General features: G+C 62.7%; 37 protein-coding genes (2 of these 37 running past the window's edge). 31 read left to right on the forward strand and 6 right to left on the reverse strand.

All coding sequences use genetic code 11. From position 1 onward, the window contains the following. The 14 genes from ABI796_RS06675 to ABI796_RS06740 all read left to right on the forward strand — a co-directional run. Positions 1–5,905, forward strand: the 3' portion of a protein-coding gene (locus tag ABI796_RS06675) for an Ig-like domain-containing protein (RefSeq protein ID WP_141283670.1). 203 nt of this gene lie to the left of the window's left edge; the window shows 5,905 of its 6,108 coding nt (coding positions 204–6,108); its start codon lies off the left edge, out of view; the stop codon is at positions 5,903–5,905. Between the two features lie 77 nt (positions 5,906–5,982). Beyond that, a complete protein-coding gene (locus ABI796_RS06680; protein ID WP_141283669.1) occupies positions 5,983–6,954 on the forward strand; it encodes a MoxR family ATPase in 972 nt (323 codons plus the stop codon). Between the two features lie 48 nt (positions 6,955–7,002). Continuing rightward, positions 7,003–8,427 (forward strand): DUF58 domain-containing protein, encoded by a 1,425-nt coding sequence (locus ABI796_RS06685; RefSeq protein WP_303409126.1) that lies wholly within the window; start codon positions 7,003–7,005, stop codon positions 8,425–8,427. Next, positions 8,424–10,937 (forward strand): transglutaminase domain-containing protein, encoded by a 2,514-nt coding sequence (locus ABI796_RS06690; RefSeq protein WP_141283667.1) that lies wholly within the window; start codon positions 8,424–8,426, stop codon positions 10,935–10,937. Before ABI796_RS06685 ends, ABI796_RS06690 begins: the two co-directional genes overlap by 4 nt. Further along, a complete protein-coding gene (locus ABI796_RS06695) occupies positions 10,927–12,552 on the forward strand; it encodes an RDD family protein (protein WP_141283666.1) in 1,626 nt (541 codons plus the stop codon). The genes ABI796_RS06690 and ABI796_RS06695 overlap by 11 nt, the downstream gene beginning before the upstream one ends. Continuing rightward, a complete protein-coding gene (locus ABI796_RS06700; RefSeq protein ID WP_141283665.1) occupies positions 12,549–13,475 on the forward strand; it encodes a PP2C family serine/threonine-protein phosphatase in 927 nt (308 codons plus the stop codon). Before ABI796_RS06695 ends, ABI796_RS06700 begins: the two co-directional genes overlap by 4 nt. Beyond that, on the forward strand, positions 13,462–15,504 hold the full coding sequence (locus tag ABI796_RS06705; protein ID WP_141283664.1) for an FHA domain-containing protein: 2,043 nt from the start codon (positions 13,462–13,464) through the stop codon (positions 15,502–15,504). Before ABI796_RS06700 ends, ABI796_RS06705 begins: the two co-directional genes overlap by 14 nt. Then, positions 15,501–17,285: a serine/threonine-protein kinase gene (locus ABI796_RS06710; protein ID WP_141283663.1), complete on the forward strand. Its 1,785-nt coding sequence runs from the start codon at positions 15,501–15,503 to the stop codon at positions 17,283–17,285. Before ABI796_RS06705 ends, ABI796_RS06710 begins: the two co-directional genes overlap by 4 nt. A gap of 45 nt (positions 17,286–17,330) precedes the next feature. Continuing rightward, positions 17,331–18,035: a hypothetical protein gene (locus ABI796_RS06715; protein WP_141283662.1), complete on the forward strand. Its 705-nt coding sequence runs from the start codon at positions 17,331–17,333 to the stop codon at positions 18,033–18,035. After that, positions 18,032–22,486: an FtsK/SpoIIIE domain-containing protein gene (locus ABI796_RS06720; protein WP_141283661.1), complete on the forward strand. Its 4,455-nt coding sequence runs from the start codon at positions 18,032–18,034 to the stop codon at positions 22,484–22,486. Before ABI796_RS06715 ends, ABI796_RS06720 begins: the two co-directional genes overlap by 4 nt. 35 nt (positions 22,487–22,521) lie before the next feature. Then, a complete protein-coding gene (locus tag ABI796_RS06725; protein ID WP_141283660.1) occupies positions 22,522–23,184 on the forward strand; it encodes a hypothetical protein in 663 nt (220 codons plus the stop codon). Positions 23,185–23,223: 39 nt separating this feature from the next. Then, entirely contained in the window at positions 23,224–25,494 is a 2,271-nt protein-coding gene (ligA, locus tag ABI796_RS06730) for an NAD-dependent DNA ligase LigA (protein ID WP_141283659.1), read from the forward strand. Then, entirely contained in the window at positions 25,491–26,315 is an 825-nt protein-coding gene (locus ABI796_RS06735; protein ID WP_141283658.1) for an inositol monophosphatase family protein, read from the forward strand. Before ligA ends, ABI796_RS06735 begins: the two co-directional genes overlap by 4 nt. A 42-nt stretch (positions 26,316–26,357) precedes the next feature. Next, a complete protein-coding gene (locus ABI796_RS06740) occupies positions 26,358–27,566 on the forward strand; it encodes an AAA family ATPase (RefSeq protein ID WP_141283657.1) in 1,209 nt (402 codons plus the stop codon). Between the two features lie 45 nt (positions 27,567–27,611). Here the strand turns inward: ABI796_RS06740 and ABI796_RS06745 are convergent, their stop codons facing one another. Next, on the reverse strand, positions 27,612–28,979 hold the full coding sequence (locus tag ABI796_RS06745; protein WP_141283656.1) for an LLM class flavin-dependent oxidoreductase: 1,368 nt from the start codon (positions 28,977–28,979) through the stop codon (positions 27,612–27,614). 298 nt (positions 28,980–29,277) lie between these two features. On the opposite strand from ABI796_RS06745, the gene ABI796_RS06750 reads away from it, so the two are divergent. Next, positions 29,278–29,790, forward strand: a complete 513-nt coding sequence (locus ABI796_RS06750) for a GNAT family N-acetyltransferase (protein WP_141283655.1) — start codon at positions 29,278–29,280, stop codon at positions 29,788–29,790. A gap of 57 nt (positions 29,791–29,847) precedes the next feature. Further along, complete coding sequence (locus ABI796_RS06755; protein WP_141283654.1) at positions 29,848–30,228, forward strand: RidA family protein; 381 nt, start codon at positions 29,848–29,850, stop codon at positions 30,226–30,228. A gap of 76 nt (positions 30,229–30,304) precedes the next feature. Here ABI796_RS06755 and ABI796_RS06760 read toward each other — a convergent pair whose 3' ends face one another. Further along, positions 30,305–30,964: a response regulator gene (locus ABI796_RS06760; protein WP_141283653.1), complete on the reverse strand. Its 660-nt coding sequence runs from the start codon at positions 30,962–30,964 to the stop codon at positions 30,305–30,307. Continuing rightward, entirely contained in the window at positions 30,957–32,657 is a 1,701-nt protein-coding gene (locus tag ABI796_RS06765) for an ATP-binding protein (protein ID WP_141283652.1), read from the reverse strand. Before ABI796_RS06765 ends, ABI796_RS06760 begins: the two co-directional genes overlap by 8 nt. A gap of 156 nt (positions 32,658–32,813) precedes the next feature. Between ABI796_RS06765 and ABI796_RS06770 the strand changes: the two genes are divergently transcribed. The 5 genes from ABI796_RS06770 (at position 32,814) to ABI796_RS06790 (ending at position 38,746) form a co-directional block, all read left to right on the forward strand. Next, positions 32,814–34,322 (forward strand): CitMHS family transporter, encoded by a 1,509-nt coding sequence (locus ABI796_RS06770; protein ID WP_141283651.1) that lies wholly within the window; start codon positions 32,814–32,816, stop codon positions 34,320–34,322. Between the two features lie 402 nt (positions 34,323–34,724). Further along, positions 34,725–35,021 carry an Asp-tRNA(Asn)/Glu-tRNA(Gln) amidotransferase subunit GatC gene (gene gatC / locus ABI796_RS06775; RefSeq protein ID WP_062067300.1) on the forward strand — a complete coding sequence of 99 codons (297 nt, stop codon included), beginning with the start codon at positions 34,725–34,727 and terminating at the stop codon, positions 35,019–35,021. A 5-nt stretch (positions 35,022–35,026) separates the two neighbouring features. After that, positions 35,027–36,604, forward strand: coding sequence for an Asp-tRNA(Asn)/Glu-tRNA(Gln) amidotransferase subunit GatA (gene gatA / locus ABI796_RS06780; protein ID WP_141283650.1), 1,578 nt, complete (start codon positions 35,027–35,029; stop codon positions 36,602–36,604). Next, a complete protein-coding gene (gatB, locus tag ABI796_RS06785) occupies positions 36,604–38,112 on the forward strand; it encodes an Asp-tRNA(Asn)/Glu-tRNA(Gln) amidotransferase subunit GatB (protein WP_141283649.1) in 1,509 nt (502 codons plus the stop codon). The genes gatA and gatB overlap by 1 nt, the downstream gene beginning before the upstream one ends. 76 nt (positions 38,113–38,188) lie before the next feature. Beyond that, positions 38,189–38,746 (forward strand): hypothetical protein, encoded by a 558-nt coding sequence (locus ABI796_RS06790; protein WP_141283648.1) that lies wholly within the window; start codon positions 38,189–38,191, stop codon positions 38,744–38,746. A gap of 39 nt (positions 38,747–38,785) precedes the next feature. Here ABI796_RS06790 and ABI796_RS06795 read toward each other — a convergent pair whose 3' ends face one another. Further along, the gene (locus tag ABI796_RS06795) at positions 38,786–39,817 is read right to left on the reverse strand and encodes a formylglycine-generating enzyme family protein (RefSeq protein WP_141283647.1); all 1,032 of its coding nucleotides are present in this window, start codon (positions 39,815–39,817) and stop codon (positions 38,786–38,788) included. A gap of 554 nt (positions 39,818–40,371) precedes the next feature. Here ABI796_RS06795 and ABI796_RS06800 point away from each other — a divergent pair. Genes ABI796_RS06800 through ABI796_RS06820 form a run of 5 tightly spaced genes read left to right on the forward strand, consistent with a single transcriptional unit; the run spans position 40,372 to position 46,398 of the window. Continuing rightward, positions 40,372–41,406, forward strand: a complete 1,035-nt coding sequence (locus tag ABI796_RS06800) for a sugar ABC transporter permease (RefSeq protein ID WP_141283646.1) — start codon at positions 40,372–40,374, stop codon at positions 41,404–41,406. Between the two features lie 36 nt (positions 41,407–41,442). Continuing rightward, positions 41,443–42,366, forward strand: a complete 924-nt coding sequence (locus ABI796_RS06805) for a carbohydrate ABC transporter permease (protein WP_141283645.1) — start codon at positions 41,443–41,445, stop codon at positions 42,364–42,366. A gap of 57 nt (positions 42,367–42,423) precedes the next feature. Further along, positions 42,424–44,082 carry a sugar ABC transporter substrate-binding protein gene (locus ABI796_RS06810; protein ID WP_141283644.1) on the forward strand — a complete coding sequence of 553 codons (1,659 nt, stop codon included), beginning with the start codon at positions 42,424–42,426 and terminating at the stop codon, positions 44,080–44,082. Between the two features lie 53 nt (positions 44,083–44,135). Beyond that, entirely contained in the window at positions 44,136–45,188 is a 1,053-nt protein-coding gene (locus tag ABI796_RS06815) for a LacI family DNA-binding transcriptional regulator (RefSeq protein WP_141283643.1), read from the forward strand. Between the two features lie 16 nt (positions 45,189–45,204). Beyond that, positions 45,205–46,398: a Gfo/Idh/MocA family protein gene (locus tag ABI796_RS06820; protein WP_141283642.1), complete on the forward strand. Its 1,194-nt coding sequence runs from the start codon at positions 45,205–45,207 to the stop codon at positions 46,396–46,398. A gap of 15 nt (positions 46,399–46,413) precedes the next feature. Here ABI796_RS06820 and ABI796_RS06825 read toward each other — a convergent pair whose 3' ends face one another. Continuing rightward, positions 46,414–47,352: a LysR family transcriptional regulator gene (locus ABI796_RS06825; RefSeq protein ID WP_141283641.1), complete on the reverse strand. Its 939-nt coding sequence runs from the start codon at positions 47,350–47,352 to the stop codon at positions 46,414–46,416. A 107-nt stretch (positions 47,353–47,459) separates the two neighbouring features. On the opposite strand from ABI796_RS06825, the gene tdh reads away from it, so the two are divergent. The 4 genes from tdh (at position 47,460) to hutI (ending at position 52,410) form a co-directional block, all read left to right on the forward strand. After that, complete coding sequence (tdh, locus tag ABI796_RS06830; protein ID WP_141283640.1) at positions 47,460–48,506, forward strand: L-threonine 3-dehydrogenase; 1,047 nt, start codon at positions 47,460–47,462, stop codon at positions 48,504–48,506. Between the two features lie 47 nt (positions 48,507–48,553). Next, positions 48,554–49,747, forward strand: coding sequence for a glycine C-acetyltransferase (locus ABI796_RS06835; RefSeq protein ID WP_141283639.1), 1,194 nt, complete (start codon positions 48,554–48,556; stop codon positions 49,745–49,747). Positions 49,748–50,062: 315 nt separating this feature from the next. Next, on the forward strand, positions 50,063–51,160 hold the full coding sequence (locus ABI796_RS06840; protein ID WP_141283638.1) for an NAD(P)/FAD-dependent oxidoreductase: 1,098 nt from the start codon (positions 50,063–50,065) through the stop codon (positions 51,158–51,160). Positions 51,161–51,171: 11 nt separating this feature from the next. Further along, the gene (hutI, locus tag ABI796_RS06845) at positions 51,172–52,410 is read left to right on the forward strand and encodes an imidazolonepropionase (RefSeq protein ID WP_373092567.1); all 1,239 of its coding nucleotides are present in this window, start codon (positions 51,172–51,174) and stop codon (positions 52,408–52,410) included. A 79-nt stretch (positions 52,411–52,489) separates the two neighbouring features. On the opposite strand, the gene ABI796_RS06850 is transcribed toward hutI, so the two are convergent. Beyond that, a complete protein-coding gene (locus ABI796_RS06850) occupies positions 52,490–56,905 on the reverse strand; it encodes an endo-alpha-N-acetylgalactosaminidase family protein (protein ID WP_141283637.1) in 4,416 nt (1,471 codons plus the stop codon). A 275-nt stretch (positions 56,906–57,180) separates the two neighbouring features. On the opposite strand from ABI796_RS06850, the gene ABI796_RS06855 reads away from it, so the two are divergent. Beyond that, on the forward strand, positions 57,181–57,671 hold the 5' portion of the coding sequence (locus ABI796_RS06855; protein WP_141283636.1) for an SIS domain-containing protein. It continues 427 nt past the right edge of the window; 491 of the gene's 918 nt are visible here — the first part of the coding sequence; its start codon is at positions 57,181–57,183; its stop codon lies beyond the right edge, outside the window.

A 57,671-nucleotide genomic window follows, 5' to 3' on the forward strand; every position in this document is an offset into this window, starting at 1 on the left:
TCCGTCCCGCGTCCTTGATGGGGCCGTGACCCCCGCTACCACTACCTTTGATGTTCTGCAGCATGACGGCAACGTCTTTGTGGATGATGAGTCCGGCTCCACTATCAACCAGGTCTCTGCCGCGAATCTGAAGCTGGGCGGCGACAAGCAGCTGCCGTCGTCGTCGCAGGTCAGCTATGGCTCCACCGTGCTTTCGGTCACCGATCCTGCCCGCGGCAAAGTCTGGGCTTTGTCCCCTTCCACCGTTAACGGCTTCGACGAAGAAGGAACCGAGCCTGTTCTGACCGGCTCGCCGGGCATGGTGTCGGCGGTGGGTTCTGATAACAGGATCTACACGGCGGATCCCGGAAAGGGCGAAATTACCGTCACCACGGTGGACCCGAACGGCGAACGGACCGACTCGCAGATCACCAAAGTGGACGAGCTCAAAGGTGCCGGTGATCTTCAAATAACGGTGGTGGGCGATAAGCCCGTAGTCCTGGACGCCGCCTCAGGTAACCTTTTCCTGCCCGGTGGCCGCAAGCTGCAACTGGCCGATGCCCGCGAAGCCAAGCTCCAGCAGAGCAGCGAAGAGAGCAGCTTCGTGGCCATTGCCACGCAGAAGGCCCTCCTGAAGCAGCCCCTTGATGGCTCCACCGCAGCAACGGTTAATGCCGACGGCGAAGGCGTCCCCGCGGCGCCCGTCCAGGTCAGCAAGTGTGTCCACTCGGCCTGGTCCGGTGCCAACAAATATGTCCGCGACTGCGAAAACGACGCCGACGACAAGAAGAACGACGTCCCCAAGGCCAGTGCCTCCCCAAGCTACGTTTTCCGTGTGAACCGGGACCTGGTGGTCCTTAACGACGTCAACTCCGGCAGCGTGTGGCTGGTCAACCAGAACATGCAGCTGGTGAACAACTGGGACGATGTTGTTCCGCCCAAGAACCAGTCCGATGACCAGGACCAGGAGTCCGCGGACAACAACACCATCAACGTCCTCCCGGACCGCACCAAGCCCAACCGTCCGCCTGAGACCAAACCGGACGAGCACGGTGTCCGGCCCGGCCGGACCTCCATCCTGAGTGTCCTGGACAACGATTCGGACCCCGACGGCGATGTCCTCACCGCTTCAGTGGGTGCCAATGGCCCCAAGATGGGTGCGCTGGAAAATATCTATGGAGGCTCGGCCTTCCAAATCAAGGTTCCGGCTGATGCCAAGCCGGGAACTGAAGTCTTTGACTACAACGCCGCCGATGGCCGTGATTTGTCCGCGGGCGGCAAGGTCACCCTTCGCGTAGTAGCTCCCGAGGAGAACAAGCCGCCGCTCTTCAAGCGTGGTGAGCCCACCACCATGCTGGTGGAGCAGGGCAAGTCCGTCAGCCAGAACATTTTGACCGACTGGATGGATCCTGACGGCGATGACCTGGTCCTTCTGGACGCGAAGTCGGACAACGATCAGGACCAGGTGAAGGTTCGCCGCGATGGTCTGCTCACTTACCAGGATTCCGGTGCCGCACCGGGCAAGAAAAACGTCACCATCACCGTGTGGGACGGCCGCGCCACCACCACCGGACGCATCGTGGTCAATGTGCAACCGCCCGGTGCCCTCGCGCCCGTAGTCAACGCGGACCACGTTACTGCCGTGGTTGGCCAGGACCTGGTGATCGCACCGTTGAAGAATGATGTCGATCCCAACGGTGGTGCCCTTCGCGTGGCTCACGTTGAGGCGGCTGGCCCGGCGGAGCTGGGTCCAGTGACCGACGGCGGTACCTTCACCTTCCGGAGCGCCACTCCCGGCCCGATTTACCTCACTTACATCGCCAGCAACGGGCCCCAAAGCAGCCAGGGGCTGATCCGTGTGGACGTGGAATCGGGCAAGGATGCAGGGGCCCCGGTTGCCGTTCACGACGTTGCCCTGCTCCCTGTGGGCGGCAGCGTTCTGGTTGATCCGTTGGCCAATGACTCTGATCCCTCGGGTGGGGTGCTGGTCCTTCAATCCGTCACGGTGCAAGACGGCTCTTCGGCCTCGGTGAGCGTGATCGACCACAGTGTCCTTCGCGTCACGGACGTCCTTGGCGCCAAGGAACCTTTCGTCTTCAGCTACACCATGTCCAACGGCCGTGCCTCGGCCACCGGGACAGTGGGCGTCGTCCCGGTGCCGGCGCCCGCCGTCGTGGAGGCTCCCCAGCCCAAACCCGACGAAGTCAACGTGCGCGTGAACGACGTCGTGACCATTCCTGTCCTGGACAATGACACCCACCCGCAGGGTGAGGAACTGTCCGTTGACCCGGTGCTGGCACAGAGCATTCCGGAAGAGGACGGCAAGGCGTTCATTTCCGAGAAGACACTTCGCTTCATCGCAGGCCCCACGCCGAAAACCGTGCGGGCCATCTACAACGCGGTTGATCCGCAGGGCCAGAAGAGCGCCGCAGCGGTCACCATCCATATCCTCCCGCTCGAGGGCACCCAGAATTCGCGTCCGCAGCCGCAAAACCTGACGGCCCGGGTAGTGGCCGGTGGCAGCGTCAGGATTCCGGTCCCGTTGGACGGCATAGACCCCGACGGCGACTCCGTGCAGCTCACCGGAATCGACAGCACACCCACCATGGGTACCGCGACGGCGGGCAGCAGCTTCATCGATTTCGTTGCGGCCGGTGACGGCGCAGGTACGGACACGTTCCGGTACAAGGTGATTGACCGGCAGGGCGCGGTAAACACAGGAACGGTAACGGTAGGCGTAGCTCCACGTGGCGAGGATAACCAAAAGCCTGCTCCAGTGGATGACGAGGTGAAGGTCCGTCCGGGCCGTCAGATCGCAATTGATGCGACCGCGAACGACACCGACCCCGACGGCGACATCATCCGTATCCTCACAGACAGCATTGAAGCGGATGCCGGACTTGATGCCAAGGTCAGTCAGACCAGCGGGCGGATCCTGGTGACCGCTCCGGCAGCGGAGGGCACGGTGAATGTCCGTTACTCCGTGGCCGATGACCGCGATGCGGTGGGCCAAGCCAGTATCCGCGTGGTGGTCCAGAACGATCTGCCCTTGCAGGCGCCGATTGCCCGCGATGACCGCGTGACGTCGGCACAGACGCTGGGCAAGACGGCCGTGGACGTTCCTGTCCTGAAGAACGACGAGGATCCGGACGGCGTGGGGGAGAACCTCAAGGTCGCCACCGGTTTGGACACCGCACGTCCCGGACCTGAAGGCAACGTCATTGTTGACCTCACCGAGCAGCCTCAACTGGTGCCGTACACGGTGGAGGACGTGGATGGACAGAAGTCCACGGCCATCATCTGGGTGCCCGGAATTGGGCAGCAGCTTCCCACGCTCGCCAAGGACGAGGTGGTGGAACTCGTCTCAGGCCAGTCCGTGACGGTAAACCTCTCCGAATGGGTGAAGGTCCGCGAGGGACGCTCACCGCGGTTGACCCAGACTGACCGCATCAAGCTGATCGGAGCCGACGGCAGTGACCCCATAGCCAATGGTGGCACTGCGTTGAAGTACACCGCCGGCGCGGAATACGTTGGTCCGGGTTCCATCAGCTTCGAAGTTACAGACGGAACGGGTCCGGATGACCCCAATGGCCTGAAATCCACGCTGAGCATTCGCACCAAAGTGCTGCCCGATCCCAACAAGAACAACCCCCCGGTCCTCCTGGGCAGCGAGGTGGAAGTTCCCAAGGGTGACTCTGCAAGCCTGGACCTGGAAAAGCTGACGTCAGATCCGGACTCGGATGACGTACAGAACATGAGCTACGAGCTGGCAGGTGACGCCCAAGGCGGCTTCAAGGCGAACGTGGATGGCAAGACGCTCAAAGTCTCCGCGGACGATTCCGTGCAGATCGGGCAGTCGGGCACCGTCCAGGTGAAGGCCAAGGACCGGCGCGGACTTGAAGCCGTGGCAACCTACAAGCTGTCCTTGTCGGCCTCCAACAGGCCCAAACCTGTGGCCAACGACGATGCTGAGCCGGATGCCCAATCGGGGAAGCCAGTAACAGTCAACGTGCTGGCAAATGACTCCAATCCGTTCCCGGATACTGCGCTGAAGATCGTCTCGGCTGTGACCGAAACGGGCCAGGGAACGGCTGATGTTGGGGGAGACAGTGTTACCGTCACCCCTGCAGGCGGTTTCACCGGAACCATGGTGGTGGCCTACACCGTGCAGGACAAGACCGGCGAGATTTCCCGGTATGCCACTGCCCGCATCCGTTTGACCGTCAAGGACAAGCCGGCCGCACCCACCACGCCTCTGGCTCAAAGCGTGGGGGACCAGACTGCGTTGCTGACGTGGAACGCGCCGCCGGACCGCGGCTCACCGATCACCAAGTACACCGTGTACGGGGAGAACGGCTTCACCCAGGACTGCCCCGCCAACACGTGTACGTTGACCGGGTTGACCAACAACGTGAAGTACCACTTCGCCGTCACCGCAACCAACGCGATCGACGAGTCAGACCGCTCTCCGCTGTCCGCCGAGGTCCGTCCGGACGTCAAGCCGGACACTCCAGTGGCGCCGACGCTGAAGTTCGGTGACAAGCAGCTTTCCGTGGCGTGGGTTCCTCCTGCAAGCAAGGGCTCGCCCATTAAGTCCTACGATCTTGAGATCTCGCCTGCTCCGGCAGGCCAGAACCCGCAGATCCAGAACCTCACGGGCAACAGCCATGTGTGGACCGGACTGACCAACGGCGTGGCCTACAAGGTCCGTGTCCTGGCACGCAACGACGCTAAAGAACCGTCCGAGTGGAGCACTTACTCCGCCGCGGAGATTCCTGCAGGCGTGCCGGCTACTCCTGCGGCTCCTTCAGTTGCGGGTGCCGGATCCGTAGGTACGCAGAGCCAGCTGCAGGTCAGCTGGGCAGCGCCGAACAACAACGGTGACGCCGTCTCCGCCTACACGCTTACCACCTACATGGGCGGTGCCGTGGTGGCTACCCAGTCCGTGGCGGCTACCTCGCAAAATGTCACCGTGGCGAACTCCGAAGCGGATTACACGTTCACGGTCTCGGCTACCAACAAGGCCGGCGTCAGTGGTGTCAGCCAACAATCGGCTCCCATCCGGGCTGCGGGCAAGCCCGGGATGGTGGGTGCGCCCTCGGCTGCCCTGGTTGAGACCAACGCTGATGGCGGCAAAATCCAGGTGACGTTCAATCCCTTGACAGCTGCGGAGCGAAACGGAGCCAATGTCAACGAGATCAGCTACCGGTATGCTCTGACGTCCGGTGGCGGCAGCGGTGCGATTCCCTCCGGCGGAGCTGTTGTAGCGGCCGCGAACGGAACCGACACCGCCGTAGTGGTGTGGGCAGTCTCCTCACGAAACCCTACGCCTGGTGACAGAAGCCCCGCATCAAACACTGTCAAACCCTATGGACTGGCAGCTGCGCCGGTGGTGACCGGTAGCAAGAGCAGCGGCGTCGGCGACAAGACGGTGTCCTGGACCTGGACCGCCCCCAGCGGCAACGGGCGCCCTGTGACGGGGTACCAGTACAGCCTTGACGGCGGAGCATGGACAAACACGGATCAGAGGTCGCTCTCAAGAAGTGTGGGTTACAGCCAGACCGTTACGCTTCAGGTCCGTGCGATCAGTGGCGGCCAAGCTGGCCGGGTGGGCAGCGATACATCCCGCAGTGGAGCCGAACCGCCTCCGCCGCCACCGCCCAACCCGCCGGCGCCATCGCAGATCATTGCGCACAACAGCACGTGCCCCGGAAAGCCCGGTCAAACGGACTCGTACAACCCGAGCGGCCCCACGTGTGGAGTCGGCTGGGTAGAGCGGTCCTGGGGCTGGATTGATGTCACCTGCAGGCAGGACATCTACCGCAACGGGACGCCTTGGTACAAGCTCAGCGGCTCCCCGAAGGATGGCTGGTTCGTGAAGTCAACCACCGTGGACGTGCGCAACGGCGTGCCACCGCCCTGCTGACTCCTGGCCGGCCAACCAACCAGCTCAAGCAACAACTACAACCCAACACCTCCATACCCAAGGAACAGGATCTACCGATGACCATGACAAACGAGCAGGCCGCGTGGTTTGCAGAAACGTTCGAGAAGCTCGTTGCCAACGTGGGCAAGGCCGTGTTGGGCAAGGAACACGTCATCCGGCTGACCTTCACCGCCATGATGGCCGAAGGTCACGTCTTGTTTGAAGACGCACCGGGCACGGGCAAGACCTCCCTTGCCCGCGCCTTGGCCGCGACGGTCCAGGGTTCGCACAACCGTATCCAGTTCACGCCTGACCTTCTGCCTTCTGACGTGACGGGTGTGACCATTTACGATCAGAAGACGCAGAAGTTCGAGTTCCACAAGGGCCCGGTGTTCAACAACATCGTCCTTGCTGACGAAATCAACCGTGCTTCCCCCAAGACGCAGTCCGCGCTGCTGGAGGTCATGGAGGAATCCCGTGTGACCGTGGACGGCACCACGTACGAGGCAGGCCGCCCGTTCATGGTTCTGGCTACCCAGAACCCCATTGAACAGGCCGGCACCTACCGTCTACCCGAGGCCCAGCTGGACCGCTTCCTCATCAAGACCTCCATCGGCTACCCGGACCACGCTTCCACCGTCCGGCTGCTGGGCGGGGCCAACTTGAAGGACCGCTCAAAGGACCTCACGCCGTTGATCACCACCCAGGCTGTGGCTGACATGGCGGACCTGGCAGCCACAACCCACGTGGATACTGCAGTGCTGGAGTACATTTCGCGCCTCTGCGAAGAGACCCGCAATGCCGGAGAAACCCGTCTTGGTGTTTCTGTTCGTGGCGCTCTTGCCATGGTCCGCGCTGCGAAGGTGTGGGCAGCCAGCCAGGGCAGGAACTTCGTTTTGCCCGATGACATCAAGGAGCTCGCTCCCGTGGTGTGGACGCACCGTTTGGTGATGGACCCTGAAGCTGAATTCTCCGGGGCAACCCCTGAGGTGGTCCTTGGCCGTGTCCTGGCCGACGTCGCTGCCCCGCAGCAACGCGCCAGCGCCTAAGCACCCCCCAAGCACTCTCCGAACCCCAGCTCGAACAAAGGTCCCCATATGTCCTCCAGCACACCCCTGAACAGGGCTGCTGACTCGCTCAAGCGCGCGAAGTCCGCTCTTGGCGGCAAAATACGGTCCCTGCGTGGCTCCGCGAATGACCCGCGCGGTTCCGGGAACGATTCAGGGCGCCGTCCCGGCCAGGCACGCAAAGTGGGGAAGCCCGGCAAGCTCCACCCCGCCGCGGTATGGGCCGAAGCTGCAGGTACGGCGGGTGATTTCCTCTCCCCGGCGTGGACCAAGGTCCGGGACGTGTGGCTGAGGTATGTCTGGCCGGTCCTCGCTGTGGTGAGCCTGTTGGGCTGGGTTGTGTTGGCTGCGGCAATCGGGCTCTGGTGGGCAGGGCAGGCGTGGGGCTGGCAGGAAGCCAAGTCCGCTGCGATGGTGGCGTTCCTGCTGTTCCTCCTGGCCATCGGCTTCATTGTGGGACGCTCGGCGTATGGTGTGGTCCTGGACCTTGCCCGTACACGCGTGGCAGTAGGAGATGACGCAGTGGGCAGCATTGCTGTGTCCAACGTTTCCACGAGGCCTTTGTTGCCTGCTGCTTTGGAGCTCCCCGTGGGTTCCAATACTGCTGTGTTCCATTTGCCCCGTATGAAGCCGGCGCAGGTTCACGAGGACCTTTTCACCATTCCCACGGCCCGGCGTGCAGTGATTGTGGTGGGTCCGGTCCGCTCTGTGCGCGCCGACCCCCTCCACTTGCTGCGTCGTCGCGTCATGTGGACCGATCCGGTGGATCTGTTCGTACATCCCCGCACCGTTTCCTTGGGCAGCTCCGCGGCCGGCTTTATCCGTGACCTTGAGGGCATGCCCACCACGGAACTCTCCAGTGCGGATGTGTCCTTCCACGCCTTGCGCGATTACGTCCCCGGCGATGATCGGCGCCATATCCATTGGAAGACCACGGCCCGCACCAATAAGCTCATGGTCCGCCAGTTCGAGGAAACCCGACGCGCGCACCTTGCCATCTCCTTGTCCATCAACACTGATGAGTACGAGTCCGAGGCGGAGTTCGAAATGGCCATCTCGGTGGCTGCCTCCATTGGCCGTCAGGCCATCAGTGAACAGCGGGACCTGGACGTGCTGACCCAGAAGGGGCCGCTCCGCTGCGAAACGGGCCGAAACCTGCTGGACGATATGACCAGGGTTGTGGGGGCACCCATGCGGAAAACCGCCGTCGACCTCGCACGGAACCTGTCAGACGCCGTCCCGAATGCCTCCGTGGTGTTCTTCGTCGTAGGCAGCCACGTGACGGCAACCCAGCTGCGCACCTGCGCTGCCTCCGTTCCTCCCGGCGTGCGGAGCCTGGCAGTGCGGGTCCAACCCGGTGCGGCGCCGTCGAGAGCCAACATCGCGGACCTGACGGTCCTCACGGTGGGCGACCTTGACGATCTCGCCATTGTTCTTCGAAAGGCGGCAGCATGAGCACCGCGCCCAATCTCCGTCCCCGCGTGAAGGAAACCCGGGCAGCCAAGGGTACCCGCGCTGCCCAAGGCTCCAGGTCCGCTTTACGCGCCACGGGCGCATCCATTTTCAGCGAAGGCCGGCCGTTGTGGCATTTTGCTGTGGACTGCGGTGCGCTTCTGGTGCTGCTGTTCCTTGGCGTCCTCGGGTTCACTTTGAGCTTTGGGGGAGACCCCCATTACCTCATCGCAGGTATGGGCGGTGTGCTGCTGGGCTTGGGCATCGCTGTGGTGAATGCGCATTTCCGGCTCGGGTTGCTGATCACCACTGCGGTGGCCTTCGGTGCCTATATGGTCTTCGGATCGGCTTTGGCGGTGCCGGATTCGGCAGTTTTCGGTTTCCTTCCCAGCCTTGACTCCTTGCGCACGTTGCTGCTGGGCATTGTTTTCGCCTGGAAGGACATGCTGACTGTAGGCGTGCCGGTGGGGACCGCCAACGGCATGCTCATTGTGCCATTCCTGAGTTCCCTGGTCACCGCGCTGGCCGCCGGTCTGCTCACATGGCGTCTGAAGAGCCCTTATTGGCCGTTGTTTCCGGTGCTTGTTCTCTTTGTTACCGGCATTGCTTTCAGTACCAGTGCGGGCTTCCTTAACGTGGAGCGCGGCGTCTCCTTGACCATTGTCTCCATTGTGTGGGCTACGTTCCGCCGTGACGTTCTGCGCCGAAACAGCACCAAAGCGGTATCGGCCAACAGGCCGGATTCCGACGCCGCCACCGCCCGCCGCGGGCAGCTCCGCCGTCTGGGAACAGCCGCAGCCGTGATTGCTGTGGCGGTGGGCGTCACCGCAATCGCCTCACCCTTGGTCACGGCCAGCGATGACCGCAAGGTTCTGCGCAACACGATTGTTCCGCCTTTCGATCCGCGGGATTACATCACGCCGCTGGCGAGCTTCCGCAGCTTCGTCAAGGATGAGAAGGACACCACGCTGTTCACCGTTAAGGGGCTGCCCAAAGATGCCCGCGTCCGGCTGGCAGCGCTGGATGCCTTCAACGGCCTGAACTACACCATGGATCCCAACAGTTCCGGCAACTTCAGCAAGGTGGGCGACGCCCGTTCGCTGAACACGCTGGCGGACTCCGGGAGCCCGGTGCAGGGCACCAACTACACGCTGGACATCACCGTGGAGGACTACCAGGGCTACTTTGTCCCGGGAGGCCGGCACACCACGGGAATGAGCTTCGCCGATACTTCCGGTGCGGCTTCAGGGCTGTACTTCAACGCCGGCACGGATACCGCCGTCACCACCAAGGGCCTGGCGAAGGGCGAGAACTACACCGTGCAGGTCTCGGACCCAGGGACGCTGGAGCACGGACAGCTGACGCAATACGACTTCGCCAAGCTCACGCTGCCTGAGGCCCAGGAAGTGCCGCCGATTGTTGCCTCGCAGGCGAACCAGCTTTCGGAGGACGCACCCACCGCCATTGACCGTGTCCGCCAGATTGAGGCGCATTTCCAAAAGAGCGGTGCTTTCAGCAACGGACTGGTGGCCGAGGGCCAGCTCCCCAGCCTCCCCGGTCACAGCGCTGCCCGCGTCCGTAATATGCTCTCCGCCAAGCAGATGTTGGGTGATGACGAACAGTACGCGGTGTCCATGTCCCTCATGCTCCGCCACCTTGGCATCCCGTCCCGCGTGGTGATGGGTTTCTATCCGGACCCCAAGAGCCCCGAGAACGGAGCGGGCGACATCAAGATCACAGGCAAGGACGTCCACGCCTGGGTTGAAGTGGCGTTCGACCGCGTGGGATGGGTTGCCTTCGATCCCACCCCGCCCAAGGACAATGTGCCCATCCCGCCGGACCCGGAGAACAAGTCCAAGCCCAAGCCGCAGGTTCTTCAGCCGCCGCCTCCGCCACAGGAACCAGCGGACCTCCCGCCGGATTCCACACCGGATGCCCTGGACGCTGACGAGAAGAAGAACAACCCCTGGCTTTTCTGGGGTCCGTTGCTCGCGGCCATTGGCATGGCCCTGATTCCCTTGGGGATCCTTGCCTTGCCGCTGTTGCTGATTCTGCTGCTGAAATCACGACGCCGGAAGGCACGTTTCCGTGATGGCCACCCCGCCCAGCGGGTTGGCGCGGGTTGGAATGAGGTGTTGAGCCTGGTGACTGACATGGGTGCCTCGATCGACACCAAGTCCACCAGGCGCGAATCTGCCACGGTCATCGCTGATGCCTTCCCCACCACAGGAACCACCACCACCCTGCTTGCCCACCGGGCCGACGCCGCAGTGTTTGGTGCGGGCCAGCCCAGCGAGGACGAGGTCAAGGAGTACTGGGAGATTGTTGATACCTCGCTGACCGACATCACCGGAAGCGTGGGTTTCTGGAAGCGTCAGCAGGCACGGTTCTCACCGCGTTCGCTGCTGTCCGATGGCCGCGCGGCCCTGCGTCGCCGGCAGCAGGGCAGCACCGAGCCTGCCAAGCGCCTCTTCACGAAGCCGTTCAGGAAGGACACCAGCGATGAGCAGTGACACGGAACTTTGCCCGGCCTGCCGGCACGGGGTCCGCCCGGGCGCCACGTTCTGCACCCAATGCGGCTCACCCCTGAATAACCGTGGAGCCCGCAAAGAAGGCAACATCAACCATGCCCGGAAGGAGGCGTTGGAGTTCGCCAACCGGCATGGCTCCGCCGATCCCGGTAGTATCTCGGTAGTGTCGGCGCCGGCGTCGCCGATGCAGCACGGAACAAAGACCATGCCGGATCGTATGCCTGGGCCAGGGGGAGGGACCACCATGACCACCAAGCTCGAATTGGCGCCCGCTTCTGCGGGGAAGCGCCTGGGCGCAGCTGTGTTGGACTGGCTGGGGCCCTTTGCTGTGCTTGCCACTACTTTTGCCATTGGTATTGCCGGGATCACGCAAACGCGCAGGAACGGCTTCATTGTCTATGACACAGGCCTGCTGGTTCTTCTGGGAAGCATCGGCCTGGGCGTGACCGTGGTGTACACCTTTGTCCTTCTCGGTCTTGAGGCAAAGTCCGGAAACACCATAGGCAACCAGCTCATGGGCATTCGAAGCGCCGACTCTGATGGCTATGCGCCGGGTGCCGGCGTCGTTTTTGTCCGCGGGATCCTCACAGGGGGTCTGTTGCTGCTGGGATCCATTGTTGCCGTTATTTTCTCGGCGCTCGGACTGATCGGGCTACTCCTGTGGATTGCTCTTCCGCTGATGTTCCTCGGAGTTGTGTGGGCTGTGCTTGTGGTTGTCTCCAGCGCCTGGGACAAGAACGGCAAGCTGCGGGGCTGGCAGGATAAAGCGGCGAAGTCGTTGGTGTTTGATGTCAACGCAGGGCGCAACCCGGTGACAACCGGCGGCATCCAGGGTCCTTACAGTTTTGCTCCCATGGACCTGCCGCCCGTTCAACCCGTGGCTTCCCCGGTACCGTCGAGCCAAGCGCCCGGCGTCCCGCACGAGTCGAAGGTACAGGTTCCCGGACAGACCACCGCGGCGCATGCCTCGCCCGCGCCGGCCGTTCAGCCTTCCCATGATCCCAACCAATGGCGGCCGCCGTCGGCGCCTTTCGCACCGACCTCGGCACAGGCACCGTCCGGCTCACCTTCACCGGCACCGGCCCCGGCACCATCACCCGCACCGCCCAGCACGGTCATACCGCAGGCCCCGGTGGCGCACGCTCAAGCACCGGCAGCTTCTCCACAACCAGTGACCATCGCACCCCAGGACACTCTTGCGGCTACCGCCCATCCGGACGACGACGTGGAACGCACCCAGATGCGCCCCGGCGTTGCCCGTGCCCAGGCAGTCCTGCGCATCCGGATTGACGATGGCCAGGACGTCCAGTTGGGTGGCTCGGTACTTCTGGGACGTAACCCGGCGCCGCAGCCGGGGGAGTTCGTGGAGCAATTGCTTCCCGTAGCTGATCCCGGCCGGTCCATCTCCAAGACGCATTTGCATCTGCGCGTCGATGGCGATGGCGTGTGGGTCACAGACCGCAATTCCACCAACGGCAGCGCTGTCACCACCCCGGACGGCTTGCAGACCAGACTCAATCCGGGCGAAGCAAGCTTTGTCCGTCCCGGTTCCACCGTTCACTTCGGGGACCGCTCATTTCACCTAGGACAAGCATGAACTCACAGCCTGCCACGCCCGCCGACGCCGAAGCGGGACCCGCTGCGGGGGGATCGGCTTTTCGACTCAGCTACGGGTACGGGACGGACCGCGGGTTGCGGCGCGAACTGAACGAAGACTCGTTCATCGCCTCAGACCCGGTTTTCGCTGTTGCTGACGGCATGGGCGGGCACGAGGCAGGGGAGATCGCAAGCGGCATGTGCGTACGGGCCCTGGGTAGTGCCCCTGAACTGGCCACAGGCGTCCGCACGGCAACAGCGGCAGATCTTCAGTCGTGCCTGTTGAAGGCCGATGCCGCTATCCGCGATGCCACGGGCGCCCGCGCAGGGACCACGCTCTCCGGAGTTGTTGTGGTGGAACAAATGGGCTTGCCGTACTGGCTGGTCATGAATATCGGCGATTCCAGGACGTACCGTCTTAGCCAAGGCGAGTTCGCGCAGGTCAGCGTGGATCATTCCGAGGTGCAGGAACTGGTGGATTCCGGGGATATCACCGCCGAGCAGGCAACGGTCCACCCCCGCCGCCACGTGGTGACCCGTGCCCTGGGTACCGGAGATGAGACCGAGGCCGATTTCTGGCTGCTTCCCATCCAGGAAGGCGACCGGATCATGATCTGCTCGGATGGTCTCAACGGTGAACTGGGCGATGACCACATGTTCCGCATCCTGAGCACGGTTGCCCATCCGCAGGATGCCGTGGATGCACTGATTCAGGCTGCTTTGCGGAGCGGCGGCAGGGACAACGTCACGGTCATTGTGGTGGACGCCAAGAACGTATTGAACGACGCCGGCATCGCCATCACTGCGCCGCGACCCGAGGCTGCTTCCGAGGTTGAGGAAGACACCCTTCCCCGTGCCTGGGTGAACGGCACCGACGAGGTTTCCGGGGCTGATCGGGAGGAAGGCGCCGATGGCAAGCAGTAACCGCCTTTCGCTGACCCGCTACCAGCAGGGTGAGTGGTTCGGTGTTGTGCGGAACGGAACCGTGGTGCTTCTTGGCCCCGACACTCCGCACGCATTGATCGATACCGTTTGGGAGCTGTTGGCATCGGCACCTGAGGCGCACGAAGTTCTCCACGAGGTGACCGAGGCTTTTGGTGTTTCCCTCAGCCGTATTCCACCGTTTGGGATTATTGATTCCAAAGACGCTCTTCGAGTGTTCCTGCGCGGAGATCTTGAACTGGTGGTGCAGTTGGCCGGGGGGACGCATTCGGGCGGCGGCGAGGAACGCCTCACGGGCCGGGACGTGACCACATGGACCGAACGCCGGCTCGCGGATGCCACAGGCTACAGCGTAAGGATCGGACACGGTACGGCCGTTTCCGCGGCGATTCCGACGGCGGGTGGGAGCCTGCCGCTGAAGAGCTCACCGTTGAACGACTCGTTAAATAGTCTCCCCTTGGGAGAGGGCGTGGTCCTGCTTTCATCGATCGACGCTTCGGCCGGAACATCCGGCCGCTCTGAGATCGAGGCGGAGCCCCGGTCCGCCACCGTATCTGACGAGACCATGATCGGCTACACGGAGACGGACCTCGGTCTGACCATCGCGCCCGGCCACATGATCAGCTCCATAGGTTCTTCCACCACCGCGGACGATGCTGGTGCCCAAGGGCCCGGGACCCCCGAAGTACATGCCATGGCCCACCCAGATGCTCCTGAGGAAGCGGAGATGCTGGATGAAGCGAAGCTGCCGCCGGCGGCAGCTCCAGTGGATTCTGTAGCCGAAAAGGCTGCCGATGAAGGGGAACCGGCTGAAGGGGAACCGGTTGCTGACGAGAAACCGGCGGAGTCTGAATACCCCAAAGCATCCGACGAACCCGCAGCTTTCTCCGAATCAGCAGAGTCTGAAGAGCCGGCCGCGGAGCAGCAATCGGCCCCTGCGACGGAGCCGGACTCGTTGGGCGTTCCGGTCCACACGAGCACCACTGATCCTTTGCTTCCCTCGCTGGAAAACACCACCAATTACGATCATTTGTGGGACAAAACGGTGATGCGGAACATTGAGGATGCCGCTGTCCGCACTGATGACGGCTCTGACGACCACGACGCACCTGCTTCGGTGGCCCAGGAAGCCCAAACACCTCAAGCCCAAACACCTCAAGCCCAAACACCCCCGACACCCCCGACCCCACCGGCGCCGCCGGGCCATGAAGGAAACGTTCCCGCAGCAGCGCCTTCCACGGGGTTGATTGACGCTGTTCCCCTGATCGACTCTGTTCCGTGGATGCGCAGCGGTTCGTCCAGTCCCGGTTCGTCCACTTCAGGTTCGTCCACTTCCGGTTCAGGCCATGACCAGCAGCTTGCCCAGCCAGGTCCTGCTGGAGCGCCGGCACCCCAAGTACCGGCAGCCTGGAAACCGGCTCCAGTGAACACTCCCGTGGACGAGGACTCTGATCATGACGGCCAGACCATCATGAAGAGCAGTCTTCCCACGGCACAGGACCAAGGTGCCAAAGCGACTGCTTCCGGTGGTGTCGAAACCTCACCTGTTCAAGGACCGAGCGTTCTGGCGCGTATGTGCTCCCAAGGGCACGCCAACCCGCCCACTTATCCGCAGTGTTCAGTGTGCGGGGTACCCGTTACAGGTGACGCCGTCCATGTGGCTCGTCCACGCCTGGGCCGAATGCGGCTTTCCACAGGTGAGTTGATTGACCTGGACCAGTCGCTGATCATTGGCCGGCAGCCTTCGGTTTCCCGGGTCCAAGGCGGAACCATGCCGCGTTTGGTCCAGGTGGACAGCCCTGGCGGGGACATTTCCCGCTCCCATGTGGAAGTCCGGCTGGAGGGGTGGCACGTCATGCTGTGCGATCTGAAGGCCACCAACGGCACCGTGCTCATTCGGGAGGGCCAAGCACCACGCCGGCTTGCCCAAAACGAGATGGCTATCCTGCTGGACGGCGATATCGCCGAGCTGGGTGACAACATTTCATTGCGTTTCGAGGAGATTCTTTGAGTTCCAAGAGGCCCCCCGCGCCGCCTCCACCCATCCCTGGGTTCAAGTACATCAGCCTGCTCGGTTCCGGTGGTTTCTCGGATGTTTACCTTTATGAGCAGGACCGCCCGCGCCGAAAAGTAGCGGTCAAGGTGCTGTTGTCCGATCTGAAGACCGAAGGGGCTCGCCGCCGTTTCGAGTCCGAAGCGAACCTCATGGCCCAGTTGTCGTCGCATCCTTACATCGTGACGATCTTCGAAGCCGAGATCACCGAAAACGGCCACTCGTACCTGGCCATGGAGTACTGCTCCAGGCCAAGCTTGGACGTCCGTTACCGTCGCCAGCGGTTCAGCGTGGACGAGGTCCTGGCGGTCGGCATTCAGGTGGCTTCCGCCGTCGAAACCGCCCACCGGGCCGGTATTGTGCACCGGGACATCAAGCCCGCCAATATCCTGGTTACCGACTACAACCGGCCAGCCCTGACGGACTTCGGTATTTCCGGCACCATAGGCGCTGACACCGAGGATGATGCCGGAATGTCCATCCCGTGGTCTCCGCCGGAGCAGTTCCGCGGTGGCGCCGTGGACGGTGTTCCCGTGGATATCTGGGCCCTGGGCGCAACGCTGTACACGCTTCTGGCTGGTCGCTCACCGTTTGTCCTTCCGGGACAGGACAACTCGCAGCGGGAGCTGATCTCCCGCATCACCAACTCGCCGCTGCCCAGGCTTGGCCGTGCAGATGTTCCTGAGTCTTTGGAATTGGTCCTGGCCACGTCCATGGCGAAATCGCCGGAATCCCGCTATTCGTCGGCCCACGCCTTCGCGTTGGCGTTGCAGAGGATCCAGGCCGAACTGAACCTGTCCGTCACGCCCTTCGAGGTGCTCGAAGAACCCGGGCACGGTGACGATCAGCATCCGGACGACAACTTCGAGGAAACCCGGGTCCGGAGCATCGCCTCGATCGATCCCGACGCTTCTGGAACAGCCACTACGGGCTCGGCACCCACGTTCCCGGCGCGTACATTTCCTTCCACGGTCCCGGGCGGTACTCAACCTCCAGCCCAGCGGCCGTCACAGCAACCCACTGAGCTGCCAGCTCAGCCCGGTAAACCTCCGCAGCCGGTCCAGTCGCAGGCCGGGCCCGCCGCCCCGCCTCAGTTCCATGCCCCGGCAGGTCCTGCCTACACGGCTCCTGGAGCATACACGGCGTCTGGACCATACACGGTTCCTGGCGAGCCTGACACGGCGGAGTCAACGGTCCTTCGCGGCTGGCAGCCCTCGCAGCCACAGGACGATCTAGGGGCAACAGTCAGCCGATCTGCCACAGGCACCTCAGCCGTGGCTCAGGATGACGTTCCGCCGGCGGATCACAGCAAGCGAAATCTGTGGCTTTCAGTATCGGGCGCGGCCGTACTTGTTGTGGCAATCGTGATTGGTGTGGTGTTGGGCGCCCAAGCACAACCCAAGGTGGCGCCGACGGAGACTTCCAGCAAACCGCCAGCCGACGCTCTGAGCGACGGCAGCGTTCCGGAAGTGGAAGGCCTCTTCGCGGAGCGTCACCCAGGAGACCCCGATCTTGTTGATTTCCATTGGAAGAACCCGCAGCCGCAGCCGGGCGATACCTACAAGTACCGGTATAAGTCAGCGAAACTGGACGGCGAGTACAAAAACACCATTGACGGTGAAACGACCACTACCGTGTGGGGCTTGGAATTGCCCGTTTGCGTGCAGGTCATCATTGTGCGCGCCGACGGCTCCGCGTCGCCCGGCGGGCCGGATTCCATCGCCTGCTTGGAAAAATAGCCGGCACATGAGACATACTTACCGCCGACCTAGGAGGCACAGATCATGGGGGATCTAGCAATAGATTTCTGTGGTGAATGGTACGAACCATCCGACGAGGACATCTTCGATATTGGGCGCGAAGGTGACTTGGAAGTCGATGACAACCCGTACCTCCACCGCCGCTTCCTGCAAATAGCCCGTTACGACGGCATGTGGTGGCTCAGTAACGTGGGCAGCATGCTCTCCGCCACCGTCGCTGATGGTTCCGGCGGGATGCAGGCGTGGCTGGCGCCCGGGGCGAGGATCCCGTTGGTGTTCAGCCATACCAACGTGATTTTCACGGCCGGACCCACCACCTATGAGTTCGCTGTTCATTTGAAGACGCCCTCCTTCCGGCACGAGGCACGTGATGAGGACCAGGCGGGGGACACCACCATAGGCCCGGTGGTCTTCACGGATTCTCAAAAGGCGCTCATTGTGGCCTTGGCCGAGCCCATGCTGCGGCGTGACGGCACCGGCTTCAGCGCCATCCCGTCATCTGCCGAAGCAGCCAAGCGGCTGGGCTGGGCCTTGACCCGTTTCAACCGGAAACTGGATAACGTCTGCGACAAACTGGACCGCGTGGGTGTCGTGGGCCTCCGCGGCGGCGTGGGCAAACTTGCCACCAACCGCCGGGCTCGCCTGGTGGAACACGCCGTAACGTCGCATTTGGTGACCCCGGCGGACCTGCATCTTCTTGAAAAAATGAGTGGAGTCGACGAAGGATGAAGTTCCGCCTGACCTTGCGGCGTGACCCTGCCGAGGCAAAGGACCTCGCCGTAACGGTGGATGGTCGAGCCACCGTGGCTGACATTGCTACGGAGCTGTGGGCAGCTGACCCCGCACGAAAAGGGACCGAACCGCCGTCGAACCTGTCCATCAGCGTGGACGAAGCCTTCGTTGGGGGAGGTTTGTCCGGGCACGTCCTGCGGCCCACGGACAACCTGCTGGAATCCGGGCTCAGGCCAGGGTCCAAAGTCTCCCTCGCCCAAGTCAGCGAGCAGTTCGCGTCCAACGGCCACGCGGCCGGAACCAACAGGGGACCGGCAGCGGCGACCCTGCGCGTGATGTCAGGGCCCGACGTCGGACGCGAATTTTCGCTGCCGTTCGGCACCAGCTACATCGGCCGGGACCGGGACGCCGACATCCGGTTATCGGACCCGCTGACCTCCAAGCGCCACGCCCGCATCACGGTGGGCGAAACCGTGGAGATCGTGGATACGAACTCTGCCAACGGCCTGCTCATGGATGGTCTGCCGGTAACCCGGGCAACCCTTGAGTCCTCCGACACCGTGACATTGGGCGATACTTCCGTGGGCGTGGTGGCTTTGTCCCGAAACCACGGTGGCGGTCCGTCGTCACCGCTGGTGGACTTCAACCGTTCGCCGCGGGTGCTGCCCAGGTTTGAGTCGCCCAAGCGGGTACCCCCGGCCGGTCCCAAGCGCCCGGAACACCAGCCTTTCCCGTACATCATGCTGATTGCGCCGCTCCTGATGGGCGGCGTGCTCTTCGCGTTCACGCAGAACCTGCTGTCCGTGATTTTCATGGCCATGATGCCGTTGTTCATTGTGGGGCACTATGTGGACCACAAGATGCAGAGCAAACGGCAAGCCAAGGAAGGCCACAAGCAGTTCAAAGCCGCCATGCTGGCCTTCCGGGAAGACATTGATAAGCAGCAGAACATTGAGCGCGCTGTCAGGCTCCAGGAAGCGCCATCGGTGAGCGATACCGTTGACGCCATTTACAAACTTGGGCCACTGCTCTGGACCCACAGGCCGGAGCACCAGCACTTCCTGGGGGTTCGCTTTGGCCTCGGCTCGGCGCCGTCGCGCATCCAGTTCGAGGAACCCGGTGCCAACGAAACCGAACCGCAGTACATGCGTGAAATTCAGGAATGCCTCTCCCAGGTCCGCGTCATTGAAGGCGTGCCTGTAGTCTCGCAGCTGCGCACTTCCGGCTCATTCGGCGTGGCCGGTGACCGCAGCGTGGTGGACGATGTTGCCCGCGGCATGGTCCTGCAACTGGTGGGGCTTCATTCCCCGGCCGAAGTTGTCCTCACAGCACTGACATCTGCACGTTCGCGTGAGCGCTGGGACTGGCTGCAATGGCTCCCGCACGTCGGTTCAGGCCACAGCCCCATCTCAGGTGATCATTTGGCTGCCGGTCCCGGTGCCGGTGCCGCCTTGTTGTCCCGGCTCGAAAGCCTCGTGGAAGAGCGTGAATCCATGGCAAAGGAGCCCGGACCGCAGCCGCGGCCCGGACTCAAGAACGAACACGAGGAAATTCCCGGTCCCGTGGTTCCGGCCGTCCTGCTGATCGTTGAGGACGATGCCCCCGTGGACCGCGGGCGGCTGACGCGTTTGGTGGAACGTGGACCCGACTACGGGGTGCACATCATGTGGGTGGCCGCCAATGTGCAGTCCCTTCCGGCGGCGTGCCGTGACTTCCTCTCCGTTGATGGTGACCACGGAACCACCACGGGCCAGGTCCGTTTGGGCCGCCACACCTACCCCGTGAGCTGCGAAAGCCTCGATGCGGAGCTTGCCACCCAGTTGGCCCGGATGATGTCGCCGCTGGTGGACGTTGGAAACCCGCTCGACGACGATTCCGACCTCCCGCGCGCCGTTTCCTACGCCACGTTGATCGGCAAGGAACTGATGGACAACCCCCAGGCTGTGGCGGAACGCTGGCAGGAGAACAACTCCGTCCACGCCACAGCCGTGCCCAACCGGAAGGACAACGGCAGCCTCCGCGCGCTGGTTGGTTCCAAAGGCGTGGAGCCGTTTTACCTCGACCTCAAGAACGAAGGTCCGCACGCGTTGGTGGGCGGAACCACCGGTGCCGGCAAGTCCGAGTTCCTGCAATCCTGGGTGATGGGCATGGCCGCGGCGTACAGCCCGGACCGTGTGAGCTTCCTGTTCGTGGACTACAAGGGCGGTGCCGCCTTTGCCGACTGCCTGCACCTGCCGCACACCGTTGGACTGGTAACGGACTTGTCTCCGCACCTGGTGCGCCGGGCCCTGACCTCACTCCGCGCCGAGCTTCACTACCGTGAGCGTCTCCTGAACCGGAAGAAAGCCAAGGACCTGCTGGCGTTGCAGCGCGAAGCCGATCCTGAGGCGCCTCCCTACCTCATCATCATCGTTGACGAATTCGCGGCGCTCGCCACGGAAGTTCCCGAGTTCGTCGATGGTGTGGTGGATGTCGCTGCCCGTGGCCGGTCCTTGGGACTGCACTTGATTCTGGCCACGCAACGGCCCGCCGGTGTCATCAAGGACAACCTGCGCGCCAACACCAACCTTCGTGTCGCCTTGCGCATGGCCGACGAAGTGGATGCCACGGACATTTTGGGCGTTCCCACTGCGGCGTACTTTGATCCGTCCATTCCGGGCCGTGGTGCTGCGAAGACAGGCCCGGGCCGTATCCAGGGTTTCCAAACCGGCTATGCCGGAGGTTGGACCACCGAAAAGCCTCAGCGTCCCAGGATCGACATCGTAGAGATGGCCTTCGGATCCGGCCCCACGTGGGAACCGCCATTGGTCTCGCAGGTGGAAGAAGAACCCGCCGGTCCCAACGACATTGCAAGGATGACCGGAAACATCATTAGGGCAGCTGACATTCTGTCCATTGAACCTCCCCGGAAGCCTTGGCTGAACGAGCTCGCCACCACCTACGACTTCTCAAAGCTGCCCAATCCGCGGACCGATGAGCGGCTCCTGCTGGGCGTGGCGGACGATCCCGCGCACCAGGACCAGCCCACCGTGTTCTACGAGCCGGACAAGGACGGCAATATGGCCGTTTACGGCACGGGTGGATCCGGTAAGTCGGCGGCCCTGCGCGGCATTGCCATCGCAGCGGCCGTGACTCCGCGTGGCGGTCCCGTGCACGTCTACGGCGTCGACTGTGGTTCCTCAGGACTGAAAATGCTTGACGGCTTGCCTCACGTTGGTGAAATCATCAACGGGGACGACGTCGAGCGTGTTGGCCGGTTGCTTCGCTGGCTCAAGGAAGTGGCGGATGACCGCGCTGCACGGTTTGCCGAGGTCCGGGCCTCCACCATTGTGGAGTACCGCCAGCTCGCCAACAGGCCGGATGAAAAGCGCATCTTCATCCTGGTGGACGGTATGTCCTCCTTCCGTGAATCCTACGAGTACAGCAACTTGTCTGCGTTGTGGGACATCTTCCTGACACTTGCCACTGACGGGCGGCCCCTGGGCATCCATCTGGTTGTCAGCGGTGACCGAACCAACTCCGTTCCTGCCTCGCTCCTTGCGTCCATTCAAAAGCGGCTGGTCCTGCGTTTGAGTTCCGAAGACGACTACATGACCCTTGATGTTCCCAAGGATGTCCTCAACGCCGCATCGCCGCCGGGGCGTGGCCTGCTGGACGGGCTCGAAGTTCAACTCGCCGTACTGGGAGGAAACTCGAACCTTGCCCTCCAAGCCCGTGAAGTGGTCAAGCTCAGCCAGGCGATGCTGCGCCAAGGCCTCGAACAGGCACCCCAAATTCAGCGGCTGCCGGAGCTCGTGGACCTGGACATCCTGCCCACCGGTGCCCCGGACAACCCCGTCATTGGTGTCGACGACGAGACACTGGGTTCGGCGGCCATCGCGGCCAAGGGATCCCTCCTGCTGGCAGGTCCTCCGGGTGCCGGACGCACCGTGGCACTTGTCACCCTGGCCTACGCCTTGCGGCGCTCCAACCCGCGCACTGACCTGATCTACATTGGTTCCCGGCGATCGGCCGTGGCATCGCTGAACATCTGGAGCAGGTCATTGGTGGGACCTGACGAAGTCTCGGACGTGGTGGATGACCTGATCGACAAAGCCGCGGATAACCCCGGCACCATGGCGATCTTCATCGAGGGCCTGACAGAGTTCACGGATACCTTGGCGGAATCCGGGGTAGGACGTCTGGTGACGGCGGCCATCAAGGCTGACCAGTGGGTGGTTGGTGAGTCCGAGACCTCCACCTGGTCCCAGGCATGGTCACTTGCCCAGCCGTTCAAATCCGGACGCCGCGGACTCCTGCTCAACCCCGGGGACGTTGAAGGTGACACCCTCCTCAACACCTCCCTGGGCCGGATCAGCAAGGACTTCATCCCGGGCCGCGGGTACATTGTGGGACGTGGAAAGGTACGCAAGCTCCAAATCGCCATGCCGCCTGAAAACCGAAGCTAGGATGCTCTGAAAAACGTAGCTAGGAGGCTACATACATGCGTCAATCCCTCGTTCCAGCTGCGCTGCTCGCTGTTGGATTGCTGCTGGCACCCGTTACAGCCGCCCACGCCGGGCCTTGCGATGGTCGCTTCTCCTGCGCTCCCACTGAGGGAACCGAGGATCCGACGCCCACGCAGCCCGGGCTGGCTCCGGAGGAGGGCAATAAGCCCTTGCCCAATCCGGAGCCGGGCAGGGACCGGGAAACGCAGCAAGCGCCGGTACCTCCCATCCAAGCGCCTCCTGTGCAGGCACCTGCTCTGCCGGCTCCCGACGTTCAGCCCCAACAGCCGCCAGTCCAGGTTCCACAGCAACCCGCGGTGCCCCAGACGGTCACCGTGGCACCCCAGGTGCCCAATCCGGCGTCGAACTCTGCCAGCCCCACCGCAAGCGAGGGGGAAGCCTCGGCGTCGGCCACTGCGTCCCCAACGGCGTCGGCTTCACCCCCCGTAAGTCACAGCTCAAGTAGCGCAAGTCCTTCCTCCAATTGGAATGTGCCGGTGGACAAGGACAAGGAAACCCAAGCGGCCACCATGACCTCCAGCTCATTCACAGGTCCGAACATGCTGGGTCTTTTCGGGCTTCTGGGCGCTGTTCTGGTGGTGGGTCTGGGAGGGCTGGCCTTTGCGCTGTGGAGCAAGAACAGGCTCTCGTCGCACTAACGGCTCTTTAATGTCGGCGGGTTACGGCAAGATAGTCCTGTGAGCACACCAGAGAATCCGGATCCGGTAGAAACCACACGTCAGGACGCCGTCGGGGCGATTGTTGCTGAGGAGGGGACTCCGCCGTCGGAGACCCTGCGGGACGAGTACGAGCAATTGGCGGACCTTGTCCGTAAGTACCGTTACGCCTACTACCAGGAAGACTCGCCAACGGTCTCCGATGCTGAGTTCGATGAACTCTACCGGCGGCTGGAAGAACTGGAAGCGCTTCACCCGGAGCTTGTTTCCAATGATTCGCCCACCCAGGAAGTCGGCGGCGAAGTTTCGGCTGCTTTTGCTGCGGTGGAGCACCTGCAACGGATGTACAGCCTCGATGACGTCTTCTCCTTGGACGAGCTCGAGGCCTGGGTCCGCAAGGCAGAGGCATCAGTGGCCAAACTTGGTGATTCCGTTCCGCCCATTGCCTGGCTGACCGAACTGAAGATCGATGGCCTTGCCGTCAATCTGCTGTACAGGGACGGGAAACTGGTCCGTGCAGCAACCCGTGGCGACGGCACCACGGGGGAGGACATTACCCACAACGTCCTGACCATCAAGGAGATCCCACGCCAGCTCAGTGGATCGGGATACCCCTCGGAAGTGGAAATCCGTGGCGAGGTATTCATTCCTTCCAAGGCGTTTGTGGAGTTCAATGAATCGCTGGTGGCCGCCGGCAAGGCGCCGCTGGCGAACCCCCGTAACGCTGCCGCTGGTTCGCTCCGGCAAAAGGATCCAGCTGAAACCGCCAAGCGGCCCCTGAGCATGTTCGTCCACGGCATCGGTGCCCGGGAAGGTCTTCAGGCCAAGAGCCAGTCCGAAACGTACAAGCTCCTCGAAGAATGGGGCCTCCCTGTCAGCCCGTATCTGAAGGTGCTGGATACCTTTGACGAGGTCCTGAAATACATTGCCGATTACGGGGAGCGCCGTCATAAGCTCCTGCACGAGATCGATGGCATTGTGGTCAAGATAGACGACTTCGCTACCCAGCGGGCGCTCGGTTACACCTCCAGGGTCCCCAGGTGGGCTGCCGCCTACAAGTACCCGCCGGAAGAAGTTCACACCAAGCTCCTGGACATTGCAGTCAACGTTGGCCGCACGGGTCGCGTAACTCCTTTTGGCCTCATGGAGCCGGTCAAGGTTGCCGGATCCACCGTTGGAATGGCCACCCTGCACAACCAGGACGTGGTCAAGGCCAAGGGCGTCATGATCGGCGACATCGTGATTCTCCGCAAGGCCGGGGACGTCATTCCGGAGATCGTTGGGCCAGTGTTGGCGCTTCGCGAGAAGCAGGATCCGCCGGTGCGCGAGTTTGTGATGCCCACCGAATGCCCGTCCTGTGGGACGCCCCTGGCGCCGTCGAAGGAAGGCGACGTGGACATCCGTTGCCCCAACGCCAAATCCTGCCCCTCTCAGCTTCGGGAGCGGGTGTTCCACCTGGCCGGGCGCGGAGCGTTCGATATTGAAGCGCTTGGGTGGGAGGCGGCAATCGCCCTTACCCAGCCTGCAGAGCCTGAAACGCCGCCGCTCACCAGTGAAGCCGGTCTTTTCAGCCTCACCCGTGAGGACTTGGCGAATGTGCTGATCCGCAGGGAGAAGCGCTCCAAGGGCGTGGGCGCCGGCGAGTACGAGCTTGTGCCGTACTTCTACACCAAGGGAACAGCCAAGTCTCCGTCCAAGCCCACGGCCACCACAGAGAAACTCTTCGTGGAACTGGAGAAAGCCAAGAAGCAGCCACTCTGGCGCGTTCTGGTGGCTCTTTCCATCAGGCACGTGGGCCCAACGGCATCACGAGCCCTCGCTACCGCGTTCGGCAGCATGGACGCCATCCGCAACGCCACCGAAGAGCAGATGGCCCACGTCGACGGCGTTGGCTCCACCATTGCCGTGGCGCTTAAAGAATGGTTCGCTGTGGACTGGCACAACGAGATCGTGGACAGCTGGGCCGCTGCCGGGGTGCGGATGGAGGACGAACGGGACACGTCAATGCCGCGCACCCTCGAAGGGCTCACAGTGGTAGTCACTGGCACTCTGCCCAACTTCAGCCGGGATGAAGCGAAGGAAGCCATCATCATCCGTGGCGGCAAAGCATCAGGATCTGTCTCCAAGAACACCAGCTATCTGGTGGCCGGTGAGAGCGCCGGTACCAAGCTGGACAAGGCCGAACAGTTGGGTGTCCCGGTGCTGGACGAGGACGGCTTCCGCGAGCTCCTGGCCAACGGGCCGGCGCAAACCGGGACGGATGAAGCATCAGTGCAAGAGGCCTCGGAATGACCGACGCCAAGGAACTTCTTGAAGTAGCCAAACGTGCCGCCGCCGCAGGGGCAGCCGTACTCGCGCAGCGCTCTGCCACCGGCACCGGCGGCGACGGCCTGGAAACCAGCAACAAAGGCGAGGCCGGAGATTGGGTCACCGCCTATGACGTTGCGGCAGAGAACGCGGTCCGTGAAGCCATCACTGCCGAGCGGCCTCATGACACCATCACAGGGGAGGAACATGGAACCACACGTCCCGGGCAACCCTCGGGCTACCGCTGGTCCATAGATCCCCTGGACGGGACTACCAACTTCATCCGCAACATCGTTTACTACGCCACCTCCGTTGCGGTAGCCGATTCCGACGGCGTCTGGCAGGCCGGCGTTGTTCATGCACCGGCGTTGGGACGCATCTACTTCGCTTCCCGTGGGCTTGGTGCGTGGATGGAAGCCGGCGGAGAGACCACGCCCCTGACGGGACCGGTCTCAGGACGCACCGGGCTTATCCTGGCCACAGGCTTCAGCTACGACCCCGCCACCCGGGCAAGCCAATCTGAGGGCCTCGCCGGTCTCATGGATGGTTTCGCTGATGTCCGGCGCCTGGGATCGGCCGCGCTGGATCTTTGCCTCGTGGCGGACGGCACCTTTGACGCCTACGGGGAACGGGGCCTCAACGAGCACGACTTCGCTGCAGGGGCCCTGATCGCGGAAGAAGCCGGCTGCTGGGTGCGGCGTCCGCGCTTGGAGAGCCCGCTCGATGGCGGTCCAAGCATGGAGGATCGCTTGGCATCCTGGATGTGCGCCGGAGCCTTGGAATTGTCCGGCAAGTTCCCGCTGTGATCATCAGTCAGCCACTGACTCACAACCGGTGAGCATCCGGCAATGATCAAAGCACTCGCCATCGCCAACTACCGTTCCATCCGGGACCTCGCAATGGAACTGCATGGCTTGGACATCGTGACCGGGGCCAATGGCAGCGGGAAGTCCTCCCTCTACCGGGCACTGAGGCTGTTGGCCGAGTGTGCCGGGGGAGATTCCGGAAACGTGGTGGGCTCCTTGGCCCGGGATGGCGGGCTGGCGTCCACCTTGTGGGCCGGGCCGGAGTCCATCAGCGAGGCAATGCGCCGTGGCGAAGTGCCCGTCCAGGGAACAGTGCGCCGGGAGTCCGTGAACTTGAAACTGGGCTACTCCGGCGATGACTTCGGATACTTGGTGGACCTTGGCATGCCGGTATCCAGCGGTGCCGGTTTTGACCCCGAAACGGGCCGTTCCCGGCCCTCGGCGTTCAGCTTGGATCCGGAGATCAAACGGGAGCAGATCTTTTCCGGCCCGGTGGCACGCCCCGGTTCGTTGTTGGTGGACCGCAGGGGCAGCCTGGCCAAGCTGCGTGGACCGGATGGCGAATGGGCCGAGCTCTCCCGGCGTTTGGACACTTTTCAGAGCCTGCTAACAGAGGTCTCGGACCAGGACCGGGCTCCGGAAGTCCTGCGGGTCCGGGACTCGGTACGGTCATGGCGGTTTTACGATCACTTCCGCACAGATGCCGAGGCTCCCGCCCGGCAAGAACAGATCGGGACCCGCACGCCCGTGCTGCACCATACGGGCAGGGACTTGGCGGCGGCTCTGCAGACACTGCGTGAGGTGGGCTTTGAGCGGCAACTCGATGCCGCCGTCGATCACGCTTTTCCCGGAAGCCGGCTGGAAATTGCCATCAGCGACGGACGGTTCAGTGTGGAGCTGCGTCAACCCGGCATGCTGCGGCCCATGAAAGCTGCTGAGCTCTCGGACGGGACCTTGCGCTTTCTGCTGCTCACCGCTGCGTTGCTGACGCCGCGGCCCCCGGAGCTCATGGTGCTGAATGAACCCGAGACCAGCCTCCACGTTGATCTGATGCCGGCACTGGCCGGACTGATTGTCCAAGCCAGTGCCAACAGCCAGATGATTGTGGTGACCCACTCCGAAGCCCTGCTCAAAGCTCTCCGGGACAGTGGGTCCGCCCATGAGCATGAGCTGTATAAGGACCTCGGTGAGACCCGGATCAAGGGCCTGGGAGCGTTGGAAGGCCCGTCGTGGAGCTGGCCGAAACGCTAAGCAGCCGCTAACGCAGAGCCGCTACGTCAGAAACCACCGCGCACGTCAGAACGCAGAACCGATGGACGTGAGTTCCCTCGGGGCGTTCCCGGCGTAACGGTTCTCCGGGCGCGCCAAACCGTAGTGCCCCCGCAAGGTGGTTGCTGTGTATTCGGTGCGGAACAGTCCACGCTGCTGAAGGATGGGCACCACCTGGTCCACGAAGATTTCCAAACCTGAGGGGAGCACCGGAGGCATGATGTTGAAGCCATCGGCTGCTCCGGCATAAAACCATTCCTGGATGGCGTCGGCAACCTGTTCCGGCGTACCGGAGAAGGTCCGGTGGCCACGTCCGCCACCGAGGCGACCAATCAGCTGCCGGACGGTGAGCTGTTCACGCCTGGCCAGTTCCACAATGAGCGTATAGCGGCTCTTGGCCCCCTCGATTTCATCCTCAGAGGGCAGGTCCGCAGGCAGCTGGCGGTCCAGGGGAAGGTCCTCAGGAGCCAAACGAAGGGTCTTGGCCAGCTGTTCACGGGCGTACTCGGGCTTGATGAGGTGGTCCAGTTCGCGCTCCAGTTTGAGGGCCTCAGCTTCGGTTGAACCGATCACCGGGACGATTCCCGGCAGGATTTTGATGCCTTCCGGGTCCCGGCCCACGGCTGCGGTGCGTGCCTTCAGGTCTGCATAGAACGCCTGGGCATCTTTGAGGGTCTGGTGGGCGGTGAACACGGCTTCGGCATACTGTGCTGCCAGGTTCTTGCCGTTTTCCGATGACCCGGCCTGCACAATCAGCGGATGACCTTGGGGGGAGCGGGGGACGTTCAGTGGGCCGCGGACCCGGAAGTGCTTACCCTCGTGGTCCACCGTGCGGATCTTTGTGTCATCACCCCAGACTCCGTCGGCTTTGTCGGCCAGGATGGCGTCGTCGTCCCAGCTGTCCCAGAGCTTTTGGGCGACCTCAATGAATTCTGCTGCCCGTTCATACCGCACTGCGTGTGCCGGCTGGTCATCTACGCCGAAGTTCCGCGCGGCATCGGGCCCGGCGGTGGTCACAACGTTCCAACCGGCGCGGCCTCCGCTGACCCAGTCAACGGATGCGAAGCGGCGGGCGAGGTTGAAGGGGTCGTTATAGGTGGTGGACGCGGTGGCAATCAGGCCGATCTTCTGCGTTGCTGCGGCGATGGCCGTCAGCAGCACGGTGGGCTCCAGCTTCCCGGCCGGGCGGCGGCCCACTTCACCGAAAAGGACGGGGGAGTCCGCGAAGAAGATGGAGTCCAGTTTTCCCCGTTCGGCTGTGCGGGCCAAGTGCTGGTAGTGCTCCACCTTGGTGGATGCGAGGGGGTCACTCTCCGGTAGGCGCCATGATGCTTCGTGATGTCCGGTGCTCATCAGGAAGGCGTTGAGGTGAAGGTGGCGGGCTGGCGGGGTCATGGTTGCTCCTCTGGTCAGGACGTTTGGCGGCTGCTGTGTGGCAACTCAAGCACGGGCCCAAAGGCCTTTGCCAGCAGCCCGACATGTCTGCGCAACAGCAGGAAACCGGGGTTCACCGCACGCAACGGAACTCAATTCGACGCCACGCGAGGCAACACAAAAGCAGCCCATCGAACCTTGGGCGGCGCAGCGCGCGGCCACCAATCCGGCGTCGTGCGTTCCTTGATTGACTGATAGTTCCATCACGGAAAGGGGCATATAGCGCCTTTGGCGGGTGAAGCCCCACTACCATTGGTAGGTGCTTTCCACGATTACCGTCCGTCCCGCCCTGCCCGAAGACTACGACGCCGTTGCCCGCATTACGCAGGAGTCCTACGTCACCGCGGGGTACTACGGCGACGCCGATCACCCGTACCTGAAGAAGCTTCAGGACGTGGCCGGACGCGCGGAACACGCAAAGATCCTGGTGGCGGAGCGCAACGGCGAGGTCATCGGCTCGGTAACGGCGGCACCGGCAGGTGGCGGTTTTTCCGACATCGGCCTCGAGGACGAGCTGGAACTCCGCACGCTTGTGGTGGATCCGGCAGTCCAGCGTTCGGGGGCAGGCCGTGCGTTGGTGCAGGCCGTCGTCGAACAAGCCAAGTCCATGGATGGGATCAACGCTGTTTCCCTGACCACGGGCGCCACGTGGGAAAGCGCCAACGCCCTCTATGCGCGCACCGGCTTTGACCGTGCACCTCACCGTGACTGGTTTGTTCCCGGCACCGACATAAAGCTGTTCGTTTACCGGCTGGACCTGCCGCAGTCATAAAGTTTCCTTCGTAAACGCCGGTCAACGGACCGTGCGAACCGACAGGAAAGGCGCGGCATGCGCAAGACATTCGGCACGGGCTCGGTCTGGGAGCAGACCCTGGGTTACTCCCGCGCAGTCCAGGTGGATAACACTCTCTTCATTTCGGCCACGGCTGCTTCCGGGGCTGAGGGCATAGTTGGCGATGATTTCTACTCGCAAACCAAGTACATCCTGGAGAAGCTCGGCACTGTTTTGGAGGACGCCGGCTTCTCTTACGAGGATGTTGTCCAGTCCAAGCTGTACCTGACGGACATCAGCAAATGGGAAGAAGCCGGCCGGGCCCACGGTGAGGTGTTCGGCGAGATCCGCCCCACGCTGGCCCTGGTGCACGTGCTGCCGTTCCTCGATCCCGAAATGCTCGTGGAGATTGAACTCGTGGCGCAAAAGTCCGCCTAAACACCCAACCAAGTGTCAGTTCAGGTCGTTTGGCGTTCATAACGGCCTGAACTGCTGCTCAGTCGGGACAGTCGGGTCAGCCGGGGATGCCGTAGCGGTGTTCCGGACGGCCGGTGGTTCCGTAGCGCAGTTGAATCTCGACTGCGCCATCGTCCGCGAGCGAGGACAGGTACCTTTGCGCTGTGGCGCGGGAAACGCCAACCCTCTCAGCGACCTCGGCGGCTGAATACTGCTCGCCGGGAAGCAACGATTCCAGGACTGCAGCTTCCGTGGCTGAACGAGGTTTGGCTGACGGTGTGACGTCGCCTGGAATCAGGGAGCGTTTGGCGCGCTCAATGGTGACTTGGTCAACGGCTGTTTGTTGACCGAGGATGCGGCGATACCGCGCATAGGACCTCAGCTGTTGGGAGAGGGACTCGGCGGTGAAGGGCTTCAACATGTAGCCCAGGGCGCCGCGCCGCAAGGCAACTCTGATGGACTGGGCGTCCGAGGCGGCCGTCAGCATCACCGCGTCCACGTCCAACTGGCCCAGCAGGTCCAAGCCGGAGCCATCGGGCAAATAGACGTCCAACAGCACCAGATCCGGGCGAAGGCTGTGAATGGCCTGTAATGCCTGGGAGACGGAGCCCGCCGGCGCCAAGGCCATGAAACCGGCCACGGAATCCACATAAGCTGCGTGGAGCCTTGCCACGTGGAAGTCATCGTCCACAATCAAAACCCGCAAATCTTCAGCCATTGCTGTCCTCCCGCACCGTCGAGTCGGTTTCCATGCTTGCGTGCTCTGCGGAATCCATGACCCCAGGGATGGTGGCCATGAACACTGCGCCCGGACCGCCCTTGGCTCCGGGCTCCAGGACCCGGACGTCACCGCCGCGTCGCCGCGCAAGCTGCCGCACCAGCGCCAACCCCAAACCTTGGCCAGCCCCCGGGCGTACCGGTTGATCCGACGTCGTAAATCCTTCGGCGAAGACCTCTTCCGGTTCCAGGCTCCCCAAACCGTCCCCTGAATCTCCCACCACAATATGCAAGGTCCCGCCGGTTTGGGTGGCATCGTCCAGCAGTTCAACCTCCACCCAGCGCTCCTCTGAGGAGCCGGCGACGGCGGCGCTCACCGCGTTGTCGATCAGGTTGCCGAGCACTGTGGTCACGTCCTGGGGATCGGCCACGTGACCACGGACCAGTGTTTCGGGCCCGATGCGGAGGGCCACACCACGCTCTGATGCCTCCACGCCTTTGGCACCGATGAACGCCTGAAGGTAGGTGTCCTGGAGCAACTGAGCCTGTTCCAAAGGGAACTTCAAAGGCCCCGTGGCCGAGATCCTGGCCAGGTACTCTTTGGCGGCGTTGTGCTGGCCTATGCTCATGAACCCGGCGATGGTGTGGAGTTGGTTGGCGAACTCGTGGCGTTGGGCACGGAGGGCAGCGGACATGGTCCCCACGGCGTCGAGTTGGCGGGTAAGTTGCTGCAATTCCGTGCGGTCCCGCAACATGACCACCCAGCCCAGGTCCTCTTGCCGGTGCCAGGCTTTGCGCGCGCTGGCCACCAGAACACGGCCGCCGGCCACTATTTCAACGGCTTCGGCATCACGGGCGGCCGGCCGGGTGAGCTGTTTGAGCTGTTCGGGGACGGGCGCTGATGCCCAGTCCTGACCAGTGGCGTCCGGCATGTCCAGGAGTCGCGCGGCGGCGGCGTTGAATACCGAGATGCGCCCGTCCGCGGCGATGCCGATCACGCCATCATCCACTCCTTGGAGCACTGCAACCTGGTCGTGGACCAAGGTGCTGATTTCTTCCGGTTCCAAACCCAGGGTGAGCCGCTGCAGCCTGCGCCGGAGCAGGAAGGAGGCCAGGGCGCCTGCAAGGAGCGCGCCGCCAGCGGTGAGCGCAATGGGCACAATGTCCCGGGCCAGGCTGTTGCTTAGCGACTCAATGGAATAGCCAACGCTGACTTCGCCCACAATGCCTCCTGCGCCCTCCGGCGCGTACACCGGCACCTTTGCCCCCGCTGATGGGCCCAGCGTTCCTGTATTCCGGGTAGTAATTTCCTGCCCGCCCAAGGCAACGGAAGGGTCCGTGCTGACGCGTTCACCGAGTCGGGCGGTTTCCGGATGTGCCAGCCTCAGCCCGGTTTCGTCCGTGATGACCACGAACAAGGCACCGGTCCGGGCCCTGATAGCTTCGGCCGCAGCTTGGAGCTCACCGGCAGCCAGAACGTCCGGTGGAGGTGTTCCTTCTTCTTTGCTGATGGTTTGGACACCGGATCTGATATCAGGATCAGCGGCCACTGTCCTGGCAAGGGTGAGTGCCTGGTTCTCAGCCTCGGTACCGATCCGTTCGTACACCAGCCAGGCGTGGACTGTGCCACTGAGCAGGACCACCAGCAGAACCACCCCCAGCTGGAGGAGGAGGGTTTGGGTGGAGAAACGCATGATCCATTGAATCACTGAGCACAATGCGCAAAACGTTCGCAACGAGCAGTATTCCCAACAAATCCACGAAACCCCCGCCCGTGACGGGCGCCACCATATCGTCTGTAGTGCGCATCACACCGACGTGGCGCCATTCACAGTAGTAAGGAGCCGGCCGTGCTGGTTTTGCTTGGATTCGCAATGATTGCGGTATTCATGGTCCTGATCATGACCAAAAAATTGACGCCTGTCCTGGCGCTGATCATCGTTCCCACCGTCTTTGGCCTGTTTGCCGGGGCGGGCCTGGGCATTGGCGACATGGTGATGGACTCAATGAAGTTCATGACATCCACGGCCGCGCTCCTCATGTTCGCCATCATCTACTTCGGCCTGATGATCGACGTCGGACTCTTTGACCCCCTGGTGAAGTTCATCCTCCGCAAGCTCGGCAACGACCCCGCCAAGGTAGTCCTCGGCACGGCAATCCTTGCAGCGGCCGTTTCCCTGGATGGCGACGGCTCTACCACGTTCATCCTCACCACGGCCGCCATGCTCCCGGTCTACCTGCGCCTGAAAATGAGCCCCGTGGTCCTCACCTGCGTGGCAGGCCTGGCCAACGGCACCATGAACATCCTGCCGTGGGGCGGACCCACAGCCCGTGCAGCCACCGCGCTGAACCTCGATGTCAACGACGTCTTCGTGCCCATGGTTCCCTCGCTCATCGTCGGCCTGATCGTGGTCATGGTCTTCGCTTGGTTGCTCGGCCTGCAGGAACGCAACCGCCTCCGCACCACCGCACCGGAAATCTGGGGCGAGGTTGCGGACCCTTCAGAGGCGTTCGACGGCGGTACGGGCCGCGACGGTTCGGTTGCCGCCGGTTCGGATTCAGGTTCAGGCTTTGGCGCAGGCCGTTTCAGCTTCGGCCGCAACGGTTCAGGTTCAACTGCAGGCAAGCCGGTCACCGGGGGAGGATCCGGCGTCGCGGTTCTCGAAGACCCGGCCACGCTGGTTGACGATCATGACACCGCCATGGCGGACACCGCACTGGACCCCAACCGCTCCACACTGCGTCCCAAGCTGTTCTGGTTCAACCTCGGCCTGACAGTCGCTGTCATGGTTGTCCTGGTGGCCAACATCGTTCCGCTGCCGTTCGTCTTCATGGTGGGCTCCGCGATCGCCCTGCTGGTGAACTTCCCCAAGGTCAAGGACCAGGGCGCTCAGCTGATCGCCCACGCACCGTCCATCGTCGCCGTCGTCAGCATGGTCATGGCCGCCGCAGTCCTCACCGGCGTCCTCAACGGCACGGGCATGGTCAAAGCAATGTCAGAGTGGCTCGTCCAGATCATTCCGGCAGACATGGGCCCCTTCATGGCCATCATCACCGGTCTGCTGAGCATCCCCATGACCTTCTTCATGAGCAACGACGCCTTCTACTTCGGCGTGCTGCCGGTTCTCTCCGAAACCGCCGCGCACTATGGCGTGGATGCCGTGGATATGGCCCGCGCCTCCATCACCGGGCAGCCGTTCCACCTGCAAAGCCCCCTGGTCCCCGCCATCCTGCTGTTGGTCTCCCTGGCCAAGGTAGACCTGGGCGATCACCACAAGAAGGTCCTCTGGCGCACGGCAGTGATCTCGGTGGTCATGCTGGCAGTAGGTGTCCTGACCGGAGCCATCGGCATCGGCTAACCCGCGGGGCCGCGCCACAACCCGAGTGCCCGTGGGCGCGAATCGGGCCAGACATCCTCCGCTTGCTCGCTCGTTCCTCGCTTAGACGCAAGCTTCCGGATGCCTGGCCCGATTCGCGTCGAGGGCCCACCGGCCGCTTCGGGTCGGCACCCAGATAGACGCCGCAAGTCCTCCCAGCCCCTAACCCAACAAAACAAACGAGACAGCAAAGTGCGAATGGTCCGCTTTGCTGTCTCGCTGTTGTTAAGGGCCCGAAGTGGGGTGGGAGGCGACCAAAAGGATCGTCTGCGGGCAGCCGCCGAAGGCGAGCACTTTCCACATAGCTCACCCCGGCCGTCCGTGGGCACACCCAACCCAAGTAGACTGGTTCGGAAAACCATTTGAACTTTGCAGGGGAGATCCATGGCTGCGATCAACCGTGACGACGTCGCGCATCTTGCGCGTCTGGCTCACATTGAAATGAGTGCCGAAGAACTGGACAGGATGGCTGTTGAGCTTGCTGTCATTGTGGATTCGGTGAAGAGCGTGAGTGAAGCTGCGGGGGAGGACGTCCCGGCGACGTCACACCCGATTCCGTTGACCAACGTGTTCCGTGAGGACGTTGTGGGCCACACGTTCACAGCCGAGCAGGCGCTGTCCGGCGCCCCGGATGCTTTCGAGAACCGTTTCAAGGTCCCGGCAATTTTGGATGAGGACTAATTACTATGACTGAGCTGAAAAACGAACTCATCCGCCACTCCGCTGCCGATCTCGCTGCGAAGCTGGCTGCCCGCGAGGTGACCGCCGTCGAGGTGACGCAGGCGCACCTTGACCGGATCGCCCTTGTTGATGGCGGAGCCGATGGTATCCACGCATTTTTGCACGTCAACAGCGAAGAAGCCTTGGCTGTTGCAGCCGAGGTTGACGCTGCACGCGCCGCCGGCGGTTCCGCTGCTGAGGAACTGCATGCCCTCGCCGGTGTGCCCATCGCCGTCAAGGACCTTATTGTCACCATCGGCCAGCCCACCACCGCTGGTTCGAAGATCCTTGAGGGCTGGCACAGCCCGTACGACGCCACCGTGGTGAAGAAGCTGCGTGCGGCGAAGATGCCCATCCTGGGTAAGACCAACCTGGACGAATTCGCCATGGGTTCCTCCACCGAGCACTCGGCCTACGGACCTACCCGCAACCCGTGGGACCTGGACCGTATTCCCGGCGGTTCGGGCGGTGGCTCCGCTGCCGCCGTCGCCGCTTTCGAAGCACCGCTGGCACTGGGCACGGACACCGGTGGTTCCATCCGCCAGCCGGGTGCCGTCACCGGAACCGTTGGCGTGAAACCGACCTATGGTGCTGTTTCGCGCTACGGCGCCATTGCCATGGCGTCCTCGCTGGATCAGATCGGGCCGGTTTCCCGTACCGTGCTGGACTCGGCGCTGCTGCAGGAAGTCATCGGCGGGCACGATCCCTTTGACTCCACGTCACTGACGGATCCCTTCAATGATCTTGTTGCCGCCGCCCGCGTGGGCAATGTGGCCGGCATGAAGATCGGCATCGTGAAGGAACTTCACGGCGAGGGCTACCAGGCCGGCGTCGAGAACCGTTTCAACGAGTCATTGCAGCTGCTCAAGGATGCCGGCGCTGAAATCGTTGAGGTTTCCTGCCCCAACCTGAAGTACGCCCTGGGCGCCTACTACCTGATCATGCCGTCTGAGGTCTCCAGCAATTTGGCAAAGTTCGACGGCGTCCGCTTCGGTATGCGCGTGCTGCCCAAGGATGGCCCCATGACCATTGAGCGTGTCATGGGTGCTACCCGTGCCGCCGGGTTCGGCGACGAAGTGAAGCGACGCATCATCCTGGGCACGTACGCCTTGAGCGCTGGCTACTATGACGCCTACTACGGCTCGGCGCAGAAGGTCCGTACGCTGATCCAGCGTGACTTTGACGCCGCATTTGCCAAGGCTGACGTCCTTATTTCGCCCACCGCTCCCACCACGGCGTTCAAGCTGGGGGAGAAGCTGGACGATCCCCTGGCGATGTACCTGAACGACGTCGCCACCATCCCCGCCAACCTTGCCGGCATCCCGGGCCTGTCCCTGCCCGGCGGGCTGGCTGACGAGGACGGTCTGCCTGTTGGCATCCAGCTGCTGGCTCCGGCCCGCCAGGATGCCCGCCTCTACCGCGTTGGCGCAGTCCTCGAATCCATGCTTGAAGAGAAATGGGGCGGCCCGATTCTTGCGCAGGCGCCTGATCTGAAAAATGCTGTCCTTGGTGCAGTATCCAACACCGCCGGAGGTTCCAACTAATGTCCGTCGATGCAACCCTGAGCTTCGAAGAAGCCATGGAGAAGTACGATCCTGTTCTGGGTTTCGAGGTCCACGTGGAGCTCAATACCAAGACCAAGATGTTCTCCTCCGCGCCGAACGTTTTCGGCGACGAGCCCAACACCAACGTCAACGAGGTTGACCTTGGCATGCCCGGCGTCCTGCCCGTGGTGAACAAGACTGCGGTGGAGTCTTCCATCAAGATCGGCCTTGCCCTGAACTGCAAGATTGCCGAGTCCTGCCGGTTCGCCCGGAAGAACTACTTCTACCCGGATACCCCCAAGAACTTCCAGACCTCCCAGTACGACGAGCCGATCGCCTACGACGGTTACCTCGACATTGAATTGGAGGACGGCACGGTGTTCCGCGTGGAGATTGAGCGCGCCCACATGGAAGAGGACGCCGGCAAACTGACCCACATGGGTGGCGCCGCGGGCCGCATCCAGGGTGCCGACTACTCGTTGGTGGACTACAACCGTTCCGGCGTTCCGCTGGTGGAAATTGTCACCAAGCCCATTGAGGGTGCCGGTAGCCGCGCACCGGAACTGGCCAAGGCCTACGTTGCTGCAGTGCGCGAAATCGTGAAAAACCTTGGTGTTTCGGATGCCAAGATGGAGCGCGGTAACGTCCGGTGCGACGCCAACGTTTCCTTGCGCCCGCACGGCCGGGAAAGGTTCGGAATCCGTTCGGAGACCAAGAATGTGAACTCGCTTCGGGCAGTAGAGCACGCCGTCCGTTACGAAATCCAGCGCCATGCTGCTGTCCTTGAGTCCGGCGAGCCGGTCATCCAGGAGACGCGTCACTGGCATGAGGACACACGCTCGACGACGTCGGGCCGGCCCAAGTCCGACGCCGACGATTACCGCTACTTCCCGGAGCCGGACTTGGTTCCCGTCGTCGCCTCCCGTGAGTGGGTGGAGGAACTCCGCGCCACCCTTCCCGAACCGCCGGCCGAACGCCGCAAGCGCCTCAAGGAAGCTTGGGGATACTCGGATCTGGAATTCCGCGATGTAGTGAACGCTGGCGTCATGGACTCCATCGAGGAAACCATCGCAGCTGGTGCATCTGCAGATGTTGCCCGCAAGTGGTGGATGGGCGAGATCGTGGGCCGTGCCAAGGTTGCCGACGTCGATCCTTCCGAACTCGGCGTTACACCGCAGGTCATCGTCGAGCTGAACAAGCTGGTTGAAGACGGCAAGATCAACAACAAGATGGCAACCCAGGTCCTGGACGGCGTGCTCGCCGGCGAAGGTACTCCGGCTGAAATCGTTGAGAAGCGCGGCCTCGCGGTTGTTTCCGACGACGGTCCGCTCCTCGAAGCGATCGACGCCGCACTGGCAGCACAGCCGGATGTCGCGGAGAAGATCCGTGGCGGCAAGGTTCAGGCTATTGGCGCGATTGTTGGCGGCGTCATGAAGGCCACCCGTGGCCAGGCAGACGCAGGACGTGTCCGCGAGCTCATTCTGGAGAAGCTCGGAGTCCAGGGCTAAACGCCAATTTCTTTCCCCTCAAAGTAGGTCGCAGTTATTACTGCGGCCTACTTTGCTTTGGGCGCACAATGGATGCATGGCCACTCTCAAACCAAGCCTTCGCCAGGGCCTTCTGGCCGCTGCGATCGCCGTCGCACTGACCGGTGGCGGTGCCGCCGCTGTATGGGCGGGCACCCAACCCAGCCCTTCGCCGTCGAGCGCTTCCGCATCGCCCAGCCCGTCGGCGTCCGCCAAAGCAAAGTCCGCCGATGGCCGCGGGCAGGCGATTCACGGTGAGCACGTCGTGAAGCAGCAAGACGGGAGCTACCGGACTGTCCTTACGCAAACCGGAACCCTTGAGGCCGTCAGCGAAACCGAGATAACCGTGAAGAGCGAAGACGGCTTTACCCAGGGCTATGCGATCAATGCAGAGACCAGCATCGCGAAAGTCCCTGCCAACCTCTCGGAGCTCCGGAACGGCAAAGGCAAGCCGTCATTGCCGTCGGCCACGGCTGATGATCTCAAGGCGGGCGACACAGTGCGGGTCAGTGGCACCAAGAACGGCGACACCGTGACGGCCACGAAGGTTGTGTCCGGGGAACTGCCCGCCGGGGTCAAAGGGCATGGGCATAAGCGTGGGCCCGGCCCTCAGTAATACACCGGCCCTCAGTAATACACCGGCCCTCAGTAATACCTAGAGCGCCACTGTCCGGAAGCCCAGGTTGCCGCTGGCAGATTCGGGCGAGTTCGAGCTCCGTGCTGCCAGGCGGTAGCGGTTGCAGTAGGTATCGTGGCAAAGATATGAGCCGCCACGCATCACCCTGCCGCGTCCGATGGTGGGGCCTTGTGGGTCTTCCACGGTGCCTTGGGTCAGACATGTCTTGTAGTACTTGGGCAGGAACCAGTCGCTGCACCACTCCCAGACGTTCCCGCTGGTCTGATAAAGCCCGTAGCCGTTGGGGCGAAAGGACATGGCCGGTGCTGTGGTGAGGTAGCCGTCGTCCACCGTGTTGCGGGAAGGGAATTCGCCTTGCCAAATGTTGCAGTTGTGGGCGGCTGCGCCTGGCTGGTCGTTGTGCAGGTGGTTGCCCCAGGGGTAGCGCTGCCCGGACAACCCGCCGCGGGCGGCGTATTCCCATTCGGCTTCCGTGGGCAAACGGCGGCCAGCCCAAGCGCAGTATGCCAAAGCGTCGTTGTACGACACGTGGGTGACCGGGTGATCCGGTATGTCCGTCCAGTGGGAGAGGGGCCCGGCCGGGTGCGCCCAATCCGCTCCACGGACGTTTAGCCACCACGGGACGTTGTTGACCCGGTTGAGGATCTGGTTCTTTTCGGCCTTGACCGCCAAGTGGAACACCGCTGATGTTCCGTAAATTTCCGACTCGGTGCGGTGCCCGGTGGCATCAACGAACTCCGCAAACTGCTGATTCGTCACGGTGGTGGCGCTGATCCTGAAGCCGCTGACCCGCACCTCGTGCACTGGTGACTCGCCGTCGCCCTCGTAGCCCTCGTCGAAGGGATCACCCATGCCGAACGTTCCGGCGGGAATCGAGACGTCGCCGCGTTCGATGCCTGCTTCCTGCGTCGTCCCGGAAGACCCGGCCCTCGCGGACAAGTCGACGACGGTACTCGCCTGACTCTTTCCGCCCACCCCGCGTAAAGGGAGCGTCAGCCGCGGCTCCTCGTGCGCCCTGGCGTCGGCGCCCGGGCTACAGCAATCTGCCATGTCAACCTTCTGTCAAAGTTCCAACCGCTTGTACTTTATCGGCGGACCGTTGCCCGTCAAAGGCACCACTGTGCTTGCCCGGCGCATCACTTTCCGCCGTGCGCACCATTCGTACACCGGGGGCGCACCTCTTTCCGCGGTGCGCACCCGCTGTTACGGGTGCGAAGGGCGGCAACGGGTGCGGGGGCCTCGTAGCGAATCCCGCGACATCGGGCGCACCTCTTTCCGCCGTGCGCACCATTCGTACCCTGGCGGCGCACCTCTTTCCGCCGCACGCACCGCTCGTACCCCGGGGGCGCACCTCTTTCCGCCGTGCGCACCCGCTGTTACGGGTGCGAGGGGCGGCAACGGGTGCGGGCAGCAAGCAGGAAGCACCCAACGGACCTCAGCTATTCATGGTCAAGGACCGCAAGAGTGACGAAAAGTGATTTCTCAGATCAGTTTCGATCATCTTCTTGCAAAGTGAGACCCCGGTCACTTATGGTTTGTTAAACGGTTAATCATCGTGGCGTGAATCACATGGGTGACTCAGGCTCAGCACTTGAGGAGACAGCATGAACTCGACGACGGAACAGGCTCCGGCGTTGCCCGAAGCTCGCCGAGTCCCGGGCCCACCAGGAGGAAAGGTGCCCGGAGGCGGTCAAAAGAAGCGGAAGAGAAGCAAAGCACCTCAGCAGAGTTTCCGGTCCCGTTTGCGGCGTGACAAGCAGATGCTGCTCATGATGGTGCCGGGCGTGGCCTTCCTGCTGCTCTTCTTTTACATCCCCATTCTTGGCAACGTCATCGCATTCCAGGACTACCAGCCGTATCTGGGCATCGGCGACAGTCTCTGGGTGGGCTGGCAGAACTTCGTGGACCTGTTCGGCAACCCGGACTTTGTGCACGCTTTCTGGAACACGCTCTACCTGGCGGCGTGGCAACTGGTCTTCCTCTTCCCAGTGCCTCTGGTGCTGGCGCTGATCGTGGACTCACTGATCAGCACGCGGGTCCGCCGGATCTTTCAAAGCATTGCCTACCTGCCGCACTTCCTGTCCTGGGTGTTGGTGATCGCGTTCTTCCAGCAAATGTTGGGCGGCGCGGGCTTCGTCAACAACCTTCTGAGGGACTGGGGCATGGAGCCCATTCCCTTCATGACCAACCCGGAAACATTTCCGGTGATGGTAGTGGTGCAGATGATTTGGAAGGACGCCGGCTGGGCCATGATCATCTTCCTGGCCGCCCTTGCAAGCATTGACAACTCGCTCTACGAAGCCGCAGCGGCTGACGGCGCCGGACGCTGGCGCCGGATGTGGCACATTACGCTTCCCGGGCTGCGGCCCGTCATTGTCCTTCTCCTGATCCTACGTATCGGAGACATCCTCTCGGTGGGCTTTGAGCAGTTCATCCTTCAACGGGATGCAGTGGGAGCGGGTGCGGCCGAAGTGCTCGATACCTTCACCTACTACACCGGTGTAGTAGGAGGCGGGTGGAGCTCCGGCGCAGCAGCAGGCCTTGCCAAAGGCGTGGTCAGCGCCTTGCTGATCTACGGCGCCAACAAACTTGCCCACCGCTTCGGCGAAGACGGAATCTTCGCAAAACAAGTGCGCTGAAAGCCAAACCCGCGCCTGCCGCGCAAGGAGAACCTCATGGCAACAACTTTTTTCACCAGGAAACCCCGGGAGCTTAGCTACAACCCCAAGCGCCCGGTATGGAAGGAAAAGCCTTCCGCGCTGTATCAAACGGTCAAGGCAGTGGTCCTGATCGTGTTCAGCCTGTCCATCCTGACTCCTATCCTGTTGGTGGTTTCCACCTCCCTTGCTGATACGGAACAACTCGTGAAAGCCGGCGGTTTTGTGCTCTGGCCGGAACGCCCCACCCTGGAGGCCTACGCCACGATTTTCAAAGGCCCCATGGTGTTGCAATCGTTGGGGGTCAGCGTGCTTGTCACCGCAGTGGGAACCATCCTGGCGCTGTTCGTCACCATCACCATGGCCTATGCCACCAGCCGCACGGTGCTCTTTGGGCGGCCTGTGATCCTCGCGGTACTGTTCACGCTCCTGTTTGCGCCGGGCCTCATCCCGTCCTTCCTCATGATCCGCCAACTGGGTCTGCTGGACTCATTGTGGTCGCTGATCCTGCCGGGAATCTTCGGAGCCTTCAATTTTGTGGTCATGAGGTCCTTCTTCATGAATATCCCCGGCGAACTGATTGAGAGTGCCAGGATCGACGGCGCCAACGACTGGCAAATCCTGTGGCGCATTGTGATGCCGCTGTCCAAAGCCGTGATCGCCGTCGTCGGGCTGTTCTACGCGGTGGGTTTCTGGAACTCCTTCTTCAACGCCTTGCTTTACATCAACGATCACAGCAAATGGCCCATTCAGTTATTACTCCGGAACTTCGTTGTTCAGGGCAGCGGCGCAGCGGACCAGTTGGGAATCACCACCACCCCGCCGCCGCAGTCCATACAGATGGCAGTTGTTGTGGTGGCCCTCGTTCCCATCCTCATGGTCTACCCGTTCCTCCAAAAGCACTTTGCCAAGGGCGTCATCACCGGCGCCGTCAAGGGCTAGTCCCGCACAGAACACCCAAGAACTCACAAAAAGCAAGTAACCAGAAAGGGTTATGCCATGACGAGCACTACCTCTCAGGCTGCATTCAGCCGCCGCGGTTTCCTTGGACTCGCCGGCCTGGCAGTGACCGCTGCAGGTCTGTCCGCCTGCGGTGGCGGCGGATCCGCGAACAATGGTGGCGCCGCTGCCTCCGCTTCGGTCAAACTGCCCACGTACAAGGAATTCACCGGCGTCACCCCGGACATCGCGGTCAACGCCAAGGGCCTCCAGGCCGGCTACTTCAAACTGCCCGCCGCTGTGCAGTCCGTGAAGACGCCGCCGCTCAAGGGCAAAGTGACCGGCCTGACCGAAACCTTCGAAACCATGAGCCCGGGCATGAAGGACAACCCGTTCTGGCAGCGCCTCAACGCGAAACTCGGCGGAGACCTGGAACTGCAGATCGCCGAAGACATCGGAGACGGGTACCCGGCCAAGTTCGCAACTGTGCTGGCCAGTAACGACCTTCCGGACATGATGTGGGTTCCGCCCAACCAGGGCATTCCCAACGTCGGTCCCATGCTCGAAGCCAAGTTCCAGGACCTGACGCCGTACCTCTCCGGCGACGCCGTCCTTGAGTACCCCAACTTGGCTGCACTGAAGCCCGATTCCTGGAAGACCGCCGTCGTGAACGGCAAGATTTGGGGAGCCCCTATCCCCAGTACCCCGTTCGGGCAGGTATATCTTGGCAACCACGATATGTGGGCCAAGGTGGGCGGCTTCGAAGCAGCCAATGCCGAGGAATTTTTGGAGAAGGCAAAGGAACTGACCCGGCCCGGTGACCAGCAGTACGCGCTGGAACCTGCCTATATCAATGCCCTGCACATGGTCACGGAATGGTTCGGCGCCCCCAACAGCTGGGCCGTCAACAAGGACCGCAGCCTCACCCACCTCTACGAAACCGATGAGTACATGGCCGGTGTGGAGTTCACGGCCAAAATGTTCGCAGCAGGGGTCTTCTACCCGGATTCGAAGGCCACTGACATCCGTTCCCGCGTAGCCAACGGCAGTGTGGCAGCCCAGGTTGTCTCCGGGCCCCATGACATCCGGAGTTACCGCAGCCTCAATAAGGACGTCCAGTTCGACATCCTCATTCCGTTCAGCGCAGACGGCAAGGTCAAGCCCGTCTACGACATGGGCTACGGAACCGTGGGCTTCACGCCGTTCAAGAAGGCTGAAGAGGGCAAGATCCGCGAACTGCTCTCTCTCATCAATTACTTGTCGGCTCCGTTCGGCACGGTGGAGTACATGCAGAAGAACTTCGGCGAGCTCGGCCAGGACTACACCGTTGACGGCTCAGGCAATCCCGCACGCACCGAGACCGGCACAGTCAACGCCCCGGGCTTGGTCTCGGCGTTGAACATCATGTCCAGCCCGGAAAACGTGATCTTCAACCCCGGATTCGATGACGACACCCGTTATGTCAGCCAGCAGGAAGAGAAGCTCCTGGAGTTCGCGTGGCGCAACCCCACCAATGGTTCCTACTCGGACACCAACGCAAAGGTGGGCGCCAAGATCACCAAGCAACTGCGGGACAAAGTGGTGGACATCATTACCGGGCGCGCCAAGATCGACGAACTCAAGGACGCCGTCAAACGCTGGAAGAGCGAAGGCGGGGACAAGATGCGTGACGAATACCAGGCCGCGTTGGACCCCAACGTGCCAGTCTTCAGGAGCTAGCCTCAAACCAACAACGAACCACGCGAATACACGAAAACACAGCAGGGGGAACCATGGCCAAAACGAGCAGCACCGGAGTCAGACCAACCATCCGCATGGTGGCCGAACTGGCCGGCGTCTCCACTGCCACGGTTTCCTACGTCCTCTCAGGTCGCCGCGGCGATGGCGGACCTGGGGTGTCGGATCCGACGGCGGAGAAGGTCAAGGCCGCTGCGGAGCGGCTCGGCTACCGCCCCAACCAGGCGGCCCGGGCCATCCGGACAGGCCGGACCAACACCGTGATCCTGTCCTTGACCATGCTCTCCGATCCCTGGTCCTTGTCCGTCATTGAGGCGGTGCAAAAGGCGGCAGTTCCGCTGGGCATCACCCCCATGATTCTTGGTGACGCGGACTGGGTCAAAGTACTCGGCACGCACAATGCCGATGCTGTGTTTGTGGACGCCGTCCGCCCTGACCAGAGGGATGCCCTGCGCAAGCTCGCCGAGCACGGAACCACGCTGGTGGTTTTTGACGAAGAGGTACAGGCCGAGGGCTTTGACGTGATTCGTTCCATCGCCGGACCGGGTTGCCGCATGGCCGTGGAGCACCTGCTCCACGGCCACCGCCGGATTGCGTGCTTGACCCCGGCCACGGCGTCCGGCACGTCCGGCGGAACCAGGTACCGGGCCTATGCCGAGGCTTTGGAGCATGCCGGCATTGAAGAACGAGAGGATTTTGTGGGCTTGTTCGATGGCACCAGCGCGGGTGCGTACGCCGCGGCAACCCGGCTTCTCAGCATGCCGGACCGTCCAACAGCCATTTACGCCACCACGGATTACGCAGCAGTCAGTGCCGTCAACGCAGCCCAGCGCCTGGGCCTGGCTGTGGGTACGGATGTGGACGTCATCGGTGTGGGCAACACGGTGGAAGGCGAACGGATGTCCCCTTCTTTGAGCACCGTGGGTCCCGTTGACTTCTTCGACAAACTCGCCCAGTTGCTGCTGCGGAGGGCAACCGCACCGGCCGGGCCAAGCGCGGTTGAGGACCCTGGCGTCCTTGACTTCCCCTGGCATTTGTTCGTGCGCGAATCGGCACCGCACCGCAGCGCCGCAACCAGACTCTACTAAGAACAGCAGAAGGATATTGCACACCATGGAAAAGGATTTGAAGGTCGGGATCGTAGGTTTCGGCCTGCGGTCGGGGCTGTGGAAGCACGCCCACAAGCCGGGCCAAGGCTCGGAGGTCACCATTGTCTGTGACCTGAGTGAACGTGGACGGGCGGACGCCGCTGAACGCATCCCGTCCGCTCGCGTCACCGGGGACCTTGAGGAACTGTTGAGCAGCGGGATTGACGCAGTCCTGGTCCTGACCCCCGATAACCAGCACGCTGCCGTCGCCGTTCGAACGCTCAAGGCGGGGATCCCCACCTTCTGTGAGAAGCCCCTGGACATCACCATTGAGGCCGCGGACCGGATTCTGACGACGGCCTACGAAAGCGGAACACGCCTGTACGTTGGCCACAACATGCGGCACATGCCGGTTGTAGTACAGATGCGCCAACTCATCGAAGACGGCAGGATCGGCGAGGTCAAGGCAGTCTGGTGCCGACACTTTGTGGGCCACGGCGGCGACTACTACTTCAAGGATTGGCATGCCCAGCGTGCCAACGTTACCTCGCTCCTGCTCCAGAAAGGTGCCCACGACATCGACGTGATCCACTGGCTTGCCGGTGGCTACACCAAGCGGGTTGCCGCCGTCGGCGATCTCGCCGTCTACGGGAACGTTGCCAATCGGAGCAACAACGCGGGCAAGCGCATGGGGGACTGGTTCTCCATGGATAACTGGCCGCCCACGGAGCAAAAGGACCTGGCAGAGGTGATCGATGTGGAGGACATCTCCATGATGAATATGGTGCTGGATAACGGTGTGCTCGCCTCTTACCAGCAGTGTCACTTCACACCGGACTATTGGCGCAACTACACCGTCATCGGGACCAAGGGACGCATCGAGAACCTCGGCGATGGGCCCGGCGAAACCATCAACATCTGGACGAGCAGGAGCTCCGGCTATGCCGCACCGGATGAGGTCATCGCCATCAAGGACGGGGAAGGGGGCCACGGAGGTGCTGATCCGCGCCTGATCGAGGAGTTCCTGCATTTCGCCTCGTCTGGCGGGGCGACCCAGACCAGCCCGGTGGCGGCCCGTCAGGCAGTGGTGGCCGGCATCCTGGCTGCCGAATCCCTCCGTGGTGACGGTTCTGCCCGCGAGGTACCGGAGCTCCCTGCCGAACTGGTGGAGTATTTCGACGCCGGCCAACCCGCCGTGGTCCGTCACTGACGCGACCCCCTTGGCTTAGCCAGGACTGGATAGCTCCACGAGCTCGGTCATGACGGTTTGAAGTGACTCGCAAACCGTCATGACCGATTTCCGTTTGAGCGTCTCGGGCCGGGCCAGGATGTCGATCTTGCGCACTGAATTCACCCCGGACAGTGGACGCAGCACCACCCCGGCGTCCAACACCCGGCGCGCGGTGATGCGCGGGAGCAGCCCGATCGCGCCGCCTGCGGACACCAGCGCGGCGACGGTGGAGTAGTCATTGATACGGTGCAGGACTTCGGCCGGGCGCCCGCTCACGGCAACGACGGCGGCCAGGACGTCCGCGGGAGAGTAACCATCGCGGCTGGTCACCCAGGGTTCATCCACGACGTCGGATGGCTCAAGTTCGCGGTGGGATGCAAGCGGGTGATCCGCCGGGAGTGCAATGTCCAACGGTTCGTCGGCCAGCGGAATGACCGCCACTTTGTCCTCGGGCCACTGTGGGCTGTTGTCCATCCTGTGCGCCAAAACCAGGTCGTATCGGGCAGCCAACCCCGGGAAATCCTCCTGGGCCACATCCTCATCGGAGAGTCGCAGGCGCGGCGACTTGCCGCCGTCGGACGCTGTTCCGGATGCCAGATGCACCGCCAGCGGTGCGAACAATGCCTGGCCTGCACTGTGAAAAGCGCTCACGCTCACCGGTGCGTCGGGAGCATCGTGATAGGCGCCGATAGCGGCGCGCGCATCTGCCATGGCATTCACGACGGCGGCACCCGCCTCCGCGAGGACACGGCCCGCGTCGGTGAGCACCAGGGCCCGGCCTTCTTTGCGCGTCAACGGCACGTCCACGGACTTCTGGAGCAGAGCCAGCTGTTGTGAAACTGCGGAGGGAGTCACCATCAGCGTCTCGGCGACAGCCTTGACACTTCCCAGGTCCCCCAGCTCACGAAGCATCTGCAACTGATGAATTTCCATTAGCAAATCCTAAATCGTTGATTGAGAAGAATCTAGTTGTGCTAAATCGTTAGCGGCGCTCTAATGGACTCAGCAGCAGCGAAGCAGCCCCGGCAGTGAGGAATCCCATGAAGGCTCTCTACAAATCCGGACCCCACGCAGGGTTCGAACTCGTCGAACGTCCCGAGCCCGAAGCAGGCTCCGGCGACGTCAAGATCCGTGTGATGACCACCGGTATCTGCGGCACCGACCTCCACATTCAAAGCTGGGACGCCTGGGCGCAGGGCATCATCGAAACGCCCCTCATTGCCGGCCACGAGTTCTATGGCGAAGTAGTGGAAATCGGCGAGGACGTCCGGGATGTCAAGGTAGGGGACAGGGTCTCCGGCGAAGGCCACGTAGTGTGCGGAATCTGCCGCAACTGCCGTGCCGGTCGCCGCCAGATGTGCATCCACACGGTGTCCGTTGGCGTGCAGCGCGATGGTGCGTTCGCCGAATACGTGGTGATCCCCGAAACCAACGTCTGGGTCCACCAGGACGAATCCGTCACCCCTGAGCTCGGCGCCATCTTCGATCCCTTTGGCAACGCCGTCCACACTGCCCTCAGCTTCCCGCTGGTGGGCGAAGACGTGCTCATCACCGGTGCCGGACCCATTGGGCTGATGGCCATCGCCGTCGCCCGCCACGCAGGTGCCCGCAAGATTGCCATCACTGACGTCTCGGCCCCGCGACTGGAACTGGCCCGCCAGATGGGCGTGGACCTCGCCGTGGACGTCTCCAAAATGCGCGTCCGCGAAGCACAGCAGGAACTGGGTATGCGCGAAGGCTTCGACATCGGTCTGGAAATGTCGGGACACCCCACGGCCCTGCCTGAGATGATCGACAACATGAACCACGGCGGTCGCATCGCCATGCTCGGCCTTCCCAGCCAGTCCATCGACATCGACTGGGGCAAGGTGGTTACCCACATGCTCACGCTCAAAGGCATCTACGGCCGCGAAATGTTCGAGACCTGGTACGCCATGAGCGCCATGCTGTCCTCCAACCCCGTGCTGCACCGCAGCATTTCCGCAGTGGTCACGGACAAGCTATCCGCAAAGGACTGGGAAAAGGGCTTCGAGATCGCCCGCAACGGCACGGGCGGCAAAGTGGTCCTGGACTGGACCGAACTCTAGCCGGCCTGACCAAACCACACCGGACCCCACAAGACTTAGGAGCACCCATGTACTCAGCCATCAAAGACCAGCTGCAGGGCGAACTGGACGAGATCCGCACTGCTGGACTCTTCAAGACCGAACGCCACATCGATTCCCCACAGGCAAGCCACATCGCCGCCGGCCAGCTCGGCCAGCCGGCCAACAAGGTCCTGAACTTTTGCGCCAATAACTACCTCGGCCTTGCCGACCACCCGGACATCATCGCCGCAGCCAAGTCCGCCATGGACGAGCGCGGTTTCGGGATGGCGTCCGTGCGCTTCATCTGCGGCACCCAGGACCTCCACTTGGAGCTCGAGACCCGTGTCTCTGCGTTCCTGGGCACCGAGGACACCATCCTGTTCTCCAGCTGCTTCGACGCCAACGGTGGCGTGTTCGAGTCCCTGTTTGGCGCCGAAGACGCCATCATTTCTGATTCCTTGAACCACGCCTCCATCATTGATGGCATCCGCCTGAGCAAGGCCAAGCGCTTCCGGTACGCCAACCAGAACATGGCGGATCTCGAAGCCAAGCTTCTGGAGGCTGAAGGCTCCCGCCGCAAGATCATCGTCACGGACGGCGTGTTCTCCATGGATGGCTTCCTCGCGCCCCTCGAAGCGATCTGCGACCTCGCCGAAAAGCACGACGCCTTGGTCATGGTGGACGACTCCCATGCCGTCGGCTTCATGGGCCCCACCGGCGCCGGCACCCCCGAGCACGCCGGTGTGTCCGATCGCGTGGACATCTACACCGGCACCTTCGGCAAGGCACTCGGCGGCGCCTCGGGTGGTTATGTTTCCGGCCGCGGCGAGATCGTGGCAATGCTCCGCCAGAAGGCCCGCCCGTACCTTTTCTCCAACTCCCTCGCCCCGGCCATCGTTGCCGCCACCATCAAGGCGATTGAGCTGGTGCAGGAATCAGGCGAACTCCGCACACGCCTCTTCGAGAACGCGGCACTGTTCCGCCGCCGCATGAGCGAGGAAGGCTTCGAACTCCTCGACGGCGAACACGCCATCATCCCCGTGATGTTCGGTGATGCCGTCATGGCGGCAAAGGTGGCTGACGAGATGCTCAACAACGGCGTCTTCGTCACGGCTTTTAGCTTCCCCGTGGTGCCCAAGGGCGTGGCCCGGATTCGCGTCCAGCTTTCCGCAGCGCACCGCACGGACGACGTCGAAGCGTGCGTTCAGGCGTTCGTCAAGAGTCGCGCCGCGGTCGCCTAAAACGCTCTCTCACGTCCCGCGGGTTAGGGCCGGTCGCTCTCTCACGTCCCGCGTGTTTGGGCCGGTCGCTCTCTCACGTCCCGCGGGTTTGGGCCGCACGCTCTCTCACGTCCCGCGTGTTTGGGCCGTTCGCTCTCTCACTTCCCGCGTGTTTGGGCCGGTCGCTCGCTCACGTCCCGTGGGGTTCCGGTGGGCGCTCTATCACTTCCTTGTGGGAGGTGAGAGAGGGACCGGATTTAGGGGCTGTTATGTGAGCGGGCGTTGGTCTTAAGGGCTGGGGATGTGAGAGAGGATCGGGTCTGACAGGATGGTGCCATGGCTTCGAACTATGACGTGGTAATCGTTGGCGGCGGCATCGGGGGACTCTCCTTGGCTGCGGCACTGGCAGGCAAGTGCACTGTTGCCTTGGTTGAGGCAGAGCAGTCCTTGGCGTTCCACACTTCCTCACGCTCGGCCCGGCAACTGATCCCCAGCTATGGTCCGGCGGTGGTTCAGGACCTGACTGTTCGGACGCTGGAGATGCTGGCGGAAAGGGATGCCCAAGCAGCGGAGCCGATCCTCACTCCGAGGGGTTTCATGCTGGTGGGCGATGAAGCTGCGGTAGAGGCCGAGGCCAGTGGCAACATGCACTCCATCACTCACGACGAAGCGATGCGGCTCTGCCCTGCCCTCATCCCTGATTCCTTCACAGCCGCAGGGTTGGACAACGGGTCCTTCGGCTGCAACGCCCCTTTGTTGCTGGAGGAACACCGGAGGACTGCAGAAGCCGCAGGGGTGGACATCATCACCGGAGCCAAAGTGCACTCTGCCCAGCGGTTGGGGAGTGGCTGGCAGCTGGGCGCGGGCACGGAAGGTTTCCAGTCCGGCGTCGTGGTTAATGCGGCGGGTGCCTGGGCAGATGAGCTGGCCGTTATCAGTGGCGTGGAGAAGCTGGGGCTTCAGCCATACCGGCGGACCGCCGCGATCGTGAACGTGGAGAACCCGTTGACGCCTGAAACGCCTATGGTGTGCGCAGCCGACGACACCTTCTATTTCCGCGCCGAGGGTCATCAGGTGCTGATTTCGCCGTCGGAATCCGTGCCCAGCGGCGCCGAGGATGCCAAGCCCTACCCGGGGGACGTGAAGGCATTGATCAACAGACTCAACACCGTAACGTCCATGGGCATCCGCTCCGTGGACCGTGCGTGGACCGGCCTCCGGACCGAAGCCGCGGATGGGATCCCGGTGGTGGGTTTCGATGCCGAAGCACCCGGCTTCTTCTGGCTCGCCGGCCAAGGGGGTTACGGGTTCCAGACGTCCTCGGCGATCGCCGAACTGGCGGCAGCACTGATTCTTGGCCAGGTAAGCGGTGATAGTCCGGAATCCCGGACAGCTGAGCAGCTTTCAGCGGTCCGCTGGTCAATCAGGCGCTGAACAATAGGCTCATGAGCGGAATCACCACGGGGAACAACACAAGCACGGTTATCACCAACATCGGCGAGCTGATGACCCAAGACCTGGAGCACAGGGTCCTCAAGGATGCCGCCGTAGTGATCGAAGGCGAGCGCATCGCGTGGATGGGGTCCAGCGCTGACGCCCCGTCTGCTGATGAAAAGATCGACGCCGGGGGCCGCGCCGTCCTGCCGGGTTGGGTGGATTCACATTCCCATCTTGTTTTCGCCGGTGACCGCACGGCCGAGTTCGAGGCCCGCATGGCCGGGGAAAGCTACAGTGCCGGCGGGATCGCGGTGACCACCGGTGCTACGCGCAGCGTCAGCGATGAGGAGTTGACGCGCCTTGTCCGCGAACGTGTGGCTGAGGCGGTGTCCCAAGGGACTACCTATCTGGAGAGCAAGACTGGCTACGGCCTGGATGTGGAGAACGAGGCCAGGAGTGCACGGATCGCCGCGGCGGAAGTGGATGAGGTCACCTACCTTGGCGCGCACTTGGTCCCCGCCGGCGCGGACGCTGAGGAGTACACGGACTTGGTCTGTGGACCCATGCTGGACGCCGTCTTGCCGCACGTCCGTTGGGCCGATGTCTTCTGCGAGCGCGGTGCCTTCACGGAGGATCAGTCGCGCCGGGTCCTCACTGCGGCCCGCAACGCCGGCTTGGGCTTGAGGGTTCACGGCAACCAGCTGGGCGAAGGACCAGGGGTTGCGTTGGCGGTGGAGTTCGCGGCCGCGAGCGTGGACCACGTCAATTACCTTTCGGACAAGGACGTCGCAGCGCTCGCGGAAACGTGGGCTGGCTGGGATCCTGCAACGGGGGCCGGCACTAAAGGCACCGTGGCAACCTGCCTTCCGGCCTGCGACCTGTCCACCCGCCAGCCCCTGGCGCCTGGCCGTGAACTGATCGATGCCGGCGTGCAGATCGCGCTGGCCGCCAACTGCAACCCCGGTACTTCCTACACCAGCTCCATGGCGTTCTGCGTCACCACAGCTGTCCTCCAGATGCACTTGAGCGTCCATGAGGCCGTCCGCGCGGCGACGTACGGCGGCGCCTTGGCGTTGGGCAGGGAGTCGGGGAACGACGTCGACGGCGAACGGGCGGTGGGTTCGCTCGCGGTGGGGCATCGCGCGGACCTGCATATGTTGAAGGCGCCATCGGCCACGCACCTTGCCTACCGTCCCGGGATTCCGTTGACGCATTCGGTGTGGCGCGCGGGCGTGCGGGTCGTCTAACAACAAACTCGCCGACTAACAACAAACAGGGGCGGTGTTCCGGTAAGAACACCGCCCCTGTTGTTGGGGATGAAGGGGTTTAGGCGCAGTTGAACTTCGCGTCCGCCCAATCGCCCCAGTCATCGCCGGCGTCGTCACCGTTCTTGTCGGCGATCAGCTCGACGTTCTGGACACCGGTGATGTCCACGTTGAGGGGGAGTGCCGTGGAGTCGGCGCTGAGGACGGGAGTCCTCAACAGTTCGCGTCCATCACCCCTGACGATGAACACCACGGATCCGTGCAGACCCTTGTTCAGCTTGGCGTCGTCCACTCCCACCGTGGCGGTGAAGGCGTTGCATTTGGCCTCGGTGGCGATGCTGATCTTTGAGTCGGCGTGGACGCCGATCCCCTTCGGATACACGACGCCGTCGAGCCGCAATGCGGGTCCGTCACCGGCGTTCTGCTCACCGTTGGCGCGGTCCCGTTCTGCCGGTCCCCAACCGTTGGTGCTGCCGATCCAGGGGAGGTCGGAGGCGAACACTATTCCAGTCAGCACGGGTGCCGGCGGTTCCTGCGAGGTGGAGGAACAGGTGAACTTGGCGTCGGCCCAGTCTGCGTGGTCGTTGCCATTGGAGTCGCCGGAGTCGTTGGCTACCAACTCCACATACTGGGCGCCGGTGACGTCCACGGTCAGCGGCAGGGGAGCGCTGGTGGCGCCCAGGACCGGGGTGGTGACCTTGGTGGTGCCGTCCGCTACCACGGAGAATTTCACGCTTCCCCGCGTTGGCTGGGCGTCGTCGATGCCTACCGTTGCGGTGAAGGCAGTGCAGTAGCCGCCGAGGTAGTACCGGACGTTGCCGTTGGCGTGGGCTCCCAGGCCCTTGGCATAGACCGTGCCGTTCAGTGTGAGCGGCGTGCCATCGCCGGCCCCGGTTCCGCCGTTGGATTGGTCCTTCTCAACAGGACCCCAGCCGTTGGTGGCGCTGACCCAGGGGTGGTCGCTGGCGAACACGGTGGCCTGCGGCGGCTTGGGCAGAGTCCGCACAGTGGTGGTGGTGTTAATGGTGCGGCTACCCGCGGGATCGGCGCCTGAAGCAGCAACGGTGTAGCCGGCCTTGGCTGTGATGGGGTAGTCGCCGTCAGCTGACGCCGGCGCCGTGATCTTCCACGCGGTGGTGAGGGATCCTCCGGCCGGGAGGGTTGCAGCCGTGGCAGGCGTGGACGGGGTGGCTGTCCACCCCTCGGGCAGTGCAAGGGTGACGGCGAGGTCGCTGATGGCTGCCGGTTCGTCGGACACGAACGTGGTGACGAAGTCCTGCGCTTTGCCCTGCTGAACCACGTCGCCCTGGAGCGCAGCCGAGAGTTGCGCACAGGCCGGGACGGCTTCGGAGGCGCCGAGATCTTCCACCAGGAAGTTGTCCAAGGTGAAATCCGAACCGTTCGAGCTTCCCGTGCGCTGCAATCCCACGAAGTAGTCCCCGCAGAAGCCGGTATCGAGGATCTGCTCGAACCGCGTGGTGGACGTCTTGGCGTCGATGGGCTGGCTGGCCGTCACCGCGGGGCCTGCCTGCGAGTCATAACCGGACACCCAGGAGTACTGTCCGGCTTTGGAGTTCTGGTAGTCGAAGGACACCTTGTACTTGCGGCCTGCCTGGAATGGCACGGTTGCCTCCGTGGTGCGGTACACCATGCCGGGTCCGCCATTGGGGGCAAGGTTTTCGTCGTGCGCGATCAGTGACCAGGTGCCGTCCAGCACTTCGTCAATCACGTTGGTGTCCCAGCCCTTTTGGGTGAAGGGTTCGTGGCGTTCGGTGATGTGCGTCCGGGGGTCCGTTGAGCCACCGGCGTCGCCTTTCACGAACGGTCCCCAGCCTTGGTCCACGTTTTCGAAGTCCTCGCTGAGCACCCCGGTGGTGGCGACCCGGACGGTCTTCACCGCCCGGAAGTCATCCACGCGTACTGTGGCATCGCCGTCGGCCGCTGTGAGCGAAACGGTGGCTTTGGCATTGTTCCGCGGGACGTCCACCAGCACACGGATGCGCTGGAAGCCTGTGCCGTGCTTCTCGTCGCCAGCTACGAAGTTTTCGGCGTTGGACGAATCGATGGTGACGCTTTCGGTCTTGCCGTCCATGTCCACCGAGAACGTGGTGGGCCGGGCCTTTCCAGGTTCGATTTCAACCCAGGCGCTCACGGACTGGGTTCCGGCGTCCAGCTTCACTTCCTGGCTGATGGACGACGGCGTTGCCCCCAGTTCGGCGTAGCGGCGGCCTTTGTCGTCGCGGACGTGGTTGACGCTTCCGGCAGGGTTCCAAGAGGAGAGATCAAGGCCGTTGAAGCCGGGATCATTGAAGGCTGTGCCTTCGCCGAAGTCGGCCTTTTTGGGCAGCTCAGCCATGGTGTTTCTCGGAGCAAGAACGTAGGGCTGTTTGGCGTCGGCCGTGATGGTGACGTGACCGTTGACCACGGGAACGTCGGCGACCTTCACGCGGCCGTTGTCGGTCAGCTTGAAGAGTTCAAGTGAGCTGGACTTGGAGAACTCTTTGGTGAGGGTCCAGGTGCTGGCGCCACCGGCAGGGTTGTAGTGGTAGAGCTTGTCGGGCTTGCCGTTTTCCTTGGAGGACCATGGCAGCAGATACGTGCCGCCCTGCAACACGGAAGTCCCGGCCACCGTGATGTTGCGTTCTTCGGCGGTGTTTCCGGTGACGGCTACGCCGTCGGCGAGGTCGATGCGGTCAGCCGTCCACTTGGTGATCTGGTGGTGCTGAAGGAACTTGGCGGGCAGGTTGGCTGTCCACACGTTCTCGCTGAAGGCATTGAAGTCGTTCTGCCCGGTCCAGCCTTCGAACTCCACGATGTGGCTCACGCCGAGCTTGGGGTCCGGGTTCCAGACGTCCGACTGGGTGTTGTTGATGAAGCGCAGGATCTGGGAGTTGATGCCCTTGTTGGTGGATCCACCGTACTTTTCATCGTTCGCCCAGTGGGACCAGGTGTTGTTCCGGGAGAGGTGGTCTGCCCATTCGGAGCCCACACGGAAGCCGTTCTTGACCAGTTCCTGCTGCAGGCGTTCGGCCAGCCAGCCAAATTCGTAGTAAACATCTACGTAAACGAAGTCCAGGTTCTTGTCCGTGGCCTCACGGAGTTCCTTGATGCGCTGGGCGAGCTTCCCGGAATTGATGTCCTCACGCTGGTTCATGTAGTAGGACTGGTCCAACCAGTTCCAGCCCAGGCCCTTGTCAGCACGCAACAGGTCTTCGCTGAAGGACTTGGCTTCAGGATAGATCTCCGTGGCGTTGATGTGGACGCCGAAGCTGGCATTCCAGTCCTTACCTTCCTTGACCAGCTTGTTGAGGTCTTCCAAACCACCGGCGCGGCTGTTGAAGTTGTTGCCGTAGTCCGTGTTCGCCGAGTCGTGTCCCTCGCTGGTGTATCCCTTGAGCATCGCTACCTGTCCCAGGCCGTCCGTTGCCAGGGAGATCCGTTTGACGTCATCCAAGGTACGGAGGAACGGGTGGGTTGCCTGGGAGGCGAAGTTGAACGGGATGTGCGTAATCACGTTATCCGGGGTCTGCTCACCTTTGTTGGGGCTGACCTGGATGGATCTCATGGCGATTGCCGCGTCCTGCCAGTCCACGCCACCGTCGGAATTTGCGTCAGAGGTGATGGCCACGCGAGTCCAGGGCAGTTCCTCCGTGGTGGCCGAGCCCTCAGCGCGGTAGAGCCACTGACCACTGGCCAGTCCCATGGACACTCCGCCTGCCCCGTCACTGACGGCTTGGCGCCAGAAACGCCCCCGGTCTTTGGCGCCGGGTCCAGAGGAGGTGTCATACAGTGCGTTGGACTCGACGGCGGCCCCCAGGGCCGCGGTGTTGGCCAGGGCGTAGGCGGAACTCTTGGCCACTGCATCCAGGGGAGTGGACGGGGTGATCGGAGTGAACTCGTCTCCAGTGACGCTGCGGTCCACGGAAAGGTTGGCTGTGGACACTTGGGCTCCAGGCTGCGTGGAGTTCACCGTCACCATGTTCAGCCGGGGGAGCTGAAGTGTTTTCACCGGGTAGTCCGCTGAGTCCTTGATCCCGGTGATGTTGAATGAGACAACGTTTTTCTTCACGGACAACCGGGCAGTGATCTCAACGTTGCCGAAGTCCGGGACAGTGAGCACGTAGTCCCTGCCATCTTCTCCGGAACCGGCAGAGGTGCCGGTGACTCTGTATTCGGTGCCATTGAGCGTGATGGTGCCCACGGGTGACGTTGTGCCGTCAAGGCGGGCCTTGGTGGCGGCATGGGTGTAGCTGAGAACCTGGGGAAAGCTTGTGGCGACCTTCACTGTGAGCTGGTTTGAGGCAATGGTGGCGGTACCGGCCTCGCTTACGGCGTCTGTTGCTTGCTGTGCAGGCAAGGGTTGCGTCAACGGGGCCGCGCTGGCGGGCTGCAGGGAAAGCAGTCCCATAGAGGATGAAACGACGACGCAGGCCAGGCTCAGCGAGACCAGTCGTTTAGAGGGTGACAAGCCGGGCATGATGCTCCTTCTTGATTTTTACGTTCCAGTAATGATCATCTTGTTGCGTGCTCACCCAAGACTGCTTTACCAAACAGAAGATGACAAGAGTTAACAAGCAGTTAACTAAAAAGCACACGGCAGCACAGGGTTTCCCGGTTCGCTGCGCCGTGCAACAAGTGAGCGGTTATTGAGCGGTCTTGCTGAGCGGATGATCCTTGTGAGATCGAAAATGATCGTTTAGTGTTTCTATAGATCAGAAAACGTCATTAAGCTGAGCGGGAGCGGAACACACGATGAGCGAGAACACCCTGGGCGCCTTCATGGAAGAAGAGCTCGTTTCCCAGCCCGAGGTTTGGCAGCGCGCTGTGGAGCAGGCCCGTGCCGAACAATTGCTGCCTGCGGACGGCAAGCGCATTGCCGTGATCGGCTGCGGCACCTCCTGGTTCATGGCTCAAAGCTACGCAGCTGCCCGCGAATCCGCCGGCAAAGGCGTCACCGACGCGTTCGCAGCTTCTGAAGCTTTCCTGAACAGCAACAGTGCAGATCGCCAGTACGACGCCGTTGTGGCCATCACCCGGTCCGGTACCACCACTGAGGTGCTTGAGGTTTTGGCGCAGTTGAAGGGGATTGTTCCCACCATTGCGATCATTGGGGACACTTCCTCGCCGATTGTGGAGCTGGCCGACGTCGTAGTGGGCCTTCCATATGCCGATGAGCGTTCCGTAGTGCAGACCCGCTTCGCCACCACAGCGCTGGTGTACATGCTGACAACCCTTGGCGTCGA

Origin of the sequence: Paenarthrobacter aurescens (assembly GCF_041549525.1) — a bacterium.
Lineage (GTDB): Bacteria > Actinomycetota > Actinomycetes > Actinomycetales > Micrococcaceae > Arthrobacter > Arthrobacter aurescens.

Bases quoted from the DNA above. Each gene is read 5' to 3' on its own strand.
- ABI796_RS06680 (WP_141283669.1), top strand. From the start codon at position 5,983: ATGACCATGACAAACGAGCAGGCCGCGTGGTTTGCAGAAACGTTCGAG.
- ABI796_RS06685 (WP_303409126.1), top strand. From the start codon at position 7,003: ATGTCCTCCAGCACACCCCTGAACAGGGCTGCTGACTCGCTCAAGCGC.
- ABI796_RS06690 (WP_141283667.1), top strand. From the start codon at position 8,424: ATGAGCACCGCGCCCAATCTCCGTCCCCGCGTGAAGGAAACCCGGGCA.
- ABI796_RS06695 (WP_141283666.1), top strand. From the start codon at position 10,927: ATGAGCAGTGACACGGAACTTTGCCCGGCCTGCCGGCACGGGGTCCGC.
- ABI796_RS06700 (WP_141283665.1), top strand. From the start codon at position 12,549: ATGAACTCACAGCCTGCCACGCCCGCCGACGCCGAAGCGGGACCCGCT.
- ABI796_RS06705 (WP_141283664.1), top strand. From the start codon at position 13,462: ATGGCAAGCAGTAACCGCCTTTCGCTGACCCGCTACCAGCAGGGTGAG.
- ABI796_RS06715 (WP_141283662.1), top strand. From the start codon at position 17,331: ATGGGGGATCTAGCAATAGATTTCTGTGGTGAATGGTACGAACCATCC.
- ABI796_RS06720 (WP_141283661.1), top strand. From the start codon at position 18,032: ATGAAGTTCCGCCTGACCTTGCGGCGTGACCCTGCCGAGGCAAAGGAC.
- ABI796_RS06725 (WP_141283660.1), top strand. From the start codon at position 22,522: ATGCGTCAATCCCTCGTTCCAGCTGCGCTGCTCGCTGTTGGATTGCTG.
- ABI796_RS06735 (WP_141283658.1), top strand. From the start codon at position 25,491: ATGACCGACGCCAAGGAACTTCTTGAAGTAGCCAAACGTGCCGCCGCC.
- ABI796_RS06740 (WP_141283657.1), top strand. From the start codon at position 26,358: ATGATCAAAGCACTCGCCATCGCCAACTACCGTTCCATCCGGGACCTC.
- ABI796_RS06745 (WP_141283656.1), bottom strand. From the start codon at position 28,979: ATGACCCCGCCAGCCCGCCACCTTCACCTCAACGCCTTCCTGATGAGC.
- ABI796_RS06755 (WP_141283654.1), top strand. From the start codon at position 29,848: ATGCGCAAGACATTCGGCACGGGCTCGGTCTGGGAGCAGACCCTGGGT.
- ABI796_RS06760 (WP_141283653.1), bottom strand. From the start codon at position 30,964: ATGGCTGAAGATTTGCGGGTTTTGATTGTGGACGATGACTTCCACGTG.
- ABI796_RS06765 (WP_141283652.1), bottom strand. From the start codon at position 32,657: ATGCGTTTCTCCACCCAAACCCTCCTCCTCCAGCTGGGGGTGGTTCTG.
- gatC (WP_062067300.1), top strand. From the start codon at position 34,725: ATGGCTGCGATCAACCGTGACGACGTCGCGCATCTTGCGCGTCTGGCT.
- gatA (WP_141283650.1), top strand. From the start codon at position 35,027: ATGACTGAGCTGAAAAACGAACTCATCCGCCACTCCGCTGCCGATCTC.
- gatB (WP_141283649.1), top strand. From the start codon at position 36,604: ATGTCCGTCGATGCAACCCTGAGCTTCGAAGAAGCCATGGAGAAGTAC.
- ABI796_RS06790 (WP_141283648.1), top strand. From the start codon at position 38,189: ATGGCCACTCTCAAACCAAGCCTTCGCCAGGGCCTTCTGGCCGCTGCG.
- ABI796_RS06795 (WP_141283647.1), bottom strand. From the start codon at position 39,817: ATGGCAGATTGCTGTAGCCCGGGCGCCGACGCCAGGGCGCACGAGGAG.
- ABI796_RS06800 (WP_141283646.1), top strand. From the start codon at position 40,372: ATGAACTCGACGACGGAACAGGCTCCGGCGTTGCCCGAAGCTCGCCGA.
- ABI796_RS06805 (WP_141283645.1), top strand. From the start codon at position 41,443: ATGGCAACAACTTTTTTCACCAGGAAACCCCGGGAGCTTAGCTACAAC.
- ABI796_RS06810 (WP_141283644.1), top strand. From the start codon at position 42,424: ATGACGAGCACTACCTCTCAGGCTGCATTCAGCCGCCGCGGTTTCCTT.
- ABI796_RS06815 (WP_141283643.1), top strand. From the start codon at position 44,136: ATGGCCAAAACGAGCAGCACCGGAGTCAGACCAACCATCCGCATGGTG.
- ABI796_RS06825 (WP_141283641.1), bottom strand. From the start codon at position 47,352: ATGGAAATTCATCAGTTGCAGATGCTTCGTGAGCTGGGGGACCTGGGA.
- tdh (WP_141283640.1), top strand. From the start codon at position 47,460: ATGAAGGCTCTCTACAAATCCGGACCCCACGCAGGGTTCGAACTCGTC.
- ABI796_RS06835 (WP_141283639.1), top strand. From the start codon at position 48,554: ATGTACTCAGCCATCAAAGACCAGCTGCAGGGCGAACTGGACGAGATC.
- ABI796_RS06840 (WP_141283638.1), top strand. From the start codon at position 50,063: ATGGCTTCGAACTATGACGTGGTAATCGTTGGCGGCGGCATCGGGGGA.
- hutI (WP_373092567.1), top strand. From the start codon at position 51,172: ATGAGCGGAATCACCACGGGGAACAACACAAGCACGGTTATCACCAAC.
- ABI796_RS06850 (WP_141283637.1), bottom strand. From the start codon at position 56,905: ATGCCCGGCTTGTCACCCTCTAAACGACTGGTCTCGCTGAGCCTGGCC.